The sequence below is a fragment of the Kineococcus sp. TRM81007 genome (assembly GCF_022669155.1).
Classification (GTDB): Bacteria; Actinomycetota; Actinomycetes; order Actinomycetales; family Kineococcaceae; genus Kineococcus.
The window spans coordinates 276,166-320,414 of sequence record NZ_JALBVB010000053.1 but is presented as its reverse complement, the minus strand read 5'-3'; the positions used below and the strand labels follow the sequence as shown (position 1 = coordinate 320,414).

Here is a 44,249-nt window from a genome sequence, read left to right as displayed (position 1 = left end):
GCGGAGACGACCTGCGACTGCGAACCGGACTGCGTGGCACCGCTGGACAGCTGGGTCGCCACGGCGCTCAGCTCCTCGCTGGAGCCGGCCAGCGTCCGCGACGAGTCGATGATGGCGCGGACCATCGTCGTGAGCTTGTCCATGGTCAGGTCCACCGCCGCCACCAGGCGCCCGATCTCGTCATCGCCCACGTGACCGACGCGCTGGTCCAGGCGTGCCTGGGAGAGGCCCTGCACCACTTCGAGGGTGCGCGTCACCGGGCGGACGATCGAGCGCGAGACCGCGACGGCCACCACCACGGCGACCGCGGCGGCCGCGGCCCCGATGAGGAGCAGTGCCACCACCGCGGTGCGGAAGTCACGATCCCCCCTCTGCGCCAGCTTGGCGGCACCCTCCACCTCGGTCGACGAGAGGTCGTCGAGGAGCTCGGTCCTCTCGACGGCGATCGGGGCGACCGCCTCGTCGCGGATGGAGATGTAGGCGTCGATGTCGCCGGCCTCCGGGGCGACGGCCAGGTCCACGACGCCCAGGCGCAGTCCGCTGCACGCGGTGCGGAAGTCCCCGATGGCCTGCACCGTCGCCAGGCCCGAGGAGCTCAGGCGTTCCAGGTCGGCCTGCGCGGCGCGCTGGCGGGTGATGCCGACCGCGGCGAGCGCGGCGACGAGCAGGGCGATCACGCCGAAACCGGTGAACAGCTTCGTGGCGACGCGCAGGTCGTGGAGCGAGGAGATCACACCGGGTGCATCGACCGGCACCCCGGACGCGTCGATGGGACGCGGGTCCCCTCGACGCGGCGCTGGTCACACCAGCCGGTGCATCCAGCCGTGCGGGTCCTCCGCGCGGCCGTACTGCACGTCCAGGAGCCGCTGCCGGATGCCGGTGGTGACCTCGCCGGGGCCGCCGGTGCCGTGCACGAGCTCGCCGTCGCGCGAGACGAGCCGGCCGACGGGGGTGACGACGGCCGCGGTGCCGCAGGCGAACACCTCGGTGATGCGTCCGGACTCCACGCCCCCGCGCCACTCCTCGATGCTCACGCGCCGCTCGCTCACCTCGTGGCCGGCGTCCTTCGCGAGCTCCAGGATGGAGGCGCGCGTGATGCCCTCGAGGATGGTGCCGGTCAGCTCGGGGGTGACGATCGAGCCGTCGTCGTGGACGAAGTAGAGGTTCATACCGCCGAGCTCCTCGACGTACTTGCGCTCGCCGGCGTCGAGGAAGCACACCTGGTCGCAGCCGTTGGCGTGCGCCTCCTCCTGCGCGACGAGGCTGGCGGCGTAGTTCCCGCCGCACTTGGCCGAGCCGGTGCCCCCGAACGCCGCCCGGGTGTAGTCCTGGGACAGCCAGATGGAGACGGGCTTCACGCCGCCGCTGAAGTAGCTGCCGGCCGGGGAGGCGATGACGAGGAACTTCACCTCGTGCGCCGAGCGCACCCCGAGGAACGCCTCGGTGGCGACCATGAAGGGGCGCAGGTACAGCGAGGACTCCCCGCCGCTGGGCACCCACGCCTCGTCGGTCCGCACGAGCTGGCTGACGGCCTCGAGGAACATCTGCTCGGGGACCTCGGGCAGCGCCAGCCGTCGCGCGGAGCGGGCCAGGCGGGCGGCGTTGGCCTCGGGGCGGAACGACCACACGCTGCCGTCGGCGTGCCGGTAGGCCTTCATGCCCTCGAAGACCTCCTGCGCGTAGTGCAGGACGGCCGCGGCCGGGTCCAGCTGGAGGGGGCCGTAGGGCACCACGGCGGCGTCGTGCCAGCCGGCGTCCCGCGTCCAGGTGGCGATCGCCATGTGGTCGGTGAAGTACCTGCCGAACCCGGGGTCGCTGAGGATCTCCGCGCGCCGCTCGGCGCTCACCGGTACGGCCGAGGCGTGAACGGGGAAGCTCATCGGGGTCTCGGTCGCGCTGGTGCTCACGCGGGGTCTCCTCACAGGGGTGGGTCGGTGCTGACGACGGTAGCCCCCGGCACGGGGGCCGGGGACGCGGGGAGTGCGGGTGGGCCGGGCGGCTCAGCCGGCGGCGAGCGCCGCGAGGGCGTCACCGGTGGCGGCGGTGCTGCGCGGGGCCGCGACCTCGCCGGAGGCGCGGCGGGCCAGGTCCGCGGTGACGGCGGCGTCCACGCGGGCGGCGGCGCCGGCCAGGCCGAGGTGCTCGAGCATCAGCGCGACGCTGAGCACGGCGGCAGTGGGGTCGGCCAGCTGCTTGCCGGCGATGTCGGGGGCGGAACCGTGCACGGGCTCGAACATGCTGGGAGCGGTGCGGTCCGGGTTGACGTTGCCGGAGGCGGCCAGGCCGATGCCCCCGGTGACCGCCGCGGCGAGGTCGGTGAGGATGTCGCCGAAGAGGTTGTCGGTGACGACCACGTCGAAGCGCGCCGGGTCGGTGACCAGGAAGATCGTGGCGGCGTCGACGTGCAGGTAGTCCACGGCGACGTCGGGGAACTCCGCGCCCACGGACTCCACGGTGCGACGCCACAGGTGCCCGGCGTGCACGAGGACGTTGTGCTTGTGCACGAGGGTGAGCTTCCGCCGCGGGCGGGCGGCGGCGCGGGCGAAGGCGTCGCGCACGACGCGCTCGACGCCGAAAGCCGTGTTCACGCTGACCTCGGTGGCGATCTCGTGGGGGGTGCCCACGCGCAGGGCACCGCCGTTGCCGACGTAGGGGCCCTCGGTGCCCTCGCGCACGACGACGAAGTCGACCTCACCGGGCGCGGCGAGCGGGGTGGGAACGCCCGGGTACAGCTTGGAGGGGCGCAGGTTCACGTAGTGGTCCAGCGCGAAGCGCAGCTTCAGCAGCAGGCCGCGCTCGAGCACGCCGCTGGGCACGCCCGGGTCGCCGACGGCGCCGAGGAGGATCGCGTCGTGGCCGCGGACCTCCTCGAGCACGGAGTCCGGCAGCGTCTCGCCGGTGCGGTGGTAGAGGCGCGCGCCGAGGTCGTACTCGGTGGTCTCGACCGTCGCGCCGGAGCCGTCGAGGACGGCCCCGAGGACCTTCAGCGCCTCGGCCGTCACCTCCTGGCCGATGCCGTCGCCGGGGATGACCGCGATCCGCAGGGTGTCCGCCATGCCGGCGAGGCTAGTGGAGGTGCCGCACACCCCGTCCACCATCCGGGATCGGCGTCTCACGTGTCGGACGCCCCTCTCCACCCGCGGGGGGACGCGGCGGGTGCTCCCCCGGGCTGACGACCGGCGCGCCGCGCCCCGCCTACCCTCGTGCGGTGCCGCAGGAGAACGTGTTCGACCGGATCGTGGCCTGGCCGCGCGACCACGTGCTGCTCGTGGACGCGCTCGGTGCGCTGGCCCTGACGTTCGTGTGCACCGCGACCGCCACGGCCACCGGCGGCGCCGCCGTCCTCGTCAGCGCGGTGATGTGCCTGCCGCTGGCGCTGCGGCGCGTGCGCCCGGAGCTCAGCGGCGGGCTCGTGGCCGTCGGCGGGCTGGCGCAGCCGGTGCTCGCGGCCGACCCGCAGGTGGCCAACGTCGCGGTGCTGATCGCCCTGTACTCGCTGGCCGCCTACGCCGCGCCGTGGGCCTCGCGCGGTGGCCTGCTCCTGGGCCTGTTCGGCGCGCTGGTGGCGCCGGTCCGCTACGTGCTCCCCTCGGCGGACCTGGTCAACACGGTCGCCGCCGCGATGTTCATCGCCGTCCTGGTCGTGGCGACCTGGCTGACGGGCCGCTTGCGGCGCGCGTCCCGGCAGAACGAGCTGGCCCTGCTGGAGCGGGCGCGCCTGCTGGAGGTGGAGCGGGAGAACGAGTCCCGCCTGGCCGCCACCGCCGAGCGCCAGCGCATCGCCCGCGAGATGCACGACGTCGTGGCGCACTCCCTGTCGGTGATCATCGCGCAGGCCGACGGCGGCCGGTACGCCGCCGCGGCGAACCCGGCCGCGGCCGCGGAGGTGCTGGGGACGATCTCGGCGACGGGACGGCAGGCGCTGGCGGACATGCGCAACCTGCTGGGGGTGCTGCGGCAGGGCCCGGGCGACGAGCGCGCGCCGCAACCGGACGCGGCGCAGGTGGTGGACCTGGTGGCGCAGGTGCGCGCCAGCGGGCTCGACGTCGCGCTGGAGGTCCTGGGGGAACCGCGCCCCGTGCCGCCGGCGGTGGGGCTGACGGCCTACCGGATCGTGCAGGAGTCGCTGACGAACGTGCTCAAGCACGCCGGTCCGGCCGCCCGGACGCGCGTGCAGGTGCGCTGGGACCCGGACGCGCTGCGCCTGGGGGTCGACGACGACGGCCGCGGCGCCGCCGCCCTGGTGCCGGACCCGGGCGCCGGCGGCCAGGGGCTGCTGGGGATGGCCGAGCGGGCCCGCCTGCACGGCGGGTCCGCCACCGCCGGCCCGCGCGCGGGCGGCGGGTTCCGGGTGCGTGCGACGCTGCCCTACGCGCCCCCGTCCTGACGGGGGCGGCCCGCCCGCACCCGATCCCGATCCCGGAGGTCCCAGCACCGTGCCCGCCGTCCGCGTCGTCCTCGTCGACGACCAGCAGCTCGTCCGCGCGGGTTTCCGCATGGTCATCGACTCCCAGCCCGACCTGGAGGTGGTCGGCGAGGCCTCCGACGGGCTGGCCGCGCTGCGCCTGGTGGAGAGCACCCCGTGCGACGTCGTCCTCATGGACGTCCGCATGCCCGGGGTCGACGGCATCGAGGCGACCCGCCGCATCACCTCCGCCCCCCGGCCGGAGGGCGCCGAGCCGCCGAGGGTGGTGGTGCTGACCACCTTCGACCTCGACGAGTACGTGGTGGCCGCCATCGGCGCCGGCGCGAGCGGTTTCCTGCTCAAGGACGCCCCGCCGGAGGAGATGCTCGCCGCGGTGCGCACCGTGCACGCCGGGGACGCCGTCATCGCGGCGAGCTCCACGCGCCGGCTGCTGCAGCACGTCGGCCCGATGCTGCGCCAGGGCGCCGCGACCCCCGCCGCGCCCAAGGGCCTCCCGGCGGACCTCACCCCCCGCGAGCGGGAGGTGCTGGAGTGCATGGCGCACGGGCTGACGAACTCCGAGATCGCCGCCCGGTTCTTCGTCTCGGAGGCGACCGTGAAGACGCACGTGGGGCGGGTGCTGGCCAAGACGGGATCGCGCGACCGCGTGCAGGCCGTGGTGCTGGCCTACACCGCCGGGATGGTGCAACCCGGCGACGTGCTGCGCGACGCCCGCTGAACCCCGCGCCTCCACCCGGGGTATGACGCGCGCCCCGCGCGTCCACCACCGGTCCGACGCGCGGGGCGCCCCGGGGTCGTCTCCGCGCCCGACGCGGTGCGGGGGCCGGGGTCCCTACGTTCGAGGGGTTCGACGCCGGCGGCGCCGGCGGACCCCGAAGAGCGAGGAGAGACCCCGTGCCCACACCGCACTCCACCCGGTACGCGGACGTGCTGCAGGCCGCGGAACCGGCGGTGCGCGCCGTCGGCCTGCGCAAGACCTACGGCCGCGGTGACGCCGTGGTGCACGCCCTGGCCGGCGTGGACGTGGAGTTCCCCCGGGGGGAGTTCACGGCCATCATGGGGCCTTCGGGTTCCGGCAAGTCCACCCTCATGCACTGCCTGGCGGGCCTGGACAGCGCCACCTCCGGGCAGGTGTTCCTCGGGGAGACCGAGCTGACCGCGCTGCGCGACGCGGAACTGACGCGCCTGCGCCGCGACCGGGTCGGGTTCGTGTTCCAGTCGTTCAACCTGCTGCCGGTCCTGACGGCCGGTGAGAACCTCGTCCTGCCGATGCAGCTGGCGGGCCGCTCCCCCGACCGGGCGTGGCACGACGAGGTCGTGGACCGGCTCGGGCTGGCGAACAGGCTGCGCCACAAGCCGTCGGAACTGTCCGGCGGTCAGCAGCAGCGCGTCGCCGTGGGGCGGGCGCTGCTGCCGCGCCCCGACGTCGTGTTCGCCGACGAGCCCACCGGGAACCTCGACTCGCGCACCGGCGCGGAGGTGCTGGGGCTGCTGCGCTCCAGCGTCCGCGAGTTCGGCCAGACCGTCGTCATGGTCACCCACGACCCGGTGGCCGCCAGCTACGCCGACCGCGTCGTGCTGCTGGCCGACGGGCACCTGGCGGGCGGTCTGGCCGCCCCCACGCCCGACGACGTCCTCGACGCCCTGCGCACCCTGGGGGCCTGAGCCGTGCTGCGGACCACCCTGGCGCAGTTGCGCGCCCACGCCGGGCGGGTGCTCGCCTCCTGCCTGGCCGTCGTCATCGCCGTCGCGTTCGTCGTGGCGACCCTCGTGCTGAACTCCTCCGCGAGCGCCAGCCTGCTCAAGGCCGTCGGCGCCCCGTTCGTCGCCTCCGCCGCGGTCGTGACCGCAGCGGAGGCCGCCGGCCCGGACACCGCGGGCGCGGCGCTGCGCGAGGCTGCGGAGCGGGTGCGGACCCTGCCGGGCGTCGGGCAGGTGGCCGCCGACCGCGAGGCCAGCGTGCAGGCGCGCCTGCCCGGGTACGCCGGCAGCACCTACGCGCAGGCCGACGCCGTCACCGCGCGGGGGCCGCTGCGCTGGGAGCGGGCGAGCTCCGGGCGGCTGCCGCAGGCCCCGGGCGAGGTCGCCGTGAGCGAGGGCACGGGCGTGGGTGTGGGCGAGGAGCTGGGGATCACCGTCCCACCGCTGGAGGAGGGGGCCGAGGACGTCACCGAGCAGGTGCGCGTGGTCGGCGTCGTGGACATGGGCGGCGACCCCACGGCCGGCCTGCTGGACCGCGTCTTCGCCGTCGACGCCGACCTGCAGCGCTGGGGCGCGGACGCCCCCTCCCGGCTGCGGGTGGCGGCCGCAGCCGGTGCGGACGCCGGGGAGCTGACCGCTCTCGTGGAGGGGGCCGTCGACGGCACCCTCGTGGTGCGCACCGGCGAGGAGGCCGCCGAGGACGCGGCCGCGGCGTTCACCGGGGACGCGGCCGCGATCACGAGCGTGCTGCTGGTGTTCGCGGCGGTCGCCGTCCTGGTGGCCGGCCTCGTCATCGCGAACACGTTCGCGGTGCTGCTGGCGCAGCGCACCCGCGACCTGGCGCTGCTGCGCTGCGTGGGCGCGACCCGCGCCCAGACGGCGCGCTCGGTGCTGCTGGAGGCCGCCGTCGTGGGGGTGCTGGCCTCGCTGGCCGGCGCGGCCGCCGGCGTGGGGCTGGCCGCGGTCGTCTCGCGGATCGCCGCGGACGCCGACTCCCCGATCCCGCTGGACACGCTGGAGGTCCCCGCCCACGCCCTCGTGGTCGGCGTGGTGCTCGGCACGCTCGTGACCGTGCTGGCGGCGCTGGCGCCGGCCCGGGCCTCCACCCGGGTCGCCCCGCTGGCGGCGCTGCGTCCCCTGGCGCCGGCGCCGGTGCGCTCGCGCGGCGGCCTGCTGCGCCTGGTCGCCGGCCTGGTGCTGACGGTGCCCTCCGCGGTGGCGCTGGTCTGGTTCGCCGCGCGCGGCGTGCTCGAGCCGGCGGTCCTGGCGGGAGCGGTGAGCTTCGTCGGCGTCGTGCTGCTCAGCCAGCGGGCGGTCCCCGTGGTCGTGGGGCTGGCCGGGCGGCTGGTGCGCGGCGCCGGCACCCCGGCCCGGCTGGCGGCCGGCAACGCGGTGCGCAACCCGCGCCGCACGGCGGCCACCGCGACCGCCCTGCTCATCGGCGTCACGCTGACCACGGCGATGGTGGTGGGCGCCTCGTCCACGCGCGCCACGGCCGGGGGACTGCTGGCGGCCGAGTTCCCCGCCGACGTCACGGTCTCCGCGGACGTGCCGCTGGGGGCGGGCGTGCTGGCGGAGCTGGAGGGGCTCGAGCAGGTGGCGGCCCTGGCGCCCGTGCTCGACGGCCTCGCGAGCGGCCCCGGCGGCGACACCGTGGAGGTCGTGGGCGTCGACCCGGCGCAGGCGGCCGGGGTGCTGCGCTCCGAGCAGCGGCTGCCGCTGCCCGTCCCGGGGCAGCTCGTGGTCTCGACCGACGGGGCGCGCTGGCTGGGCGTGCGCGACGGGGGCACGGCCACCCTGCTGCGCCCGGACGGGACGGAGGCGGTGCCGCTGCAGGTGGTGCTCGACCCGCAGTCGCAGCAGCCCGCCGTCGCCACGGCCGCCGACGTGCGGCGCGCGGACCCGCAGGTGGCGGCCGCGGCCGCGTGGCTGCGCCTGGCGGACGACCTGGACGCCGGCGAGCAGGGGGCCGCGGTCGACGCCGTCACCGAGGTGGCCGCCGAGGCCCTGCCCACCAGCAGGGTCGACGGGATCGTCGCCGTGCGTGAGGCGTTCGACCAGGTCCTGACGACGATGCTGCTCGTCGTCACCGGCCTGCTGGGCGTGGCGGTCGTCATCGCCCTCATCGGCGTGGGCAACACGCTGGCGCTGTCGGTGGTGGAGCGCCGGCAGGAGTCCGGCCTGCTGCGCGCCCTGGGCCTGACCCGCGGGCAGCTGCGGGCGCTGCTGGCCTGGGAGGCCCTGCTCGTGGCGGGGGTCGCCGGGGTGCTGGGGGTGGCGCTGGGCACCGGGTACGGGCTGGCGGGCACCGCGTCGGTGCTGGCGGCGGAGGGCCCGGTGGTCCTCGACGTGCCGTGGACCTCGATCGCCGGGATCGTGGTGGTCGCCGCGCTGGCCGGGGTGCTCGCCTCGGTGCTGCCGGCGCGGCGCGCCGCGCGCACGCCCCCCGTGGCGGCGATCGCGGGCTGAGGGCGCGGTGCGGCCGGGGGGCGGAGGGGACCCGCCCGGCCGCCGCGTCCCGCGCGGTGGCCGCGTGGCAGGCTGGCGGCATGGCTGTCGTGAAGATCAACGCGATCGAGGTCCCCGAGGGCGGCGGGCCGGAGCTGGAGCGCCGCTTCGCGCACCGCATGGGCGCGGTCGAGGGCACCGAGGGCTTCCTGGGCTTCGAGCTGCTGCGCCCGGTGGCCGGCGAGACCCGCTACTTCGTCTACACGAGGTGGGAGACCGAGGAGGCGTTCCAGGCGTGGGCGAACGGGGGCGCGAAGGCCGCGCACGCCGGCGAGCGCGCGAAGCCGGTCGCCACCGGCGCGAGCCTGCTGGAGTTCGAGGTCGTGCTGGGCGCCGACCCCGCCTGAGCCCTCGACGCCCCGCGGGGCGGCGGCTACGGTGAGGACGCCGGGTGCTTGCCCGCTCAACGACCCAGGAGGAGCCACCGTGAGCGTGAAGCTCGCCATCGTGTACTACTCGGCCACCGGCACCGTGCGGGGCATGGCCCAGCGCGCCGCCGAGGCCGGAGAGCGCGCCGGGGCCGAGGTGCGGCTGCGGCAGGTCGCGCGCCAGACCACCGGCGGGGAGCGCGCCACCAGCGAGGCGCAGGCCGAGCACAGCGCGAACGCCACCGAGCCGGCCGCCACGGCCGACGACGTCGTGTGGGCCGACGCGGTCCTGTTCGGCTCCCCCACCCGCTACGGCAACATCGCCGGGCAGCTGAAGACGTTCATCGACTCCCTCGGCCCGCAGTGGGGCCAGGGCCTGCTGGCGGACAAGGTCTACGCCGGCTTCACCGCCAGCCAGACCGCCCACGGCGGGCAGGAGTCCACCCTGCTGGCGCTGTACAACACGATCCACCACTTCGGCGGCATCGTCGTGGCCCCGGGGTACACCGACCCGCTGAAGTTCGTCGACGGCAACCCCTACGGCGTCAGCCACGTCACCGGCGGGAACAACGACATCCCGCTGGGTGAGGCCGAGCTGGCCGCCCTGGACCACCTCGCCACCCGCGTCGTCACGACCGCCGGGCGCCTCAAGGGCGAGTGAGCCGCCCGCGCCGCTGACGGCCGGCACGACCCCGGCCGTCAGCGGCGCAGCTCGACCAGGTCCCAGGTGCGGGCCTGCTGCGCGGTGCCGGCCGAGCACGTCAGCCGGTGCGCCGGCGCGCGGCCCTCGGCCAGGTCCACCTCCAGCGGGCCGTGCGCGTCGAAGCGGACCCGCCAGCGCACCCGCCCGTCCGGCCCCTCGGGCAGGCGGGCGGCGTGCAGCGGCGTGAAGGCGTCGAGGTGGTCCTCGCCCAGCAGCAGGCGCGCGTGCCCCTCGGCGGCCTGCACGACCCCCGCGTCGCCGCAGCGACCGCGCAGCCGGTCCGGCAGCACGCGGCCGGCGCGCACCGCGGCCAGCAGCGCGGGGGCGTCGCCGGGCCCGAGGTGGCCGTGCACCGCTCCGCCGGGCAGCGACAGCACCGTCGCGGCGAAGCGGTCCCCGCCCAGGTGGGAGCACTCCCACACCGCGTCGGCGTCCAGCGCGGCCAGCGCGGTGACCACGGGCCGCCCGCGCACGGCGCAGCACCAGTCCTTGCGCCCGTGCGTGCACACCAGCAGCAGGGGCCCGGTCACCTCCTCCCACCCCTCCTCCGAGGCGGCGGCCGCCGGCAGGTCCTGCGGCGGCGCGAGGCGCGTGCGCAACCGGGTGACCCCACGGCGGCAGTCGGCCACGAACAGCCGCCGCGGCCCGTCCGGGTCGCGGCCGGCGGCGTCCGGGCGGCGCACCAGCAGCGGCTTCACGCCGCGCGCCGCGGCCACCTCGCGCAACCGGGCCGTGGTGGACTCGCCCAGCCGGGAGGCCGGCACCGCGCCCGGGCCCCACGGGCCGGGTTCCTCCACCAGCAGGTAGCCGCGCACCGGCGTGGCGGTGCCCAGCAGCTGGTCGCGGTCCTCCTGCGCCCGGGCGGCGCAGGAGAACCGCTCGCCGAGGGCGGGACCAGCGCTCAGGCCGGCCCCGCGGGCAGCAGGACGTTCTCGCGCAGCAGGCGCCGCAGCACCACGACCGCGTCGTCCTCGTCCACCCCGGTCCCCGCGGACGCGAGCTCACCGGCCGACGTGCTCGCCGAGGCCAGCACGTGCTCCAGGGCCGGGCGCACCCAGCCGGGGAAGGCCACGCGCCGGTCGGGCAGGACCAGCTCGACGCGGTCCCCGGCCTCGGCCAGGCGCGTGACGAGCCCGCGACGCGGCCGCAGCCGGGTCCGGGGGTCCAGGGACCGGGCGGTGGCGTCCTGCGCCAGCGCACCCACCGGCTCGGCGGGCACGGCGCGGTCGCGGCGGCGCTGCACGAGCCGGCGCACGGCCGCCTCGTCCAGCTGCTCCAGCCAGCGCGCCGCCGCCGCCCGGAACCCCTCCACGTCGAGGTCCTCGCCGGGCAGCGGCAGCGCCCGGCGCAGCGCGACGTCGTCGCGGCCCGCCCCGGCGACGGCGTCAGCGAGGACATCGGCCCACGTGGTCGCCAGCAGCCCCACCGTCAGGTGCACCGAGCGCTCCTCGGTGGTGCGCGCGGAGTGCAGCCAGCCGCGGGGCAGGTAGAGGGCGTCACCGGGTTCCAGCACGGTGTCGACGACGGGCTCGCGGCCGCCGACCGGGTCCGGGCCCAGGGCCTTCGACGGCTGCGACTTCAGCGGCAGCTCCACCGCCGGCGGGTGAATCGTCCAGTGCTTGCGCCCGTCGACCTGCAGCACGACGACGTCGTGCGTGTCGTGGTGCGGCGTGAAGCCCTGCGCCCCGGGCGGGGTGACGTACACGTTGACCTGGCACTGGTGCCCCAGCTCGGCGGCCAGGTCGGCGCAGAACGTCGCCAGCGGCGGCCAGGTGCGGTGCAGGGCCTGCAGCACGATCGTGGCGCCGTCGGCGAAGGAGCGGGCCACGCCGTCGCTGTCGGCGAGGTCGCTCAGCTGCTGGTTGCCCGCGACGGCGCTGCGGGTGAAGGCGCTGCGCGGCAGGCCGGCACCGTCCTTGACCATGGTGAAGAACGGGGTGCGCAGCGCGCGCGGGCCCAGCAGCTCGTCGACGTCCGCGGTGGACAGCAGGTCGTCGAAGTCGGCGCGGCCGCCCTGCGCGGAGCGCTCGGCGGCCCGCACCAGCAGCGGGCGGGAGTTCCAGTGCTCGGTGGCGATCGAGGCGGCCGCCGCGCCGAAGCAGCGCGTCAGCGCCGACGCGCCCGGCGCCGCCCCCGAGGTGGGGACGGCGCCGGGACGGGTGGGAGCCAGCGTCACGTCAGCTCCCGGCGGAGTCGGAACCGGCCGGGTCCGAGCCGGAGGGGTCGACCTGGGTGGAGTCGCTGTCACCGGAGTCGGCGTCGCCGCCCTCGCCACCGGCGGGGTCCACGCCCGCCGCGTCCGAGCCGGAGGGGTCGACCTGCGTGGCGTCGCTGTCGCCCGAGTCGGCGTCGCCGCCGCCCCCGGCGCCGAGCGGGGTGGTGGTGATGTCGTCGTCGCTGAGGTTGCTCATGCGCGCGAGCCTCCCACCGGCCCGGGCGCCCCGCACGCCGGCGTCGCCGCCTCCCGCGCCATCCTGGGCCGGTGCCCGAGACACCCTCCCCCGCTCCCGTCCTCACCGTCGTGACGACCGGCGGGACGATCGCCAGCACCCGCGACGAGGACGGGGTGAGCACGCCCTCCCTCGGGCCGGCCGAGCTGCTCGCGGGCGCCGTACGGGGTGCGCGGGTGCGAGTCGTCGAGGCGCTCCGCGCGGACTCCTCCAGCCTGACCCTCGCCGACGCCGCCCGGGTGCGGGCAGCCGTCGCGGGCGCCCTGGCCGACGCGGACGTCGAGGCGGTGGTGGTGCTGCACGGCACGGACTCGATGGAGGAGACCGCCTACCTGCTGGACCTGCACCACGACGACGAGCGCGCCGTGGTGCTCACCGGCGCGCAGCGCACCGCCGACGACCCCGCGCCGGACGGACCCGGCAACGTGGCCCTCGCCGCGCGGACGGCGCTGGAGCCGGCCGCGCGGGGGCGGGGCGTGCTGGTCGCGTTCGGCGGGCGTGTGCACCCGGCGGCGGGGCTGTCCAAGCGGCACACGCAGGACCTCGACGCGTTCTCCTCGCCCTCGCCGCCGCTGCCGCGCGCCGAACCGCTGCCCTGGCGGGACGCGCCGTGGCCGCGGGTGGACGTGGTGGCCGTCTCCCCCGGCGACGACGGGGTCCTGCTGGACGCCGCGCGCGCCGCCGGTGCGCGCGGCGTCGTGCTGCAGGCGCTGGGTTCGGGCAACGCCAGCGGGGACGTGGTGGAGGCGGTGCGCCGCTGCACCCGCGCGGGCGTCGCCGTGGTGGTGACGACCCGCGTGCCCGGCGGCCCGGTGAGCGCGGGGTACGGCGGCGGGGGCGGCGGGCACGACCTCGCCGCCGCTGGCGCGGTGGCGTCGGGGTGGTTGCGGGCCGGGCAGGCGAGGGTGCTGCTGGCGTCGCTGCTGCGCACCGGTGCGGACGCCGACGAGGTGCGCGAGCGGTTCGGCCGGCGCAGCGGCGGCGCGCTCCCCCACTAACCTCCGGGTACCGACTGCGATGGAGGACCGTTGACCGACGCCCCGCCCACCCCCGACCCGCTCGTGGAGCAACGAGCCGACCCGTTCATCACCCCGCCGCTGGACGGGACGTACTACTTCACCGGTTCGGTGCCGGAGTACGACCGCGTCGTGGTCCGCGGGGCGCCCACGATCGCCGGGCTGCGCACCGCGACCGAGTCGGTCGTGTGGCGCCGGCCCGCGAGCGGGCGGATGGGCGGGCACGTGTGGGCACCGGAGCTGCACCGCGTGGACGGCCGCTGGTACGTCTACTTCGCGGCCGGCGACTCCGACGACGTCTTCGCCATCCGGATGTACGTCATCGAGTCGTCGCTGGCCGACCCGCGCGACCCCGCCGGCTGGGGGGAGCCGCAGGAGGTCACCACCCCGTTCGGCTCGTTCAAGCTCGACGCCACGACGTTCGAGCACCGCGGGCAGCGCTACTACCTGTGGGCGCAGCGCGAACCGGGCATCGACGTGAACTCCAGCCTGTACATCGCCCCGATGGCCTCCCCGACCGCCCTGGGCGGCGAACCGGTGCGGATCGCGACGCCGACCCTGCCGTGGGAGGTGCAGGGGTTCGCGGTCAACGAGGGCCCGGCGGTGCTGGTGCGCAACGGCCGCGTCTTCGTGGCGTTCTCCGCCAGCGCCACCGACGAGCGGTACTGCGTGGGTCTGCTGACCGCCGACGAGGACGCCGACCTGCTCGACGCCGCCTCGTGGCGCAAGCACCCCGAACCGGTGTTCGCCACGCGGGCGGACGTGAACCGGTACGGCCCGGGCCACAACTCCTTCACGGTGGCCGAGGACGGGGTGACCGACCTGTTCGTCTACCACGCGCGCGACTACCCGGGTTTCCACGGCGAGGACCCGCTGTACGACCCGAACCGGCACGCCCGCGTGCAGCGGTTGGGCTGGAACGCGGACGGCACGCCGGCGTTCGAGGTGTCGTCGGCCTGACTGCGAGCCGGTGGTGCGCTTGTCGCCCACCGACGCGCCGGGGACGCCGGGCCCGAAGCCCTCACCCGACCCGTGCGCCGCGCGCNCGGGATTCCCCCCCGGTCGCAGTAGCGCGCGGCCGCCAGCGAGCCTCGAGGGCTGCGGCGGGCTCGGGGCGGCCGATGTGGAACCCCTGCGCGGAATCGCAACCGATCTCGGCGAGCATCGCCAGCTCCTCGGCTCGCTCCACCCCTTCCGCGACGCAGGTCATCCCGAACTCCTGCGCGAGACCGCACACGGCAGCGACGAGAGCGACGTCGCGCGAACCCGGCACCGCCCCGCTGACGAAGGAGCGGTCCACCTTCAGCTGCTGGACGGGGAGGTAGCGGAGGTAGGCGAGGGAGGAGTAACCGGTTCCGAAGTCGTCGATGGACAGGCCGACGCCGAGGGAGCTCAGGGCCTCGACCGCCTCGCTCATGGTCGAGCGCTCCGACATCAGCGTCGTCTCGGTCATCTCCAGGCTCACCTCCGACGGGGCGACGCCGTTCCGCTCGACGGCTCGCTGGACCACGGCGACGAAGGTCGGACTGCCGAGCTGCTGCGGGGAGAGGTTGACCGCCATGCGGAAACCGGGTGGCAGGTGGCCCTGGCTCTTCCAGGTACGCAGCTGCCCCAGGGCCTCGTCGAGGACCCACTCGCCCAGCGGCACGATGAAGCCGGTGTCCTCGGCCAGCGGGATGAACCGGTCCGGCGGGACCTGCCCGACGCCGGGCCGGTTCCAGCGCAGCAGCGCCTCGACACCGCGCAGCTCACCGGTGGGGACGTCGACGATCGGCTGGTAGTGCAGCTCCAGCTCTCCCCGTCCCAGCCCGCGGCGCAGCGCCTGCTCGGTGTCCAGGTGGCGCAGGGCCTGGTACCGCAGCCCCGCCTCGAACCGCGAGGCCCGGTTGCGGCCCTCCTTCTTCGCCAGGTACATCGCGGTGTCCGCCTCGCGGAGCAGGTCCGCCGGGCGGTGGTGCTCCTGGGCGGTGGTCACCCCGATGGAGGCGGTGATGCGCAGTTCCCGTCCCTCCATCTCGACCGGCTCCTGGAAGGCGTCGACGATGCGCTGGGCGAGGGCGCCGACGGCCACGGCGTCGGTGTCCTCGCACAGGACCATGAACTCGTCCCCGCCCAGCCGGGCGACGGTGTCGCTGGCCCGGGCGGCGTGCTTGATGCGGTGCGCCGCGTGCAGCAGCAGGGCGTCCCCCACGTCGTGGCCGAAGGAGTCGTTGACGAGCTTGAACCGGTCGAGGTCGATGAACAGCAGCGCCACGGCCGAGCCCCGGCCGTGGCGGTCCAGGGCGTGCCCGAGCCTGTCCATGAGCAGGCGCCGGTTGGGCAGGCCCGTCAGGGCGTCGTGCAGCCCCAGGTGGGCCAGCCGGCTCTCGGCACGTCGCAGCAGGACCGCGTCGATGTCGCGGCGCAGTTCGCAGGCCTCGGAGACCTCCACCGGGTCCCAGGGCAGGCAGCGACCGGAGACGCTCTGACGCCACGAGGAGAAGGAGTTGCGCGGCGACAACGGCGTGTCCCGGTTCTGCGCCGACTGGTCGCCCAGCCAGTCCAGCGTCTGCACCACTTCGCGGCGGAACCAGATGAGGTAGTCGCGATCGCCCCCGAAGGGCACGAACACCACCCCGGCCGTCGACGGCAGCAGTTCCGCGAGGTCGGGGCGCTCCAGGGCCAGCGCGTCGCTGACGAGGGGGAGGTTCCCCTCCTCGGTGCTCCGCAGCCGCTCCACCACCGCCAGCACGTCGGCCGGGGGCGGCGTCGCGCCGACCTGGACGAGCACCTCGTCCAGCGAGACGACGGCACCGTGCGCGGGGACGAGGTCTAGCAGGGTGACCTCCCCGCGGGTCAGGCCGTCGGAGACGTCCTCCGCTCCGGCCATCTGCTCCACCAGGCGCGTTCGGACCTGCTGGACCTCCAGGCGCTTGCTCAGCTGCCGGGTCTCGTACAGCGAGGTGAGCCGGGAGGTGAGCTGCCGGGCGAGGACCTCGCAGGCCTGGCGCAGGGCGTGGGGCAGGTGCCGGGCCCGCCGGTCCCCGCAGGAGACCATCCCGACGAGCTCGCCGTCGTGGACCAGGGGCAGCGACATGCTGGCGCCGATCCCCATGTTGCGCATGAACTGCGCGTGGTGCGGCGACACGGCACGCAGGTGGGCGCGGCTCAGGTCCAGGGGCGTCGTGTCGTCGCCTCCAGCACCCCCGCCCAGGCGCAGCAGGGGGTTCGGGCCCTCCGCGTCGAGGACGATGTGCCTCGACGGCTGCAGCACGTACAGGCGGCGCGCCTGGGCGGGGATGTCGGAGGCCGGGTAGTGCAGGCCCAGGTACGGCTCGACCTCCTCGACGCGGTCCTCGGCCACCACCTCGCCATGCCCGTCGGGGTGGAAGTGGTACACCATCACCCGGTCGAAGCCGGTGAGGCGGCGGATCTCCTGCGCCGTCGCCGTGCGCACCTCCTCGACCGTCCTGCTGCGGGAGAGGCGCTCCGCGGCGGCGTGCAGGCCGGCGAGGATCCGGGCCGGGGAAGCGTCACCCGCGGGCTCGACCTCGACGACGAGGAGGGGCCCCGAACCGTGAGCGCTCACGTCGACGGGGGTGCCGTCGACCTCGGCGCGCAGCGCCGGCACCGCACCGTCGTCCGCGGCGGCGAGGGCGGTGCGCAACCGCCGTGAGCACCCCGGCCCGACGGCGGCCTCGAGCGGGTGCCCCAGGACCGCCTGCACCTCGACACCGAGCAGCCGCCTGCAACCGTCGCTGACCTGGACGACCTCGAAGGTGGTCGGATCGACGGCCAGCAGCACGCCGTGCGGTTGAACCGCTCCGGGGACGTGGATCGGCTCGCGGGCGCACTCGGCCAGTCGTTCCTGCTCGTCCGCGGGCAGCAGGTCCTCGGCCCTCGTCACGTCGTGCACGTCAGGCGGCCCGCCACCACCACGTCCACCCCCCTCCGCGCCCGATACCCGACCGTGTCCAGAGACACTACTGAACGTGGCGGAGCGGTGCCTCGGCGAAACGGGGGCCGTCGGCCCCGCCGGCACCCGGCGCCGGACGACGAGCTCTGCCGGAGACCGTGCCCCCGCGTCCCGGGGGACGCGGGGGCACGGTCGTGCGGGTCAGCGGGCGGCGGAACCCTCGACGTAGTCGGAGTCGTCCGACTTCACCCACGCCATGAGCTTGCGCAGCTCACGGCCGGTGGCCTCGATCGGGTGCTGCTCGGCCTCGGCGCGCAGGCGCTTGAACTCCGGGGCGCCGGCGTCCTGGTCGTCGATGAAGCGCTGGGCGAAGGTGCCGTCCTGGATGTCCTTCAGGACCTCCTTCATGCGCTCCTTCACCGAGGCGTCGATGACGCGCGGGCCGGAGACGTAGTCGCCCCACTCGGCGGTGTCCGACACGCTCCAGCGCTGCTTGGCGATGCCGCCCTCGTACATGAGGTCGACGATCAGCTTCAGCTCGTGCAGGCACTCGAAGTAGGCGACCTCCGGCTGGTAGCCGGCCTCGGTGAGGACCTCGAAACCGGTCTGCACGAGCGCCGAGGCGCCGCCGCACAGCACGGCCTGCTCGCCGAACAGGTCGGTCTCGGTCTCCTCGGTGAAGGTGGTCTTGATGCCGCCGGCGCGCAGGCCGCCGATGGCCTTGGCGTAGGCCAGCGCCAGGTCCCAGGCACCGCCGGTGGCGTCCTGCTCCACCGCGACGATGACCGGCACGCCGCGGCCGTCGACGTACTCGCGGCGCACGAGGTGGCCGGGGCCCTTGGGGGCGACCATGACGACGTCGACGTCCGCCGGGGGCTTGATGTAGCCGAAGCGGATGTTGAAGCCGTGGCTGAAGAAGAGCGCCTTGCCGGCGCTCAGGTTCGGCTCGATCGCCTCGGCGTACAGGCCGCGCTGCAGGTGGTCCGGCACCAGGACCATGATGACGTCGGCGGCCTTGGACGCCTCGAACGGGGTGAGGACCTGCAGGCCCTGCTCCTCGGCCTTGGCGCGGCTCTTGGAGCCCTCCTTCAGGCCGACGACGACGTCGACGCCCGAGTCGCGCAGCGACAGGGCGTGGGCGTGGCCCTGGCTGCCGAAGCCCAGGACCGCCACCTTCTTACCGGTGATCTTGGACAGGTCGGCGTCGTCGTCGTAGAACATCTCGGCCACGTGGGGTTCTCTCCTCGGGTTTCGTTCGGGTCGGTGGTACGGATCAGGCCGAGCGCAGGGCGCGGTCGGAGATGGCCCGGCCGCCGCGCGCCAGCGCGACGGAACCGGACTGGACGAGCTCGCGGATGCCGAACGGTTCCAGCACCCGCAGCAGCGCGGCCAGCTTGCCGGGGCTGCCCGTGGCCTCGACGGTGACCGCGTCCGGGGAGACGTCGACGACGTGCGCGCGGAACAGCGCCACGGTGTCGACGACCTCGCCGCGGACGGAGGCGTCGGCGCGGACCTTCACGAGCAGCAGCTCGCGCTGGACCGAGGCGTCGTCCTCCAGCTCGACGATCTTCAAGACGTTGATCAGCTTGTTGAGCTGCTTCGTCACCTGCTCCAGGGGCTGCGACTCCACGTCGACGACGATGGTCATCCGGGAGATCTCGCTGCGCTCGGTCGGTCCGACCGTGAGGGAGTGGATGTTGAAGTTCCTGCGCGCGAACAGCGAGGTGATGCGCATCAGGACACCCGGCCGGTTCTCGACCAGGACGGAGAGGGTGTGGCGGCTCATCAGGAGATCACCTTCTGCGCGGCGGGGTCGTCGCTGGACACGCCGTCGCTGTCGGCCTCGCGGTCCCACTCCGGGGACAGCCCGCGGGCGTACTGGATCTGGTCGTTGCTGACGCCGGCGGCGACCATCGGCCAGACCATGGCGTCGCGGTGGACGCGGAAGTCGATCACCACGGGCACGTCGTTGATCGCCATCGCCTTCTCGATGGTGGCGTCGACGTCCTCGGGACGCTCGCAGCGCAGGCCCACGCAGCCGTAGGCGTCGGCGAGCTTGACGAAGTCCGGGACCGGCGCGGAGTGCGTCGAGTGGTCGCCGGAGTGCAGGTCGGTGTTGGAGTAGCGCTCGGAGTAGAAGAGCGTCTGCCACTGCCGGACCATGCCCAGGCTGGAGTTGTTGATGACGGCCACCTTCACGGGGATCCCGTTCAGGGTGCAGGTGGCCAGCTCCTGGTTGGTCATCTGGAAGCAGCCGTCGCCGTCGATGGCCCACACGACGGTGTCGGGGCGGCCGACCTTGGCGCCCATGGCCGCCGGCACCGCGTAGCCCATGGTCCCCAGGCCCCCGGAGTTCAGCCAGGTACGCGGGTTCTCGTACTTGACGAACTGCGCGGACCACATCTGGTGCTGCCCCACGCCGGAGACGTAGACCGCCTCCGGGCCGGCGATGGCGCCGATGCGCTCGATGACGTGCTGCGGGGAGAGGGTGCCGTCGTCCGGCGCGGTGTAGCCCAGGGGGTAGGTCGAGCGCCACGCGTCGGTCTGAGCGGTCCACGCGCCGATGTCGGCGCGGCCGTTCGCCTCGAACTCCGCGACCACCGCGGTGGCCAGCTCCGCCAGGACGAGCTTGGCGTCGCCGACGATCGGCACGTCCACCGCCCGGTTCTTGCCGATCTCGGCGGGGTCGATGTCGGCGTGGATGACCTTGGCGCCGGGCGCGAAGCTGGACAGCTCGCCGGTGACGCGGTCGTCGAAGCGCGCCCCCAGGGTGATGAGCAGGTCGGACTTCTGCAGCGCCGCCACCGCAGCGACGGTGCCGTGCATGCCCGGCATGCCCAGGTTGGAGGGGTGCGAGTCGGGCAGCGCGCCGCGGGCCATGAGGGTCGTCACGGCGGGGATGCCGGTCAGGTCGGCCAGGGCGCGCAGCTCGGGGGCGGCGTCGGCCTTGACCACGCCGCCGCCGACGTAGAGCACCGGTCGCTTCGCGGCCGCGATGAGGCGCGCGGCCTCCTTCACCTGCTTGCCGTGCGGGCGGACCACGGGGCGGTAGCCGGGCAGGTCCACCGAGGTGGGCCACTCGAAGGAGGTGCGCGCCTGCAGCGCGGACTTGGCGACGTCCACGAGCACGGGGCCGGGGCGGCCGGTGGCGGCGAGGTGGAACGCCTCGGCGATCACGCGCGGGATCTCCGCGGGGTCGGTCACGAGGTAGTTGTGCTTGGTGATCGGGATGGTGATCCCGGCGATGTCGGCTTCCTGGAAGGCGTCCGTGCCGATCGCCGCCGCGGCCACCTGACCGGTGATCGCCACCATCGGGACGGAGTCCATGTTGGCGTCGGCGATCGGGGTGACGAGGTTCGTCGCGCCGGGGCCGGAGGTCGCCATGCAGACGCCGACCTTGCCGGTGGCCACCGCGTACCCCTCGGCCGCGTGGCCGGCGCCCTGCTCGTGGCGCACGAGGATGTGGCGCACGTGCGGGGAGTCCATCAGCGGGTCGTACGCGGGCAGGATCGCGCCGCCGGGGATGCCGAAGACGACCTCGACACCTACCGCCTCGAGGGAGCGGATGAGGCTCTGCGCGCCGGTGAGCGACGCGACGGGGAGCGTGGGGTCCAGCGGCAGGCCGTCGCGGCTCTGCTCACCGGCCGGCTGGGTGCTGATCGGCGGGGCGCTGATCGGCTCGTGGGCCATCTCGGTGTCCTCCTCGGCGGTGCGGCTCGGGTCCTGCAGTCGTCGGACGCGGCCGGCCGCTCGGTGCGCCGGACGCGAAAAGACCCCTGCGCCGCGAGGTGGGCGAGGGGTCGCGCGCTCGGCGGGTCGATCGTCGTCGACCTCAGCGGGCGCGCTGTCCGATGGCTACGAGGAACCGCATGCCCAGCACGGTAGTCGCACCTCCGGGCGATGTCAGCCGAGGGCACCTCGTGTCTCACATCGTGGACAACGAGTCCACCTGCTGGACAGGGTGTGCCCTCGGCCGACCCGGCCGTCAGGAGCAGACGGCCCCCACGGAGGCGGACTGCACCTGCTTGGCGTACTTGGCCAGCACGCCGCGGGTGAACACCGGGGGCAGCGGCTCCCACCCCTCGCGCCGCGCCGCCAGCTCGGCGTCGTCGACGAGCACCTCCAGCGTCTTGCCCGCCACGTCCAGGCGGATCCGGTCGCCGTCGCGCACGAGCGCGATCGGCCCGCCGTCGACGGCCTCCGGCGCGACGTGCCCCACGCACAGGCCCGTGGTGCCGCCGGAGAAGCGCCCGTCGGTCAGCAGCAGCACGTCCTTGCCCAGCCCGGCGCCCTTGATCGCCCCCGTGATGGCGAGCATCTCGCGCATGCCCGGGCCGCCCTTGGGGCCCTCGTAGCGGATGACCACGACGTCGCCGGCGCCGATCGTGCCGTCCTCCAGCGCGTCCAGCGCAGCGCGCTCGCGCTCGAACACCCGCGCGGTGCCCTCGAAGACCTCCGAGTCGAACCCGGCGCTCTTGACGACCGCACCACCCGGGGCCAGGTTGCCCGAGAGGACCGTGATGCCGCCGGTGCGGTGGATCGGGTCGTCCAGCGCCCGCAGCACCACGCCGTCGACGTCCGGCGGGGAGATCTCCGCGAGGTTCTCCGCCATCGTCCTCCCCGTCACCGTCAGGGTGTCCCCGTGCAGCAGGCCCGCGTCCAGCAGCGCGCGCATGACGACGGGGATGCCGCCGATGCGGTCCACGTCGACCATGACGTGCCGGCCGAAGGGCTTCAGGTCGCCCAGGTGCGGCACCTTCCCCGCGATGCGGTCGAAGTCCGCCAGCGTCAGGTCCACCTCGGCCTCGTAGGCGATGGCCAGCAGGTGCAGCACCGCGTTGGTGGAGCCGCCCAGCGCCATGACCACGGCGATGGCGTTCTCGAACGCCTCCTTGGTCATGACCTGCCGGGCGGTGATCCCGTGGGCGAGGAGGTTCACCACGGCCTGGCCGGAGCGGCGGGCGAACCCGTCGCGGCGGCGGTCCGTGGCCGGCGGGGCCGCGCTGCCCGGCAGCGACATGCCCAGCGCCTCCGCGGCAGCGGCCATGGTGTTCGCGGTGTACATGCCGCCACAGGCGCCCTCGCCCGGGCAGATGGCGCGCTCGATGGTGTCGACGTCCTCGCGGGACATCAGCCCGCGCGCGCAGGCCCCCACCGCCTCGAAGGCGTCGATGAGGGTGACCTCGTGCTCGCTGCCGTCGGACAGCTTCGCGCGCCCGGGCAGGATCGTGCCCGCGTAGAGGAACACGCTGGCCAGGTCCAGGCGGGCGGCGGCCATGAGCATCCCCGGCAGCGACTTGTCGCACCCGGCGAGCAGCACCGAGCCGTCCAGGCGCTCGGCGCTGACCACCGTCTCCACGGAGTCGGCGATGACCTCGCGGCTGACCAGGGAGTAGTGCATGCCCTGGTGGCCCATGGAGATGCCGTCGGAGACGGAGATCGTGCCGAACTCCAGCGGGAACCCCTTCGCGGCGTGCACGCCGTCCTTCACGGACTTCGCCAGGCGGTCCAGGGACAGGTTGCAGGGGGTGATCTCGTTCCAGCTGGAGGCCACGCCGATCTGCGGCTTGACCCAGTCCTCGTCGCCCATGCCGACCGCGCGGAGCATCCCGCGCGAGGCCGTCGCCTCCAGCCCGTCGGTGACCTGGCGGCTGCGGGGCTTGATGTCGACGCCGGGGACCGCGCGGGGGCCGTCGCCGTCCGCCTGCGCCGCCGGGGCGTTCGAGGGGGTGTCCTGGATCACGCGCCGAGTCTAGGCGCCGGGCCGCGAACCCGCCGGGTGCCGCGGGGGGCTCCGGGACACGGCTCGGGGCGTTGACCCGCCGCGCGGGGCGTTGACCCGCCGCGCGGGGCGTCCCTAGGCTCCACGGGCCGCCGTGGACGATCACGGCGCTCCCCCCACGATCGCGAAGGAGCGTCCCGTGACGCCCCCTGCTCCCCTGCGCTGGGCCGTCCTCGGCCCCGGCGCCATCGCCCGCCGCTTCGCCTCGCAGCTGCCCGCCTCCGGGGCGGGTGCCGTCGTGGCCGTCGGCAGCTCCGCCGCCGAGCGCGCGCGGGCGTTCGCCGACGAGGTCGCCCCGGGCGCGCGCACCGGCACCCACGACGAGGTGATCGCCGACCCGGACGTCGACGCCGTCTACGTCGCCACCGTGCACACCGTCCACGCCCCCCTGGCGATCGCCGCGCTGCGCGCGGGCAAGCACGTGCTGTGCGAGAAGCCGCTGGCGCCGAACCACGGCAGCGTCATGGCCGTCGTGGACGCCGCGCGCACCAGCGGCCGCGTCCTGGTCGAGGCGTACATGTACGCCTTCCACCCGCAGCAGCGCGCCCTGCTGGACCTGGTGCGCTCCGGCGCCGTCGGCCGGGTGCTGCACGTCGACGCGAGCTTCTCCTTCGCCGCCGGCTCCCCCACCGGCCGCCTGTTCGACGCGGACCTGGCCGGCGGCGGGATCCTCGACGTGGGCGGGTACCCGGTGACGATGGCGCGCGCCGTCGCGGCCGCCGCGCTGGGCCGGCCGGCGGTGCTGACGTCTCTGCGCGGCGGCGGGACCGTCGGCGGCACCGGCGTGGACGAGTGGGCGGTGGCCGCCCTGGAGTTCGACGGCGGTGTCACCGCCACCGTGCGCACCGGCGTGCGGCTGGCCGAGCCGCCGGCGGTGGCGGTGCACGGCACGACCGGTTCGATCCACCTGGCCGACCCGTGGGCGATCGGGGCCGGCACCGGCATCGTGGTGCGCCGCGCCGGCGAGGCCGATCGGGTCCTGACCTTCGGCCCCGAGACCGAGGGGCACCTGCCCTACGCCGCCGAGGCCGCCGCGGTGGCCCGCCTGGCGGAGGCGGCCGGGCGGGGCGAGGACGTCTCCACCGGGGCCCCGGAGCACTCCCTGGACGACGCGCTGGCCACGTCCGCGGTGCTGGACCGCTGGCGCGCGGCGGTCGGCGTGCGCTACCCGTTCGAGCGCGACACCGCGGCGATCCCCACCGTCTCCGGCCTGCCGCTGCGGGTCGGCACCCCGAACCCCATGCGCTACGGGAAGGTGGACGGGCTGACGAAGCCGTTGTCCCGCATCGTGATGGGTGTCGACAACCAGCCAGACCTCGCGCACGCCTCCGCGTTGTTCGACGCGTTCTGGGAGGCGGGTGGCACGACGTTCGACACCTCGTGGTGGTACGGGCAGGGCCGCTACGAGAAGCTGCTGGGGCAGTGGCTGACGAACCGCGGCCTGCACTCCGAGGCGGTGGTCGTCGCCAAGGGCGGGCACACCCCCGAGTGCACCCCGCAGGGCATGACGTGGCAGCTGCTGGAGTCGCTGGAGAACCACCAGCGCGAGAGCGCCGAGATGTACCTGCTGCACCGCGACAACCCCGACGTGCCGGTCGGCGAGTTCGTCGACGTGCTCAACGAGCACGCGGACGCCGGCCGCATCGGCGTGTTCGGTGTCTCCAACTGGTCGAGGGAGCGGTTCGACGAGGCGAACGCCTGGGCGGCCGCGAACGGCAGGCGGGGGCTGTCGGTCCTGAGCAACCACTTCGGTCTGGCGGAGGCGCTCGACGTGCCCTGGACGGGGTGCGAGCACGTCACCGACGCCGGCTCCAAGCGCTGGCTGACCGAACGGCAGGTCCCGCTGCTGCCGTGGTCCTCGCAGGCCCGGGGCTTCTTCGCCCGCGCCGACCCGGCCGACCGCCGCGACGCCGAGCTGGTGCGCTGCTACTACAGCGACGCCAACTTCGAGCGCAAGCGCCGCGCGGAGGAGCTGGCCGCGGACCTGGGGGTGCCGGCGACCGCGGTGGCGCTGGCGTTCGTGCTGGCCCAGCCGTTCCCCACGTTCCCGATCGTGGGGCCGCGCAGCGTCGAGGAGCTGCGCTCCTCGATCGCCGGGCTCGGCGTGGAGCTGGACGAGGCGCAGGTGGCCCGGCTGGACCTGCGCGAGGGCTGAGGCGCAGGGCGCCCCCGCACGAGGAGGGTCCCGGCGCACCGCGCGCCGGGGCACTCCTCCCGCCTCCCGTCAGCGCCGCGTCAGCCCCAGCTCGCGCAGCGGCTCGCGGACCTCCTCGGCGCGCCACCCCAGGCGGCCGTCGGTCCACGTCGGCGACGGCAGCAGCCGGCGGCCGACGAGCTGGTGCAGGGTCGCGACGTCCACGTCGTAGCGGTTGCTGACCTGCAGCAGGGTGAGCTTGTCCATCGGTGCCTCTCCTCGCCCCGGTGCGTACCCGCCCGGGCGTGCGTGCCCGCGGGCCGGGCGGCCGGCGGGTCTGGGTGGCCTGGCGCGGGTGGCGGGACAGGCACCACGATGGTAACGGGTCGATCACGTGCTGCCCGGCCCCCGCCGAGCGCAGGTGCGCGGGCGCCCGCCCAGGGGGCTCTCAACGGCGGCGCACCGCTGAGAGGACGAGGCAGCGGCGGCGTGACGGCCGGGAAACGAGCCTGAAACACGGATCGGCTGTCCTGGGCGCATGGCGCCCGAGACCCCCACCGACCCTGCCCGGCGGACGGTGCGCACGTCCTGCTCCTACTGCGGCGTCGGCTGCGGGATCGTCCTGCAGGTCGAGACCGACCCGACCACCGGCAGGCGGGTCGTGGCGGGCGTCACCGGCGACAAGGAGCACCCGGCCAACGCGGGGCGGCTGTGCACCAAGGGCGCCACCAGCGCGCGCTTCACGCTGGCCGGCGGCCGCCTGGAGCGCGCGCACGTGCGCGCCGAGCGCGGCACCGAGCCGGTCCCGGCCGAGCTCGGTGAAGCGGTCCGCAGCACCGCGGCACGGCTGCGCGCGATCGTCGACGAGCACGGCCCGGACGCCGTGGCGCTGTACGTGTCCGGGCAGATGTCCCTGGAGGCGCAGTACCTGGCGACCAAGCTGGCCAAGGGCTACCTGCGCACTCGCCACCTGGAGTCGAACTCGCGGCTGTGCATGGCCAGCGCCGGGGCCGGCTACAAGTCCTCCCTGGGCGCCGACGGCCCCCCGGGCTCCTACGACGACTTCGACCACGCCGACGTCTTCCTCGTCACCGGTTCCAACATGGCCGACTGCCACCCGATCCTCTTCCTGCGCATGGCCGACCGGCTCAAGGCGGGCGCGAAGCTCATCGTGGTGGACCCGCGCCGCACCGCCACCGCCGAGCGCGCCGACCTGTTCCTGCAGATCCGGCCGGGGACCGACCTGGCGCTGCTGAACGGGTTGCTGCACCTGCTCGTCGAGGACGGCCACGTCGACCGGGGTTTCATCGAGCGGTGGACCGACGGGTGGGACGCCGTCGAGGCGATGCTCGCCGACTACTCCCCCGCCGCCGTCAGCGAGGTCACCGGTGTGGCCGAGGAGGACCTGCGCACCGCCGCCCGCTGGATCGGTGAGGCCGGCAACTGGATGTCGTGCTGGACGATGGGGCTGAACCAGAGCACCCACGGCACGTGGAACACCAACGCCCTGTGCAACCTGCACCTGGCCACCGGCGCGATCGGCAGGCGCGGCAGCGGCCCGTTCTCCCTGACCGGCCAGCCGAACGCGATGGGCGGCCGCGAGATGGGGTACATGGGCCCGGGCCTGCCGGGGCAGCGCTCCGTGCTCGCCGAGGAGGACCGGGCCTTCACGGAGGACGTGTGGGGCCTGCCGGGCGGGACGATCCGCCCCGACGTGGGCGCCGGCACGATCGACGTGTTCGAGCGCATGGCGGCCGGTGAGGTCAAGGCGTGCTGGATCGTCTGCACCAACCCCGTCGCCTCGGTCGCCAACCGCCGCACCGTCATCGAGGGGCTCGAGGCCGCCGAGCTGGTGATCTGCCAGGACGTGTTCGCCGACACCGAGACGGCGCAGTACGCCGACGTGCTGCTGCCGGCGGCGCTGTGGGCGGAGTCCACCTACGTCACCGTGAACTCCGAGCGCACCCTGACGCTGCTGCCGCAGGCCGTCGACGCACCCGGCGACGCGGTCCCGGACTGGCGGCTCATCGCGATGGTCGCCACCGAGCTGGGGTACGGCGAGGCGTTCTCGTTCTCCTCCTCCGAGGAGGTCTTCGACGAGCTGCGCCGCTTCGCGAACCCCGCCACCGGCTACGACCTGCGCGGCATCGACTACGCCAAGCTGCGCGGCGGCCCGGCGCAGTGGCCCAGCCCGCCCGGCGCCGAGGGCCGGCGCAACCCGATCCGCTACCGCGACGGCGACGGGTTCCGCTTCGCGACCCCGGACGGGCGGGCGCGGTTCCACGCCCGCCCGCACCTGGACCCCGCCGAGCTGCCCGACGACGAGCACCCGTTCCTGCTGACCACCGGCCGGCTGCCGCACCAGTGGCACACCATGACCAAGACGGGCAGGGTCCCCGAACTCACGAAGCTGAACCCCGAACCGTTCCTGGAGCTGCACCCCGACGACGCCGGCTCGCTGGGCGCCGCCGAGGGCGACCTCGTCGAGCTCGCGTCCCGGCGCGGCCGCGCCGTCCTCCCGGCCCGCGTCAGCGACCGCGTGCGCCCCGGCACGTGCTTCGCGCCGTTCCACTGGAACGACTCCCACGGGGAGTACCTGGCCGTCAACGCCGTGACGAACGACGCGGTGGACCCCGTCTCGTTCCAGCCGGAGTTCAAGGCCTGCGCGGTGCGCCTGACCCGGGTCGCTCCCCGCCCGGACGCGCCGGCGGCGCAGCGGGCCACCGGACCCGCCCTGACCACGGCACCCGGCGCACCCCCGCCGCTGGACGACGTGCAGCGCACCTACCTCGACGGCCTGCTGTGGGGGCGGCGCCAGGACGGCGTCACGGGCGTGCCGGTGCTCCCGCCGTCCGCGCCGTTCGACACCCGCACCCGCGCGTGGGTGGACGGCCTGCTCGCGGGGATGTTCTCGCGCGCGCCGGAGCGCGTCGCCGACGGGCCCGGCCCACAGCCCGTGACGGTGCTGTGGGCCTCGCAGACGGGCGGCGCCGAGCAGCGCGCCGCGGTCTTCGCCGATCAGCTGCGCGCCGGCGGGTACGCCGTGGACCTGCGCGGGATGGACGCCGTCGACCCGGCGGCCGTGGCGGGGACGGGAACCGTCCTGGTGGTGACCAGCACCTTCGGTGACGGCGACGCCCCCGACAACGGCACGGCCCTCTGGTCGGCGCTGAACGCGCCGGACGCACCCCGGCTGGAGGCCACCCGCTTCGCCGTCCTGGCGATGGGCGACTCCAGCTACGACGACTTCTGCGGGCACGGTCGCCGGCTCGACGCGCGCCTGGCCGAGCTGGGCGCGGCCCGCCTCGCCGAGCGCGCCGACTGCGAACCGGGCGAGGACGACAAGGCCGAACGCTGGTTCCGCGCGGTCCTGGAACGCCTGGGGCCGCCCACGACCGCCGCGCCGGACCGCCCCGCCGTCCCCGCCCCGCGAGTGGGCACCGACCCCGTGGCAGTGCGCGCGCCGGCGCGCGGCGGCAACCGGAACGCCCCGGTGCCCGCGCCGCTGGTGCGCAACGAGCGCCTGACCGCCCCCTCCTCCGACAAGGAGGTGCGCCGCTTCGCCTTCGCCCTGCCCGAGGACGTCACCTACCGCGCCGGTGACGCGCTGGGCGTGTGGGCCGTCAACGACGAGACGGAGGTGGACGAGTTCCTGCGCGTCACCGGCCTGCCCGCCGACGCCGCGGTGCACCTGGAGGGCGTCGGGGAGACGAGCTGGCGGGAGGCCGCCACCCGGCACCTGGACCTGCGGCGGGCCGGCCCCGAGCTGCTCGGGCTGGTGGCGGCGCGCTCGCGCGGCGGCGAGCTGGGCGGCCTGCTCAGCCCCGAGAGGGCCGGCGAGCTGCGCACCTGGCTGCGGGGGCGCTCCGTGGCCGACCTCCTGGCCCGCTTCCCCGCGCGCGCCGAGGCCGACGAGTGGACGGGGGTCCTGAAGCGGCTGCAGCCGCGCCAGTACTCCATCTCCTCCTCGCCGCTGGTGGACCCGCGCGAGGTCCAGCTGACGGTGGGCGTGGTGCGCCACGAGGTGGACGGCCGTGCGCGGGGCGGGCTGTGCTCGACGTTCCTCGCGGACCGCTGCCGCGAGGGCGAGCGGGTGCCGGTCTTCGTGCAGCCGGCCACCTCCTTCCGCCCGCCGTCCGACCCCGACGCTCCGATGGTCATGGTGGGTCCGGGCACGGGCGTGGCGCCGTTCCGGGCCTTCCTGCACGAGCGGCGCGCCCTGGGGCACACCGGCCGCAACTGGCTCTTCTTCGGCGAACGGCGCTCCGCGAGCGACTACTACTACCGCGAGGAGCTGGAGGGCATGCGCGAGGACGGCTTCCTCACCCGGCTGACGCTGGCGTTCTCGCGCGACCAGGACGAGAAGGTCTACGTGCAGGACCGCATGCTCCAGCACGGTGAGCAGCTGTGGGCGTGGCTGCAGGAGGGCGCCTCGCTCTACGTGTGCGGCGACGCGACCCGGATGGCCAAGGACGTCGACGCCGCGCTGCGGCGGATCGCGGAGGTGCACGGGGGCATGGACGACCAGGAGGCCGCCAACCACGTCAAGGAGCTCGCCGCGGACAAGCGGTACCTGCGGGACGTCTACTGACGGGACGTCCGCTGAGGCGTCGTCCGCCGCGCGGCCTCACAGCAACGGGCCCGGGGGGTGAGGACAACGTGTCGCCCGCGAAACACGGGTGAACGAGACCGGTAACACGCCCTGCCTACCGTCGGTGCCACGACCCGACCCCAGCGAGGAGTCAGCACATGGCCGTCACCGAGGAGCGCGACCCGGCGCTCGGCACGATCCCGCGGCCCCGTCCCGGCCGGTGGATCGACCACTACGACCCCGAGGACCGCGCCCAGTGGGAGTCCACGGGCCGTCCCGCCGCCCGGCGCAACCTGCGGCTGTCCATCTTCGCCGAGTTCCTCGGCTTCTCCGTCTGGCAGCTGTGGACGATCGTCACGCCGTCGCTGAACGGCGCGGGCTTCTCGCTGACCGCCGACCAGATGTTCTGGCTGATCGCCGTCCCCAACCTGGTGGGCGCCACGCTGCGCTTCCCGTACACGTTCGCCGTGCCGCGCTTCGGCGGGCGCAACTGGACGATCGTGTCGGCACTGCTGCTGATCGTGCCCTGCGCCGGCCTGGTGGTCGTCGTGCAGAACCCGCAGACACCGTTCTGGGTCATGGTGCTCGTGGCCGCGACCGCCGGCGTCGGCGGCGGCAACTTCGCCAGCAGCATGGCGAACATCTCCTTCTTCTTCCCCGAGCGGGAGAAGGGCGCCGCCCTCGGCCTCAACGCGGCGGGCGGGAACCTCGGCGTCGCCGTGGTCCAGCTCGCCGTGCCGATCATCGTCGTCATCGGCGGCGGGCTGGCCCTGGAGCGCGCCGGGCTGGTGATCATCCCCCTGGCGGTGCTCGCCGCGGTGCTGGCGTGGCGGTCCATGGACAACCTGTCCGCCGCGAAGGCCGACTTCGCCGGTTACGCGGCCGCCGTGCGCAACAAGCACACGTGGATCATCTCCTTCCTGTACATCGGCACCTTCGGCTCGTTCATCGGCTACGCCGGGGTGTTCCCCACGCTCATCCAGCGCGAGTTCCCCGAGGTCTCCTTCGACTGGGGCTTCATCGGCCTGCCGGCCGTGCCGCTGACCCTGGCGTTCATCGGCGCCCTCGTCGGATCGCTCGCCCGCCCGTACGGGGGCCGCCTGTCCGACAGGGTGTCCGGCGCCGCCGTCAGCATCGGCGCCTACGCCGTCATGGCCGCCGGGGCGATCGGCGTCGTCGCGGCGCTGAGCATCGGCAGCTTCGCGCTGTTCTTCGGCTCGTTCCTCGTGCTGTTCGTCGCCAGCGGCATGGGCAACGGCTCGGTCTACCGGATGATCCCCGCGGTGTTCCGCGCCGGGATCACCCCGGGCGACACCGCGGCGCTGACTCTGGCCAAGCGCGAGGCTGCGGCGTGCATCGGCATCGCCGCCGGCATCGGCGCCTACGGCGGGTTCATCATCCCGCGCGTGTTCGCCACCTCCATCACGAACACCGGCTCGCTGGCCCCCGCCCTCGTCGGCTTCATCGCCTTCTACGCCGTCTGCGGCGTCGTCACCGCGGTCGTCTACGTGCACGGCCGCGCCACCCGCTTCGCCGGCAGCAGCATCTGACGTCCCGCCCGGCCAGGACCCCGACCGGACCACCAGGAGGACCCCCGTGAGCTCCACCCCCCGATTCCTGCAGGGCGCGCACCCCTTCACCGGCGCAGGGCTGGAGAAGCCCAGCGCGCTGGAGGGCGCACCCTCCTACACGGTGCCGGACGGCGTGCGCGCGCAGCCCGTGTACCTGCGCGCGGGCAACTCGTGCGACGAGCTGATCAGCGTGGTCCTGCTGCGCGACGGGGTGGCCATGCGCTGGTTCCCCGTGGGAGCGAGGTCGTCCGTGCACGTCCCGCTGCGCATCGTGGAGGACGTCGAGGCGCCCGCCACCCTGGAACTGCGTGTCGCGGCGCCGGAGGGCGTCAGCGGCACCGTCGTCGTCGACTTCGGACTCGTGGAGGTCTGATCCCCGTGACCGCGACCACCACCCGCACCTCGGCCCTGCCGCAGCAGCGCGACCACAAGCGCCGCCTCGTCGTCGTCGGCAACGGCATGGCCGGCGTTCGCGCCGTCGAGGAGGTCCTCGAGCGCGGCGGCGCGCAGCAGTTCGACGTGACGGTCTTCGGTGCCGAGCCGTACGGCAACTACAACCGGATCATGCTCTCCCACGTGCTGACCGGCCAGGAGCAGGAGGACTCGATCTTCCTGAACTCCCTGCCCTGGTACACGGAGAACGGCATCGACCTGCGTGCCGGTGTCGCCGTCACCCGCGTGGACACCTTCGCCAAGGTCGTCCACGACGCCGAGGGCGGCACCACGCCCTACGACGTGCTGGTCATCGCCACCGGCTCCTCGCCGTTCTTCCCGACCATGGAGGGGCTGCGCCGCGAGGACGGCTCGATGCTGGACGGGGTGTTCGGGTTCCGCACCCTCGACGACACGCGGGCGCTGCTCGCCGCGGCGCGCGAGCACCGCCGGGCTGTCGTCATCGGCGGTGGCCTGCTCGGCCTGGAGGCGGCCCACGGCCTGGCCACCCACGGCCTGCAGGTCGACCTCGTGCACTCGCCGAAGCACCTGATGAACCAGCAGCTCGGCCCCGAGGCCGGGCGGGTGCTGCGCCGGGTCGTCGAGGGGCTCGGCATCACGGTGCACACCGGGGTGCGCACCAAGGGCGTGCACGGCACCGACCGGGTGACGGGTGTCGAACTGCCGGACGGGCGCGTCCTGGACGCCGACCTGGTCGTGGTCGCCGCGGGCATCCGCCCCAACACCACCGTGGCGCTGGCCTCGGGCCTGGACGTCGAGCGCGGCATCGTCGTGGACGACCGGATGCGCTGCGAGGGCGGGGCCGGCGACGTGTACGCCGTCGGCGAGTGCGTGCAGCACCGCGGCCAGACCTACGGCCTCGTCGCCCCCCTGTGGGAGCAGGCGAGCGTCCTGGCCGACCACCTCACCGGCGCCGACCCGACGGCGGAGTACCACGGCTCGCGCACCGCCACGAAGCTGAAGGTCGCCGGCGTCGACCTGGTGCAGATGGGCCTGCCGGGCCCGGAGAACGACGACGACGAGTTCGTCGTGTTCTCCGAACCGCACCGCGGCGTCTACCTGAACGTCGTCGTCCGCGACGACCGCCTCGTGGGCGCCACCCTGCTGGGTGACGTGCGCAAGACGACCTTCCTGCAGCAGGCGTTCGACCAGGGGCTGCCGCTGCCGGAGGAGCGGATGTCGCTGCTGTTCGACCTCGGCACACCGGGCGAGGAGGTGGGCGTCGCCGAGCTCGCCGACGACGCGCAGGTCTGCAACTGCAACGGGGTCACCAAGGGGGCGATCGTCCAGGCCGTCGAGGGCGGTGCGACGTCGCTCAACGCCGTCATGGGCGCGACGAAGGCCGCCAAGGGCTGCGGCTCCTGCAAGTCCGTCGTCGAGCAGATCACGCAGTGGGCGGCCGGCGGGAACCTGACCGTCGACGAGTCCGCGAACTGGTACGTGCCCGGCGTCCCGATGGCCAAGCCGGAACTGATGACCGCGATCCGCGAGCGGGGCCTGAAGTCCGTCTCGGCCGTCTTCCGCGAACTGGCGCCCGGAGGTGCCGAGGACGCCAAGTCGAAGATGGGGCTGACCTCGCTGCTGCGGATGATGTGGCCCGAGGGCATCGAGGAGGAGCGCGACGGGCGGTTCATCAACGACCGCGTGCACGCCAACATCCAGCGCGACGGCACCTTCTCCGTCGTGCCGCAGATGAAGGGCGGGGTCACCACCCCCGAGCAGCTGCGCACGATCGCCGACGTGGCGGACAAGTACGACGTCGGCATGGTGAAGGTCACCGGCGGGCAGCGCATCGACCTGCTCGGGGTGAAGAAGGAGGACCTGCCGAGGATGTGGAAGGACCTCGGCATGCCGTCCGGGTACGCCTACGGCAAGAGCGTCCGCACCGTGAAGACGTGCGTGGGCACCGACTTCTGCCGCTTCGGACTGGGCGACTCCACCAAGCTCGGCATCGACCTGGAGACCCGCTTCCAGGGCATCGAGACCCCCGCCAAGCTCAAGCTCGGCGTGGTCGGCTGCCCGCGCAACTGCGCCGAGGCCTACGTGAAGGACATCGGCGTCGTCGCCGTCGGGAACGGCAAGTGGGAGGTGCACGTCGGCGGTGCTGCGGGCGCCTCGGTGCGCAAGGCCGACCTGCTGGCGACCGTGGACTCCCCGGAGGAGGTCATCACCCTGGCGGGCCGGTTCATCCAGTTCTACCGCGAGTGGGGCAACTGGCTGGAGCGCACCTACGAGTTCGTGCCGCGCCTGGGCATCGAGCGGGTCCGCGCCGTCCTCGTCGACGACAGCGACGGGCTCGCCGCGGGCCTGGACGAGCGGATGCAGGTCACCGTGGACAACTACCGCGACCCGTGGCTGGAGGGCCAGGAGCCCGTCACCCCTGGGCAGTTCCGCACCTCCCTGCCCCTGGTGGACCTGCCGCTGGTGCCGCGACGCCCGGCCGGCGCCCCGGGTGGCCTGGTCCCCGAGGTGCACTCGAACTCGAACGCCACCCCCTCGACCGCGGAGGTCTCCCGATGAGCGTCCCCACCCAGCGCGCGACCCGCCACGACGTGTGCCCCCTGGACGACCTGCCCGTCGGCGAGGGCCGCGCCTACGTCGTCGGCGGCGAGCAGGTCGCGCTCTTCCGCCGCCGCAGCGGGAAGGTCAGCGCCGTGCAGGCCACCTGCCCGCACGCCGGCGGCCCGCTGGCCGACGGGCAGATCGACGAGCGCGTCGTCGTGTGCCCTCTGCACCAGAACGCCTTCGACCTGGACACCGGCGAGTCCACCACCGGCCAGCCGCCGATCGCCGTGCACCCCTGCTCGGTGGACCCCGACGGCCGTGTCACGGTGGAGCTGTGACGGACGCGGCACGGGTCCCGTACCCGCTGCACCTCGACCTCGCCGGCCGCCGGGTCCTCGTGGCCGGCGGCGGGCCCGTGGCCGCGCGCCGGGCCGCGGACCTGGTGGCGGCCGGCGCCGACGTGCACGTCGTCGCCCCGGCGCTCTGCGAGGACCTTCGCGATCTGCTGGCGCAGCTGACGTGGCACGAGCGCGAGGCCGTCGCCGGCGACGTCGAGGGCACCTGGCTGGTGCACACCGCCACCGGGGACCCCGCCACCGACGGGGCGCTGGCCGCCGCGGCGGAGGAGCGGCGCACCTGGTGCGTGCGCGCCGACGACGCGACCGCGTCGGCCGCCTGGACCCCCGCGGTGGTGCACCGCGACGGTCCCGCGGGCCCCGTGACCGTCTCCGTCTCCGCCGGTCGCGACCCGCGCCGCGCGCGGGGGCTGAAGGAGGCCCTCGCCCGGTGGCTGGACGCGGGCGGGGCGCCGCTGCGCCGCGAGCGCGTCCCCGGCCACCCCGGGCGCGTCACGCTCGTGGGCGGCGGCCCCGGCGAGGTGGACCTGATGACCCTGCGCGGCCGGCGGCGCCTGGCCGAGGCCGACCTCGTCGTCGTCGACCGCCTCGCCCCCACCGGTGTCCTCGGCGAGCTCGGCGAGGGCGTGGAGGTCGTCGACGTCGGCAAGACGCCCGGGCACCACCCGGTGCCGCAGGAGGAGATCAACCGCCTGCTCGTCGAGGCGGCCCGCACCGGCCGGCACGTCGTGCGGCTCAAGGGCGGCGACGGCTACGTGCTGGGTCGCGGCGGCGAGGAGGTCCTCGCCTGCCGCGCGGCCGGCGTGGAGGTGGAGGTCGTGCCCGGCGTGACGAGCGCGTTCGCGGTGCCGGCGGCGGCGGGCATCCCCGTCACCCACCGCGGCGTCTCGCGCTCGGTCACCGTCGTCGACGGTCACGGCGACCTGGACGGGGCCGCGCTGGCCCGCCTGGGCGGCACGCTCGTCGTGCTCATGGGCGTGTCCACGCTGCCGGCGATCGCGGAGGCGCTGCTCGCGAACGGCAAGGACCCGGCCACGCCCGTCGCGCTCGTGGAGGCTGGGTGGACGCCGCAGCAGCGCACGACCACGGCCCCGCTGTCGGAGGTGGTGCGGGTGGCCCGCGACGCGGGGGTGCGGGCCCCGGCCGTGGTCGTCGTGGGGGGCGTCGTCGACCTGGCCGGCGCCCTGACCGGCGCGGTGCCGGCGGCGGACCGGGAGCGGGGTCGTCGTCGGCGCGGGCCTGCTCGGTGGGCGCCGACGGTCGCGTGAGCGTGGACCTGTGAGCACCGGTGCGCGGGCCGGTGCGGGCGCGTTCGTGACGCCCCCCGCCCGCGTCGCCTACTGTTCGGGAGGGTGAACGACATGCTGGCAGCGGACGACGCGTCGCCCACCACGCCGACCGGGCCACCGGCACCCCGGACCGCGCCCGGCGAGCAACTCCTCGGGGTGACGATCGGCATCACCAGCGACCGCCGCTCCGAGGACATGGTCGCCACGTTCACGCGCAAGGGGGCCCGCGTCGTGCACGCCCCCACCATGCGGATCGTCCCGCTCGCCGAGGACGAGCAGCTGGTGGCCGACACCCGCGACGTCGTCGCCGACCCGCCCGACGACGTGCTCGTCACCACCGGCATCGGGCTGCGCGGCTGGGTGGAGGCCGCCGACGCCGCCGGCCTCGCCGACGACCTCCTCGCCACCCTCGGCCGGGCGCGCATCCTGGCGCGCGGGCCGAAGGCCACCGGTGCGGTGCGCGCCAACGGCCTGCGGGAGGCGTGGTCGGCGGCCTCGGAGCAGACGGCCGAGGCGGTGCAGCACATGGTCGACGAGGGCGTGGCGGGCCGCTCGGTCGTCGTGCAGCTGCACGGCGCCGCCGACGAGCACCAGCTGGAGCCCCTCGTCGCCGCCGGCGCCCGGGTGCGCGGGGTAGCGGTCTACCGCTGGTTGCCGCCGGCGGACCCGGACGCGGTGCAGCGCCTGGTGGAGCTGGTCTGCGCCGGCCGGCTGGACGCGGTGACGTTCACCAGCGCCCCGGGCGCCGTCGCGCTGCTGGACGCCGCTGAACGGGCGGGCCGCCGTGAGGACGCCGTGCGGGCCTTCGGCAGCGGTGTCGTGGCCTGCGCGGTCGGCGACGTCACCGCCGAACCGCTGCGCGCCGCGGGCGTCGAGCCGCTCGTGCCGGAGCGCTGGCGGCTCGGTGCGCTGCTGCGCACCCTGACCGAGCACCTGGCGGCGAACCCGCTGGACCGCGTCCCCACCGCGCACGGGGAACTGGTGCTGCGCGCGCAGGCGGCCGTGCTGGACGGCCGGGTCCTCGACCTGGCCCCCGGGCCGCTGGCGGTCCTGCGGCGGCTGGCCCGCGCCCGCGGGGCCGTCGTCACCCGCGAGGAGCTGCTCGCGGAACTGCCCGGCGCGCAGGACGCGCACGCGGTGGAGGTGACCGTGGCGCGGTTGCGCGCCGGGCTGCCCAGCGGCGAGCTGGTGCGCACGCTCGTCAAGCGCGGCTACCGCCTGGACGTCCTGGAGACCTCGTGACCAGCCCCGTGACCAGCCCCGCTCCCACCGCCGCTCCCGCGGCGGCCAGGCCCGTCCTCGTGGCCTGCTCGCACGGCACCCGCTCCGAGACCGGCCGCCGCACGGTGGACGCGCTGCGCTCCGCCGTGGCCGCGGCCCGCCCCGACCTGGACGTGCGCGCCGCGCACGTCGACGTCCACGGCCCGGAGCTGCCCGACGTGGTCGGCGAGCTCAGCGCCGCCGGGCGCCGCGGCGTCGTGGTGCCGCTGCTGCTGTCCAGCGGGTACCACGTGCGCGTCGACATCGCCGACGCCGTCGGCGCCAGCGGCGGGCTGTCCGTGGCGGCCGCCGCCCTCGGGCCCGGGCCGGAGGTCACCGACGTGGTGCTGCAACGGCTCGGCGAGGCGCTCGGGGAGGACCCGGCGACCTTCGACGGGGCCGTCGTGCTGGCCGCGGCGGGTTCCTCCGACGCCGTCGCGCAGGCGGACGTGCGCACCGCCGCCGGCCTGCTGGCCGCACGGTTGCGCGCCCCGGTGACCTGCGGGTTCCTGTCCGCGCAGGAACCCGCCGTCGCGGACGCGGTGGCCGCCGCCCGCGCGGCCGGGGCGCGGCGGGTGGCGGTGGCGAGCTACCTGCTCGCGCCCGGGGTGTTCTCGCGGCGGCTGGCCGACGCCGGCGCCGACGCGGTGGCCGAGCCGATGGGACCGCACCCGCTGCTGGCGGACCTCGTCGTGCGCCGGTACGAGGCGGCCGCGCCGGTGACGGCCCCCTGAGCGGCGGGTCGCCGCCCACCGCCCGAACGCGGTGGGCGACCGCCTCGCGCGTCTGGCACGCCGCCGTGGCCCTGGCCGTGGGGACGGCCCTGCTCGTGCAGGTCGTGCTGACGCTCAGCGCGAGCGGGGCCACGGGGCTGCTGCGGTGGTCCAGCTACTTCACCGTCCAGAGCAACCTGCTGGTCCTGGGCGCCTGCGCGACGCTGGCCGTCCGCCCGGACCGCGACGGTCCCGCCTGGCGGGTGCTGCGCCTGGACGCGCTGCTGGGCATCACGATCACCGGCGTGGTCTACGCGACCCTGCTCGCGCCGGACGTGCAGCTGCAGGGGGTCGACCGGTGGATCGACGCCGTCGAGCACTACGGCGCCCCCGCCGCGACGCTGGCCGGGTGGCTGCTGTTCGGCCCGCGGCCCCGGCTGGACCGGCGCACGCTGCTGCTGGCGTTCGCGTGGCCGCTGGCGTGGGTGGTGTGGACGTTCGCGCACGGCGCGCTCACCGGCTGGTACCCGTACCCGTTCCTCGACGCGGCCGCGATCGGGTACCCGGCCGCGCTGGCCGCCACCGGGACGGTCCTCGTCGCCGGTGTCCTGCTGGCCGCGCTGCTGCGCGCGGTGGAACCCCGCCTGCCGCGGCGCTGACAGCGGCACCGCGCCCGGACCTCACCCGGACCGCGCGGAGCGTGGTCGTCACCCCTCCACCGGCTGGAACAGGGCGGTCCGCAGGTCGTCGGGGTCGGCGTCCGGGGACGGCTCGGTGAGGTACACCTCCCAGAACACCGGCCCGCGGGTCAGCCCCTGTCGGGTCACCCACCCCTGCAGCCGCTCCCACGTCGAGCCCAGGCCGTCGTAGGCGCCCTCGTGCACGAGCGTGGCCGCGCGGCCGCCCGGCAGCTGCCCGGGACCGACGCCCGCGGCGCGCTGAACGGAGCGGTCGACGGGGAGACCGACCTCCACCTCCCAGCGGGGCCCGGACACGCTGCGGTAGAGGGCGTGAGCCGCGCCGGTCGGCACGACGCCCTGCGCGCGCAGCTCCGCCGCCAGCGCCGCGAAGGAGCCGTCGAAGAACGTCGCCAGCTCCTCGGGCGCGACGGCGCCGCGCACGACCGCGGTGCTCACCGGAGGCACGGTGGTCAGGTGGGGTCCCTGCACGTCCACGATCCTGCTCCTCTGCTCGGGGCGGGACCGCGCTGCGCGGCCCCGTCGCGGTGTGGACCTCCCGGCGCGCGGGAACTCACCGGTCGCCGGGGACGGCCCGCCCGCCGAGCGAGCGCAAGCCGGCGACGAGGACGTCCAGCAGCGTCTCCACGCTGCGGTCGGGGTCGTCGGGCAGCCGGAAACCCCCCTGCGCCTGCAGCACCACGAACCCGTGGACGGCGGCACGCACGGTCCGCACGGCGTCCACCCGCAGGCCTCGGGGCAGGGCGAAGTCCTCCAGGACGCCGGTGAACAGGCCCACGAGCTCGCTCGCCGCCGCGGCCAGCTCGGGAGTCCCCCCGCCCGCCGCGTCGACCTGGGCCGCGGCGTACAGCCCGGGCCGCTCGGCGGCGAACGCCCGCACGGCGTGCGCCAGGGCTCGCAACCCGTCCTCCCCCGCCCGCCCGCCGGCGGCCACCGTGCACGCGGACGTCAGTTCCCGCACGGCCACCAGAGCCACCTCGGCACGCAGGTCCGCCAGCGAACCGACGTGCTTGTAGAGACCCGGGGTGGTCACCCCCGCCCGGGCGGCGACGGCCGCCAGGGACAGCTCCGCCGGCCCGGCCCACGACCCGGCCACCAGGTCGACGGCCAGGGCGACCACCGCGTCCCGCGACAACCCCGCCCTAGGCACCGGTGGAACCCACCGGGGTGGCGTCGGGGGATCCAGCGGTGGCGGTTCCGGCGGCGGGGGTTCCGGCGACGGGGGTTCCGGCGACGGGGTGCACCCGGTGCAGGAACTCCACGACGCGGGGTGCCACGAGGTCGGCGCGCTGCGCGTGCGGGTAGTGGCCCGCGTCCGGGACGAGGAACGTCTCGGACGGCAGCTGCCGCGCCATCCACGACAGTTCCGCCGCGGGGTCGGGGTAGTCGGGGTCCAGCTCACCGACCACCAGCAGAGCCGGGGCGCTGACGCCCGGCAGGACGGGCGGGACGACGGAGTGGTCCAGCGACACCGCCAGCCGGCGGAACTGGCCCAGCCTCGCGGGGTCCCTGAACGAGGCGCGCAGCTCACCCAGGTGCGCCGGCAACCACGGCGCGGTGCGCCCCCGGTTCAGCCGGGCGTAGAACGCCGTCCAGGCGCGCGCGCCCCACGGTCGGGCGAGGAGGACGCGGAAGGCGGTGCGCAGCAACGGGTCAGCCCACCGCGGGCCCGTGGGCCGCAGGAACGGGCAGATCAGCACCAGGCCGGCGACGAGGTCGGGGCGCCGGGCGGCGGCGAGGACGGCGGCCGAGGCGCTCATCGAGTTCCCCACGAGGACCCCGGGCTCCCCCGCGCTCTCCAGCAGCGCGACGAGGTCACCGGCGGTGGCCTCGTCGCCGTGCTCGCGGAACGTGGTGTCCGAGGCGCCGTGGCCGCGCAGGTCGGCGAGGACGAGCCGGTACCCCGCCTCCACGACCGGGCCGGCCAGGTCGCGGTAGGAACCGGTGAGGTCGCCCATGCCGGGCACGGCGACGACGAGCGGACCGGCGCCGGAACTCCTGAGGGCGACCCGGCCGCCGGGGCGGTGGAGGAAGTCGGTGGTGGTCACGGCATCGAAGTTAATGCCATTAACTTCGGGTGTCCAGGGGTGTCCGTGGACTCGCGGGGTCGGGTCGGCCGCCGGGAGGTGGGGCGTCCCGGGCGACGGGCTCTGCGCCCGCTGCCCGGAACACCCCACCACCCTCCAGCGTCACCGGCGGTGGAGCACCGGCACGACGACACCCGGGGAAACCGATCGACCCGGGAGCACGGCACCTCGCGACCGCGACGGAACGGGAGCCGAGGAGGACGGGGCGGGTGCGGAGGCCGGCGTCCGGAGCCCGCCCCGCGCGGACGGGTGACCCGGTGCACCGAGCAGCGGGCGGAGAGCCGGCCGCAGCACCCGCCCCGGCCGCACCACGGCGACCACGCGCCCGCGACCACGCGCCCGCGACCACGCGCCCGCGACCACGCGCCCGCGACCACGCGGGCACCCGGGAACATCGGCCGTCACCGCACGGCGTTCAGCCACCCCTCCCCCGCGAGCCGCCGGCGCACCTGCTCGCGCAGCAGCCGCACCATGCGCGGCCGGAAGGCCGTGGTGTTCCCGCCGACGTGCGGGGTGACGAGCACGCCGGGGGTCCGCCAGAGCTCGTGGTCGGCCGGGAGGGGTTCGGGGTCGGTGACGTCGAGCGCGGCGGTGATCCGTCCGGTGCGCGCCTCCGCGAGCAGGGCGGCGGTGTCGACGACGGGGCCGCGCGCGACGTTGACGAGCAGCGCGCCGTCGGGCATCGCGGCGAGGAACCGCGCGTCCACCAGGCCCCGGGTCACCTCGGTGAGCGGACAGGCCAGCACCACCACGTCGTGCCCGGGCAGCAGGGCGGGCAGGTCGGCGGCGGCGTGCACCGGCACGCCGTCCTGCACGCGGGCGCGGGAGGCCACGGCGGTGACCTCCACCTCGAACGGCGCGAGCCGGGCGGCCACGGCGCGGCCCACGCCGCCGAACCCGACGACGAGGACGCGACGGTCCGCCAGGGCGCTGCGGCGCGAGGGGGCCCAGCGCCCCTCGCCCATGGCGCGCGCGTCGTCGTCGACGCCCCGGAGCCGGGAGATCGCGAGCGCCACGGCGAGCTCGGCGGTGGAGGCCTCGTGCACGCCCGCCGCGTTGAGCAGCGCGATCCGCTCCGGCAGCTGCCCCGGCACCCCGTCGAAGCCGATGGTCATCAGCTGCACCGCCTCCACCGCCGGGCAGGACGCCACGGCGGTCAGGTCGGGGGTGGCGACGTACGGGGGCACGACGAGCGCGGGGGCGGGGTCGGGCGGGGTGCCGGTGCCGTCCCAGACGAGCAGGTGCGCGCCGTCCACCGGGCCGACGGCGCGGACCCAGGACTCCGAGGGGACGCTGACGAGGAGGGGCTCGGGGGCGCTCACGCGGGCACGCTACCGACGGGGCCGTGCGCGCCGGTGCGCCGCGGGTGACGATGGGGACATGCGCCCGACGACGCACCGCCCGGCCCCGCGCGGGGCCGGGGTCCTGTCCGTCCTGCTGCTGGCCGCGGCGTGCGGCGGGACGGGCGGGGGCGAGCGGACCCCTCCCACCGGTCCGGCGGGGACGCTGAGCAGCCCGGCTGCGAGCACCCCCGCGGCGAGCACCCCCGCGGCGAGCACCACGGGCAGCACGCCCGCCCCGTCCGCGGCCGGGGGCGTGCCGGGGACGCCGGTGGACGTGACCACGGGCCTGGACGTGCCGTGGGGGCTGGCGGTCCTGCCCGACGGCACGGCGCTGGTGACGCTGCGGGACGAGGCCCGCGTGGTGCGCACCGGCCCCGGCGTGCTGTCGAGGGTGGCCGCCACGGGCGAGGACGGCCGGGTGGACGGGGTCGTCCCCGGTGGGGAGGGTGGCCTGCTCGGCATCGCGCTGTCGCCGGGGTTCGCGCAGGACGGGCAGGTGTACCTGTTCTTCACCGCCCGCGACGACAACCGGGTGGTCCGGTTCACGTACGCGCAGGACCGGCTCAGCGACCCGCGGCCGGTCCTGACGGGGATCCCGAAGAACTCCACCCACAACGGCGGACGGATCGCGTTCGGGCCGGACGGGATGCTGTACGTGGGCACCGGTGACGCGCAGGACCGCGCGGCCGCGCAGGACCCGCGCTCGCTGGCCGGGAAGGTCCTGCGCGTCACGACCGACGGGGCGGTCCCGGCGGACAACCCGTTCGAGGGGTCACCGACGTGGTCGTACGGGCACCGCAACCCGCAGGGTTTCGACTGGGACTCGACGGGCCGGTTGATCGCCTCGGAGTTCGGGCAGGACGCCTACGACGAGCTGAACGTCATCCGTCCGGGCGGGAACTACGGCTGGCCGGTGGTGGAGGGGCCCGGCGACGGTGGCGGCCGGTTCGTCGCCCCGGTGCAGACGTGGTCGACGGCGGAGGCGTCCCCCAGCGGGGTGGCGGTGACGTCCGACGCGGTCCTCGTGGCCGGGTTGCGCGGCGAGCGGTTGTGGCGGGTGCCGCTGACCCCGGAGGGCCCCACCGGGACCCCGGAGGCGTACCTGCAGGGGACCCTCGGGCGGCTGCGCAGCGTCGAGGTGGGGCCGGACGGCTCGCTGTGGCTGCTGACGTCGAACACCTTCCGCGGCGAGCCGCGGGCGGGCGACGACCGCCTCGTCAGCGTGCCGCTGACCTGACGGGCGGGCGCCGGGCGCCGGGCGCCGGCCGGCGCACCCGGCCGTAGCGTTCGGGCACCGAGACCCGACGCGGAGGACCGACGTGGACCTGACCCCCGAGCTGCTCGACCTGCTGCGAGCGCCGAGCACCTGCCACCTGGCCACGACGATGCCGGACGGGTCGCCGCAGCTGACGCAGACGTGGGTGGACACCGACGGCGAGCACGTCGTCGTCAACACCGTGCAGGGCTTCCAGAAGACGCGGAACGTCGAGCGCGACCCGCGCGTGGCCCTGACCGTGTCCGACCCGGCGAACCCGACCCGCTACGTCGCCGTGCGCGGCCGGGTGGTGGGCAGCACGACCGAGGGCGGCGCCGAGCACGTCGAGGAGCTGTCGCGGAAGTACACCGGCGGCCCCTACCCCTGGTACGGGGGGCGCGACCAGGTGCGCGTGGTGCTGCGCATCGCCGTGGACCGGGTCCACGCGATGGGGTGAGGCGGGCGCGCCCCGGCGGCGCCCCTGTTCCGCAAGACTTCTTGTGCAAGGTTCCTCGCAAGACCTAGGGTCGTCGCGTGGCTCCTCCGCGCACCGTGCAGCTGACCGACCCCGCGGCCATGCGGGTGCTCGCGCACCCCACCCGGCTGCGGCTGCTCGCCGAGCTGCGCACGTCCGGACCCGCCAGCGTGGGTGCGCTGGCGCGCGTCGTCGACGAGGCGCCCGGCTCGGTCAGCTACCACCTCGGCCGTCTGGCGGAGGTCGGGTTCGTCGAGGAGGCGGCCGAGCACGCCCGGGACCGGCGCGAGCGCTGGTGGCGCGCCACCGCCGAGCTGACGCACCTGGACCCGGCCGCCGACCGCGCCGACCCGGAGCGGACGGCGGCCTCGACGGCGCTGCGGCAGCAGATCGCCCGGAGCCTGGCGCAGGAGGTGCAGGCGTACCTGGCGGCCGAGCACGCGCTGCCCGCGCAGTGGGTCGACGCCGGCACGCAGGGCGACTGGATGTGGCACCTGACCGCCGCCGAGCTGGCGGAGTTCACCGCGCAGCTGGAGGCGCTGTGCACCGCGTGGCAGCAGCGCTCCGACCCCCACCGCGAGGACGCGCGACCGGTCCGCGCGATCTGCTCGGTGTTCCCCCACCCGCCGGCGCCGTGAGGCCCCGCGCCCGGCTGGGGTGCGTCCTGGCG

38 protein-coding genes (1 of these 38 running past the window's edge) are annotated in these 44,249 nt (G+C 75.4%); 22 read left to right on the top strand and 16 right to left on the bottom strand.

What is annotated here, in order from left to right; all coding sequences use genetic code 11:
- From MN205_RS21935 to MN205_RS12960, 3 genes are all read right to left on the bottom strand, one after another.
- A partial coding sequence (locus MN205_RS21935) for a methyl-accepting chemotaxis protein (protein ID WP_242127901.1) occupies window positions 1-734 on the bottom strand: 734 nt, incomplete at its 3' end.
- A 66-nt stretch (window positions 735-800) separates the two neighbouring features.
- A complete protein-coding gene (locus tag MN205_RS12965) occupies window positions 801-1,880 on the bottom strand; it encodes a branched-chain amino acid aminotransferase (protein WP_255819548.1) in 1,080 nt (359 codons plus the stop codon).
- Between the two features lie 120 nt (window positions 1,881-2,000).
- The gene (locus MN205_RS12960; protein WP_242127897.1) at window positions 2,001-3,056 is read right to left on the bottom strand and encodes a 3-isopropylmalate dehydrogenase; all 1,056 of its coding nucleotides are present in this window, start codon (window positions 3,054-3,056) and stop codon (window positions 2,001-2,003) included.
- Window positions 3,057-3,208: 152 nt separating this feature from the next.
- On the opposite strand from MN205_RS12960, the gene MN205_RS12955 reads away from it, so the two are divergent.
- From MN205_RS12955 to MN205_RS12930, 6 genes are all read left to right on the top strand, one after another.
- Entirely contained in the window at window positions 3,209-4,387 is a 1,179-nt protein-coding gene (locus tag MN205_RS12955) for a sensor histidine kinase (RefSeq protein ID WP_242127894.1), read from the top strand.
- Window positions 4,388-4,436: 49 nt separating this feature from the next.
- Window positions 4,437-5,144, top strand: a complete 708-nt coding sequence (locus MN205_RS12950) for a response regulator transcription factor (RefSeq protein WP_242127893.1) — start codon at window positions 4,437-4,439, stop codon at window positions 5,142-5,144.
- 176 nt (window positions 5,145-5,320) lie between these two features.
- Window positions 5,321-6,091: an ABC transporter ATP-binding protein gene (locus tag MN205_RS12945; protein WP_242127891.1), complete on the top strand. Its 771-nt coding sequence runs from the start codon at window positions 5,321-5,323 to the stop codon at window positions 6,089-6,091.
- 3 nt (window positions 6,092-6,094) lie between these two features.
- Complete coding sequence (locus tag MN205_RS12940) at window positions 6,095-8,596, top strand: FtsX-like permease family protein (RefSeq protein ID WP_242127889.1); 2,502 nt, start codon at window positions 6,095-6,097, stop codon at window positions 8,594-8,596.
- 80 nt (window positions 8,597-8,676) lie between these two features.
- Window positions 8,677-8,982: an antibiotic biosynthesis monooxygenase gene (locus tag MN205_RS12935; RefSeq protein WP_242127887.1), complete on the top strand. Its 306-nt coding sequence runs from the start codon at window positions 8,677-8,679 to the stop codon at window positions 8,980-8,982.
- A gap of 133 nt (window positions 8,983-9,115) precedes the next feature.
- Entirely contained in the window at window positions 9,116-9,664 is a 549-nt protein-coding gene (locus MN205_RS12930; protein WP_374115935.1) for a flavodoxin family protein, read from the top strand.
- 38 nt (window positions 9,665-9,702) lie between these two features.
- On the opposite strand, the gene MN205_RS12925 is transcribed toward MN205_RS12930, so the two are convergent.
- The 3 genes from MN205_RS12925 to MN205_RS12915 all read right to left on the bottom strand — a co-directional run bounded on the left by MN205_RS12925 (window position 9,703) and on the right by MN205_RS12915 (window position 12,117).
- Window positions 9,703-10,521 carry a sucrase ferredoxin gene (locus MN205_RS12925; RefSeq protein ID WP_242127883.1) on the bottom strand — a complete coding sequence of 273 codons (819 nt, stop codon included), beginning with the start codon at window positions 10,519-10,521 and terminating at the stop codon, window positions 9,703-9,705.
- An 86-nt stretch (window positions 10,522-10,607) separates the two neighbouring features.
- Window positions 10,608-11,882, bottom strand: a complete 1,275-nt coding sequence (locus MN205_RS12920) for a JmjC domain-containing protein (RefSeq protein ID WP_242127881.1) — start codon at window positions 11,880-11,882, stop codon at window positions 10,608-10,610.
- A gap of 1 nt (window position 11,883) precedes the next feature.
- On the bottom strand, window positions 11,884-12,117 hold the full coding sequence (locus MN205_RS12915; RefSeq protein WP_242127879.1) for a hypothetical protein: 234 nt from the start codon (window positions 12,115-12,117) through the stop codon (window positions 11,884-11,886).
- Between the two features lie 71 nt (window positions 12,118-12,188).
- On the opposite strand from MN205_RS12915, the gene MN205_RS21930 reads away from it, so the two are divergent.
- Both MN205_RS21930 and MN205_RS12905 read left to right on the top strand, forming a co-directional pair.
- Complete coding sequence (locus MN205_RS21930) at window positions 12,189-13,154, top strand: asparaginase (protein WP_242127877.1); 966 nt, start codon at window positions 12,189-12,191, stop codon at window positions 13,152-13,154.
- Window positions 13,155-13,184: 30 nt separating this feature from the next.
- Window positions 13,185-14,132, top strand: a complete 948-nt coding sequence (locus MN205_RS12905) for a family 43 glycosylhydrolase (protein WP_242127875.1) — start codon at window positions 13,185-13,187, stop codon at window positions 14,130-14,132.
- A gap of 61 nt (window positions 14,133-14,193) precedes the next feature.
- Here MN205_RS12905 and MN205_RS12900 read toward each other — a convergent pair whose 3' ends face one another.
- The 5 genes from MN205_RS12900 to ilvD all read right to left on the bottom strand — a co-directional run bounded on the left by MN205_RS12900 (window position 14,194) and on the right by ilvD (window position 22,732).
- Complete coding sequence (locus tag MN205_RS12900; RefSeq protein WP_242127873.1) at window positions 14,194-17,058, bottom strand: EAL domain-containing protein; 2,865 nt, start codon at window positions 17,056-17,058, stop codon at window positions 14,194-14,196.
- A 210-nt stretch (window positions 17,059-17,268) separates the two neighbouring features.
- Window positions 17,269-18,297, bottom strand: a complete 1,029-nt coding sequence (ilvC, locus tag MN205_RS12895) for a ketol-acid reductoisomerase (RefSeq protein WP_374115925.1) — start codon at window positions 18,295-18,297, stop codon at window positions 17,269-17,271.
- A 43-nt stretch (window positions 18,298-18,340) separates the two neighbouring features.
- A complete protein-coding gene (gene ilvN, locus MN205_RS12890) occupies window positions 18,341-18,853 on the bottom strand; it encodes an acetolactate synthase small subunit (RefSeq protein ID WP_242127871.1) in 513 nt (170 codons plus the stop codon).
- A complete protein-coding gene (locus MN205_RS12885) occupies window positions 18,853-20,757 on the bottom strand; it encodes an acetolactate synthase large subunit (protein WP_242127869.1) in 1,905 nt (634 codons plus the stop codon). The genes ilvN and MN205_RS12885 overlap by 1 nt, the downstream gene beginning before the upstream one ends.
- 295 nt (window positions 20,758-21,052) lie before the next feature.
- Window positions 21,053-22,732, bottom strand: coding sequence for a dihydroxy-acid dehydratase (gene ilvD / locus MN205_RS12880; protein WP_374115934.1), 1,680 nt, complete (start codon window positions 22,730-22,732; stop codon window positions 21,053-21,055).
- Between the two features lie 256 nt (window positions 22,733-22,988).
- Here ilvD and MN205_RS12875 point away from each other — a divergent pair, with 256 nt between their 5' ends.
- Window positions 22,989-25,004, top strand: a complete 2,016-nt coding sequence (locus MN205_RS12875; protein ID WP_242127865.1) for an aldo/keto reductase — start codon at window positions 22,989-22,991, stop codon at window positions 25,002-25,004.
- A 69-nt stretch (window positions 25,005-25,073) separates the two neighbouring features.
- Here the strand turns inward: MN205_RS12875 and MN205_RS12870 are convergent, their stop codons facing one another.
- A complete protein-coding gene (locus MN205_RS12870; RefSeq protein WP_242127864.1) occupies window positions 25,074-25,250 on the bottom strand; it encodes a hypothetical protein in 177 nt (58 codons plus the stop codon).
- 271 nt (window positions 25,251-25,521) lie between these two features.
- Between MN205_RS12870 and MN205_RS12865 the strand changes: the two genes are divergently transcribed.
- The 9 genes from MN205_RS12865 (at window position 25,522) to MN205_RS12825 (ending at window position 38,380) form a co-directional block, all read left to right on the top strand.
- Window positions 25,522-29,574 carry a bifunctional nitrate reductase/sulfite reductase flavoprotein subunit alpha gene (locus MN205_RS12865; protein WP_242127862.1) on the top strand — a complete coding sequence of 1,351 codons (4,053 nt, stop codon included), beginning with the start codon at window positions 25,522-25,524 and terminating at the stop codon, window positions 29,572-29,574.
- 158 nt (window positions 29,575-29,732) lie between these two features.
- Window positions 29,733-31,124 carry an MFS transporter gene (locus MN205_RS12860; protein WP_242127860.1) on the top strand — a complete coding sequence of 464 codons (1,392 nt, stop codon included), beginning with the start codon at window positions 29,733-29,735 and terminating at the stop codon, window positions 31,122-31,124.
- A gap of 46 nt (window positions 31,125-31,170) precedes the next feature.
- On the top strand, window positions 31,171-31,518 hold the full coding sequence (locus MN205_RS12855; RefSeq protein WP_242127858.1) for a molybdopterin oxidoreductase: 348 nt from the start codon (window positions 31,171-31,173) through the stop codon (window positions 31,516-31,518).
- A gap of 5 nt (window positions 31,519-31,523) precedes the next feature.
- A complete protein-coding gene (nirB, locus tag MN205_RS12850) occupies window positions 31,524-34,118 on the top strand; it encodes a nitrite reductase large subunit NirB (protein WP_242127856.1) in 2,595 nt (864 codons plus the stop codon).
- Window positions 34,115-34,441: a Rieske (2Fe-2S) protein gene (locus tag MN205_RS12845; RefSeq protein WP_242127854.1), complete on the top strand. Its 327-nt coding sequence runs from the start codon at window positions 34,115-34,117 to the stop codon at window positions 34,439-34,441. The genes nirB and MN205_RS12845 overlap by 4 nt, the downstream gene beginning before the upstream one ends.
- Complete coding sequence (gene cobA, locus MN205_RS12840; protein ID WP_242127852.1) at window positions 34,438-35,727, top strand: uroporphyrinogen-III C-methyltransferase; 1,290 nt, start codon at window positions 34,438-34,440, stop codon at window positions 35,725-35,727. The genes MN205_RS12845 and cobA overlap by 4 nt, the downstream gene beginning before the upstream one ends.
- A 93-nt stretch (window positions 35,728-35,820) precedes the next feature.
- Entirely contained in the window at window positions 35,821-36,990 is a 1,170-nt protein-coding gene (locus tag MN205_RS12835; protein WP_242127850.1) for a uroporphyrinogen-III synthase, read from the top strand.
- Window positions 36,987-37,742 (top strand): sirohydrochlorin chelatase, encoded by a 756-nt coding sequence (locus MN205_RS21925; RefSeq protein ID WP_242127848.1) that lies wholly within the window; start codon window positions 36,987-36,989, stop codon window positions 37,740-37,742. The genes MN205_RS12835 and MN205_RS21925 overlap by 4 nt, the downstream gene beginning before the upstream one ends.
- 65 nt (window positions 37,743-37,807) lie before the next feature.
- A complete protein-coding gene (locus MN205_RS12825; protein WP_242127846.1) occupies window positions 37,808-38,380 on the top strand; it encodes a Pr6Pr family membrane protein in 573 nt (190 codons plus the stop codon).
- 48 nt (window positions 38,381-38,428) lie between these two features.
- On the opposite strand, the gene MN205_RS12820 is transcribed toward MN205_RS12825, so the two are convergent.
- From MN205_RS12820 to MN205_RS12805, 4 genes are all read right to left on the bottom strand, one after another.
- Window positions 38,429-38,857, bottom strand: coding sequence for a GyrI-like domain-containing protein (locus MN205_RS12820; RefSeq protein WP_242127844.1), 429 nt, complete (start codon window positions 38,855-38,857; stop codon window positions 38,429-38,431).
- Between the two features lie 115 nt (window positions 38,858-38,972).
- A complete protein-coding gene (locus MN205_RS21920; protein WP_242127843.1) occupies window positions 38,973-39,569 on the bottom strand; it encodes a TetR/AcrR family transcriptional regulator in 597 nt (198 codons plus the stop codon).
- The gene (locus MN205_RS12810) at window positions 39,562-40,467 is read right to left on the bottom strand and encodes an alpha/beta fold hydrolase (protein ID WP_242127841.1); all 906 of its coding nucleotides are present in this window, start codon (window positions 40,465-40,467) and stop codon (window positions 39,562-39,564) included. Before MN205_RS12810 ends, MN205_RS21920 begins: the two co-directional genes overlap by 8 nt.
- A 440-nt stretch (window positions 40,468-40,907) precedes the next feature.
- Window positions 40,908-41,828, bottom strand: coding sequence for a 2-hydroxyacid dehydrogenase (locus MN205_RS12805; protein WP_242127839.1), 921 nt, complete (start codon window positions 41,826-41,828; stop codon window positions 40,908-40,910).
- A gap of 58 nt (window positions 41,829-41,886) precedes the next feature.
- Between MN205_RS12805 and MN205_RS12800 the strand changes: the two genes are divergently transcribed.
- The 4 genes from MN205_RS12800 to MN205_RS12785 form a co-directional block, all read left to right on the top strand.
- A complete protein-coding gene (locus tag MN205_RS12800; protein WP_242127837.1) occupies window positions 41,887-43,086 on the top strand; it encodes a sorbosone dehydrogenase family protein in 1,200 nt (399 codons plus the stop codon).
- An 82-nt stretch (window positions 43,087-43,168) separates the two neighbouring features.
- A complete protein-coding gene (locus MN205_RS12795) occupies window positions 43,169-43,561 on the top strand; it encodes a PPOX class F420-dependent oxidoreductase (RefSeq protein WP_242127836.1) in 393 nt (130 codons plus the stop codon).
- 77 nt (window positions 43,562-43,638) lie between these two features.
- On the top strand, window positions 43,639-44,217 hold the full coding sequence (locus MN205_RS12790; RefSeq protein ID WP_242127834.1) for a helix-turn-helix domain-containing protein: 579 nt from the start codon (window positions 43,639-43,641) through the stop codon (window positions 44,215-44,217).
- On the top strand, window positions 44,214-44,249 hold the 5' end (the start) of the coding sequence (locus tag MN205_RS12785) for an MFS transporter (RefSeq protein ID WP_242127832.1). The gene runs 1,185 nt beyond the window's last position; only the first 36 of its 1,221 coding nucleotides appear in the window; its start codon is at window positions 44,214-44,216; the stop codon falls past the right edge of the window. Before MN205_RS12790 ends, MN205_RS12785 begins: the two co-directional genes overlap by 4 nt.

Bases quoted from the DNA above. Each gene is read 5' to 3' on its own strand.
- MN205_RS12965 (WP_255819548.1), bottom strand. From the start codon at position 1,880: ATGAGCTTCCCCGTTCACGCCTCGGCCGTACCGGTGAGCGCCGAGCGG.
- MN205_RS12960 (WP_242127897.1), bottom strand. From the start codon at position 3,056: ATGGCGGACACCCTGCGGATCGCGGTCATCCCCGGCGACGGCATCGGC.
- MN205_RS12935 (WP_242127887.1), top strand. From the start codon at position 8,677: ATGGCTGTCGTGAAGATCAACGCGATCGAGGTCCCCGAGGGCGGCGGG.
- MN205_RS12930 (WP_374115935.1), top strand. From the start codon at position 9,116: ATGGCCCAGCGCGCCGCCGAGGCCGGAGAGCGCGCCGGGGCCGAGGTG.
- MN205_RS12915 (WP_242127879.1), bottom strand. From the start codon at position 12,117: ATGAGCAACCTCAGCGACGACGACATCACCACCACCCCGCTCGGCGCC.
- ilvN (WP_242127871.1), bottom strand. From the start codon at position 18,853: ATGAGCCGCCACACCCTCTCCGTCCTGGTCGAGAACCGGCCGGGTGTC.
- MN205_RS12885 (WP_242127869.1), bottom strand. From the start codon at position 20,757: ATGGCCCACGAGCCGATCAGCGCCCCGCCGATCAGCACCCAGCCGGCC.
- MN205_RS12870 (WP_242127864.1), bottom strand. From the start codon at position 25,250: ATGGACAAGCTCACCCTGCTGCAGGTCAGCAACCGCTACGACGTGGAC.
- MN205_RS12865 (WP_242127862.1), top strand. From the start codon at position 25,522: ATGGCGCCCGAGACCCCCACCGACCCTGCCCGGCGGACGGTGCGCACG.
- MN205_RS12860 (WP_242127860.1), top strand. From the start codon at position 29,733: ATGGCCGTCACCGAGGAGCGCGACCCGGCGCTCGGCACGATCCCGCGG.
- MN205_RS12845 (WP_242127854.1), top strand. From the start codon at position 34,115: ATGAGCGTCCCCACCCAGCGCGCGACCCGCCACGACGTGTGCCCCCTG.
- MN205_RS12835 (WP_242127850.1), top strand. From the start codon at position 35,821: ATGCTGGCAGCGGACGACGCGTCGCCCACCACGCCGACCGGGCCACCG.
- MN205_RS12800 (WP_242127837.1), top strand. From the start codon at position 41,887: ATGCGCCCGACGACGCACCGCCCGGCCCCGCGCGGGGCCGGGGTCCTG.